The sequence below is a fragment of the Microbacterium sp. MPR-TSA4 genome, assembly GCF_058792815.1.
In genome coordinates this window covers 1-56,645 of the sequence record NZ_JBXAFF010000020.1, presented here as the reverse complement: position 1 = coordinate 56,645, position 56,645 = coordinate 1, and the positions used below count along the sequence as shown (strand labels likewise).

The 56,645-nt window shown below is 71.6% G+C and carries 49 protein-coding genes and 1 tRNA gene (1 of these 50 running past the window's edge); 31 read left to right on the top strand and 19 right to left on the bottom strand.

Features of this window, described 5'->3' with window-relative positions; translation table 11 throughout:
- Positions 1–582, top strand: partial view of a chloride channel protein gene (locus AC1Q49_RS10000; RefSeq protein ID WP_101305735.1) — the 3' end only. Its footprint begins 723 nt before the window's first position; only the last 582 of its 1,305 coding nucleotides appear in the window; its start codon lies off the left edge, out of view; the stop codon is at positions 580–582.
- A 21-nt stretch (positions 583–603) separates the two neighbouring features.
- Here AC1Q49_RS10000 and AC1Q49_RS09995 read toward each other — a convergent pair whose 3' ends face one another.
- From AC1Q49_RS09995 to AC1Q49_RS09985, 3 genes are read right to left on the bottom strand one after another with little or no spacing between them, the layout of a single operon-like run.
- The gene (locus AC1Q49_RS09995) at positions 604–1,182 is read right to left on the bottom strand and encodes a TetR/AcrR family transcriptional regulator (protein WP_101305736.1); all 579 of its coding nucleotides are present in this window, start codon (positions 1,180–1,182) and stop codon (positions 604–606) included.
- The gene (locus AC1Q49_RS09990; protein ID WP_492491937.1) at positions 1,175–2,023 is read right to left on the bottom strand and encodes an alpha/beta fold hydrolase; all 849 of its coding nucleotides are present in this window, start codon (positions 2,021–2,023) and stop codon (positions 1,175–1,177) included. Before AC1Q49_RS09990 ends, AC1Q49_RS09995 begins: the two co-directional genes overlap by 8 nt.
- A 53-nt stretch (positions 2,024–2,076) precedes the next feature.
- Positions 2,077–3,813, bottom strand: coding sequence for an alkaline phosphatase family protein (locus tag AC1Q49_RS09985; protein ID WP_492491935.1), 1,737 nt, complete (start codon positions 3,811–3,813; stop codon positions 2,077–2,079).
- A gap of 38 nt (positions 3,814–3,851) precedes the next feature.
- Between AC1Q49_RS09985 and AC1Q49_RS09980 the strand changes: the two genes are divergently transcribed.
- The gene (locus AC1Q49_RS09980) at positions 3,852–4,505 is read left to right on the top strand and encodes a hypothetical protein (protein ID WP_492491933.1); all 654 of its coding nucleotides are present in this window, start codon (positions 3,852–3,854) and stop codon (positions 4,503–4,505) included.
- Here AC1Q49_RS09980 and aceB read toward each other — a convergent pair.
- Both aceB and aceA read right to left on the bottom strand, forming a co-directional pair.
- Positions 4,484–6,133, bottom strand: coding sequence for a malate synthase A (gene aceB / locus AC1Q49_RS09975; RefSeq protein ID WP_492491931.1), 1,650 nt, complete (start codon positions 6,131–6,133; stop codon positions 4,484–4,486). The genes AC1Q49_RS09980 and aceB overlap by 22 nt on opposite strands.
- 36 nt (positions 6,134–6,169) lie before the next feature.
- Positions 6,170–7,486 (bottom strand): isocitrate lyase, encoded by a 1,317-nt coding sequence (gene aceA, locus AC1Q49_RS09970; protein ID WP_060960402.1) that lies wholly within the window; start codon positions 7,484–7,486, stop codon positions 6,170–6,172.
- Positions 7,487–7,624: 138 nt separating this feature from the next.
- Here aceA and AC1Q49_RS09965 point away from each other — a divergent pair, with 138 nt between their 5' ends.
- The 9 genes from AC1Q49_RS09965 to AC1Q49_RS09925 all read left to right on the top strand — a co-directional run bounded on the left by AC1Q49_RS09965 (position 7,625) and on the right by AC1Q49_RS09925 (position 18,332).
- Complete coding sequence (locus tag AC1Q49_RS09965; protein ID WP_101305740.1) at positions 7,625–9,106, top strand: helix-turn-helix transcriptional regulator; 1,482 nt, start codon at positions 7,625–7,627, stop codon at positions 9,104–9,106.
- A 170-nt stretch (positions 9,107–9,276) separates the two neighbouring features.
- A complete protein-coding gene (locus AC1Q49_RS09960) occupies positions 9,277–10,539 on the top strand; it encodes an extracellular solute-binding protein (protein WP_191007986.1) in 1,263 nt (420 codons plus the stop codon).
- A gap of 5 nt (positions 10,540–10,544) precedes the next feature.
- Positions 10,545–11,498 carry a carbohydrate ABC transporter permease gene (locus AC1Q49_RS09955; RefSeq protein ID WP_101305741.1) on the top strand — a complete coding sequence of 318 codons (954 nt, stop codon included), beginning with the start codon at positions 10,545–10,547 and terminating at the stop codon, positions 11,496–11,498.
- A 12-nt stretch (positions 11,499–11,510) separates the two neighbouring features.
- On the top strand, positions 11,511–12,371 hold the full coding sequence (locus AC1Q49_RS09950) for a carbohydrate ABC transporter permease (protein WP_060960395.1): 861 nt from the start codon (positions 11,511–11,513) through the stop codon (positions 12,369–12,371).
- Positions 12,372–12,403: 32 nt separating this feature from the next.
- On the top strand, positions 12,404–14,284 hold the full coding sequence (locus tag AC1Q49_RS09945) for a glycoside hydrolase family 3 protein (RefSeq protein WP_492491927.1): 1,881 nt from the start codon (positions 12,404–12,406) through the stop codon (positions 14,282–14,284).
- 30 nt (positions 14,285–14,314) lie between these two features.
- Positions 14,315–15,448 carry a LacI family DNA-binding transcriptional regulator gene (locus AC1Q49_RS09940; RefSeq protein ID WP_061782315.1) on the top strand — a complete coding sequence of 378 codons (1,134 nt, stop codon included), beginning with the start codon at positions 14,315–14,317 and terminating at the stop codon, positions 15,446–15,448.
- Positions 15,449–15,541: 93 nt separating this feature from the next.
- A complete protein-coding gene (locus tag AC1Q49_RS09935; protein WP_492491924.1) occupies positions 15,542–16,966 on the top strand; it encodes a ferredoxin reductase family protein in 1,425 nt (474 codons plus the stop codon).
- Between the two features lie 20 nt (positions 16,967–16,986).
- Complete coding sequence (locus AC1Q49_RS09930; RefSeq protein WP_492491922.1) at positions 16,987–17,508, top strand: FMN-binding protein; 522 nt, start codon at positions 16,987–16,989, stop codon at positions 17,506–17,508.
- Positions 17,505–18,332, top strand: coding sequence for an FAD:protein FMN transferase (locus tag AC1Q49_RS09925; RefSeq protein ID WP_492491920.1), 828 nt, complete (start codon positions 17,505–17,507; stop codon positions 18,330–18,332). The genes AC1Q49_RS09930 and AC1Q49_RS09925 overlap by 4 nt, the downstream gene beginning before the upstream one ends.
- A 40-nt stretch (positions 18,333–18,372) precedes the next feature.
- On the opposite strand, the gene AC1Q49_RS09920 is transcribed toward AC1Q49_RS09925, so the two are convergent.
- The 3 genes from AC1Q49_RS09920 to AC1Q49_RS09910 form a co-directional block, all read right to left on the bottom strand.
- Positions 18,373–19,347 (bottom strand): sensor histidine kinase, encoded by a 975-nt coding sequence (locus tag AC1Q49_RS09920; protein WP_191007994.1) that lies wholly within the window; start codon positions 19,345–19,347, stop codon positions 18,373–18,375.
- Positions 19,344–20,018 (bottom strand): response regulator transcription factor, encoded by a 675-nt coding sequence (locus AC1Q49_RS09915; RefSeq protein ID WP_061782320.1) that lies wholly within the window; start codon positions 20,016–20,018, stop codon positions 19,344–19,346. Before AC1Q49_RS09915 ends, AC1Q49_RS09920 begins: the two co-directional genes overlap by 4 nt.
- Positions 20,019–20,091: 73 nt before the next feature.
- A complete protein-coding gene (locus AC1Q49_RS09910; RefSeq protein ID WP_191007995.1) occupies positions 20,092–21,627 on the bottom strand; it encodes a helix-turn-helix domain-containing protein in 1,536 nt (511 codons plus the stop codon).
- A 153-nt stretch (positions 21,628–21,780) separates the two neighbouring features.
- Between AC1Q49_RS09910 and gabT the strand changes: the two genes are divergently transcribed.
- From gabT to AC1Q49_RS09880, 6 genes are all read left to right on the top strand, one after another.
- Positions 21,781–23,148, top strand: coding sequence for a 4-aminobutyrate--2-oxoglutarate transaminase (gabT, locus tag AC1Q49_RS09905; protein ID WP_492491916.1), 1,368 nt, complete (start codon positions 21,781–21,783; stop codon positions 23,146–23,148).
- 152 nt (positions 23,149–23,300) lie between these two features.
- Positions 23,301–24,662 carry a flavin monoamine oxidase family protein gene (locus AC1Q49_RS09900; protein WP_492491914.1) on the top strand — a complete coding sequence of 454 codons (1,362 nt, stop codon included), beginning with the start codon at positions 23,301–23,303 and terminating at the stop codon, positions 24,660–24,662.
- Positions 24,659–25,549 carry a universal stress protein gene (locus AC1Q49_RS09895; RefSeq protein ID WP_060959221.1) on the top strand — a complete coding sequence of 297 codons (891 nt, stop codon included), beginning with the start codon at positions 24,659–24,661 and terminating at the stop codon, positions 25,547–25,549. The genes AC1Q49_RS09900 and AC1Q49_RS09895 overlap by 4 nt, the downstream gene beginning before the upstream one ends.
- A complete protein-coding gene (locus AC1Q49_RS09890) occupies positions 25,546–27,108 on the top strand; it encodes an APC family permease (protein ID WP_060959220.1) in 1,563 nt (520 codons plus the stop codon). The genes AC1Q49_RS09895 and AC1Q49_RS09890 overlap by 4 nt, the downstream gene beginning before the upstream one ends.
- Positions 27,105–28,562, top strand: coding sequence for an NAD-dependent succinate-semialdehyde dehydrogenase (locus AC1Q49_RS09885; RefSeq protein ID WP_191007997.1), 1,458 nt, complete (start codon positions 27,105–27,107; stop codon positions 28,560–28,562). The genes AC1Q49_RS09890 and AC1Q49_RS09885 overlap by 4 nt, the downstream gene beginning before the upstream one ends.
- A 45-nt stretch (positions 28,563–28,607) precedes the next feature.
- Positions 28,608–29,972, top strand: coding sequence for an NAD-dependent succinate-semialdehyde dehydrogenase (locus AC1Q49_RS09880; RefSeq protein WP_061782323.1), 1,365 nt, complete (start codon positions 28,608–28,610; stop codon positions 29,970–29,972).
- Positions 29,973–29,978: 6 nt separating this feature from the next.
- Here AC1Q49_RS09880 and AC1Q49_RS09875 read toward each other — a convergent pair whose 3' ends face one another.
- Together AC1Q49_RS09875 and AC1Q49_RS09870 are read right to left on the bottom strand one after the other, a co-directional pair.
- A complete protein-coding gene (locus tag AC1Q49_RS09875; RefSeq protein WP_492491910.1) occupies positions 29,979–32,774 on the bottom strand; it encodes a hypothetical protein in 2,796 nt (931 codons plus the stop codon).
- Positions 32,771–34,603, bottom strand: coding sequence for an HSP90 family protein (locus AC1Q49_RS09870; RefSeq protein ID WP_101305750.1), 1,833 nt, complete (start codon positions 34,601–34,603; stop codon positions 32,771–32,773). The genes AC1Q49_RS09875 and AC1Q49_RS09870 overlap by 4 nt, the downstream gene beginning before the upstream one ends.
- A gap of 98 nt (positions 34,604–34,701) precedes the next feature.
- Between AC1Q49_RS09870 and AC1Q49_RS09865 the strand changes: the two genes are divergently transcribed.
- The 6 genes from AC1Q49_RS09865 (at position 34,702) to rplA (ending at position 38,120) form a co-directional block, all read left to right on the top strand.
- The gene (locus tag AC1Q49_RS09865; protein WP_060959214.1) at positions 34,702–35,136 is read left to right on the top strand and encodes a pyridoxamine 5'-phosphate oxidase family protein; all 435 of its coding nucleotides are present in this window, start codon (positions 34,702–34,704) and stop codon (positions 35,134–35,136) included.
- A 136-nt stretch (positions 35,137–35,272) separates the two neighbouring features.
- Positions 35,273–35,345 (top strand) — tRNA-Trp (locus AC1Q49_RS09860).
- Between the two features lie 94 nt (positions 35,346–35,439).
- Positions 35,440–35,703, top strand: a complete 264-nt coding sequence (secE, locus tag AC1Q49_RS09855) for a preprotein translocase subunit SecE (protein WP_167626531.1) — start codon at positions 35,440–35,442, stop codon at positions 35,701–35,703.
- A gap of 53 nt (positions 35,704–35,756) precedes the next feature.
- Complete coding sequence (nusG, locus tag AC1Q49_RS09850) at positions 35,757–36,842, top strand: transcription termination/antitermination protein NusG (protein WP_191008000.1); 1,086 nt, start codon at positions 35,757–35,759, stop codon at positions 36,840–36,842.
- Between the two features lie 143 nt (positions 36,843–36,985).
- Entirely contained in the window at positions 36,986–37,417 is a 432-nt protein-coding gene (gene rplK / locus AC1Q49_RS09845; RefSeq protein ID WP_005050009.1) for a 50S ribosomal protein L11, read from the top strand.
- Between the two features lie 13 nt (positions 37,418–37,430).
- Positions 37,431–38,120 (top strand): 50S ribosomal protein L1, encoded by a 690-nt coding sequence (gene rplA / locus AC1Q49_RS09840; RefSeq protein ID WP_005050012.1) that lies wholly within the window; start codon positions 37,431–37,433, stop codon positions 38,118–38,120.
- Positions 38,121–38,176: 56 nt separating this feature from the next.
- On the opposite strand, the gene AC1Q49_RS09835 is transcribed toward rplA, so the two are convergent.
- Positions 38,177–38,452: an acylphosphatase gene (locus tag AC1Q49_RS09835; RefSeq protein ID WP_060959211.1), complete on the bottom strand. Its 276-nt coding sequence runs from the start codon at positions 38,450–38,452 to the stop codon at positions 38,177–38,179.
- 23 nt (positions 38,453–38,475) lie between these two features.
- A complete protein-coding gene (locus AC1Q49_RS09830) occupies positions 38,476–39,102 on the bottom strand; it encodes a LysE/ArgO family amino acid transporter (RefSeq protein WP_492491906.1) in 627 nt (208 codons plus the stop codon).
- A 69-nt stretch (positions 39,103–39,171) separates the two neighbouring features.
- Here AC1Q49_RS09830 and AC1Q49_RS09825 point away from each other — a divergent pair, with 69 nt between their 5' ends.
- Entirely contained in the window at positions 39,172–40,062 is an 891-nt protein-coding gene (locus AC1Q49_RS09825; protein WP_191008001.1) for a LysR family transcriptional regulator ArgP, read from the top strand.
- A 1-nt stretch (position 40,063) separates the two neighbouring features.
- Here AC1Q49_RS09825 and AC1Q49_RS09820 read toward each other — a convergent pair whose 3' ends face one another.
- The 4 genes from AC1Q49_RS09820 to AC1Q49_RS09805 form a co-directional block, all read right to left on the bottom strand.
- Positions 40,064–41,116, bottom strand: coding sequence for an NADP-dependent oxidoreductase (locus tag AC1Q49_RS09820; protein WP_060959209.1), 1,053 nt, complete (start codon positions 41,114–41,116; stop codon positions 40,064–40,066).
- Between the two features lie 135 nt (positions 41,117–41,251).
- Positions 41,252–41,716, bottom strand: coding sequence for a MarR family winged helix-turn-helix transcriptional regulator (locus AC1Q49_RS09815; protein WP_492491903.1), 465 nt, complete (start codon positions 41,714–41,716; stop codon positions 41,252–41,254).
- Positions 41,709–43,412, bottom strand: a complete 1,704-nt coding sequence (locus AC1Q49_RS09810) for an MDR family MFS transporter (RefSeq protein WP_492491901.1) — start codon at positions 43,410–43,412, stop codon at positions 41,709–41,711. The genes AC1Q49_RS09815 and AC1Q49_RS09810 overlap by 8 nt, the downstream gene beginning before the upstream one ends.
- 168 nt (positions 43,413–43,580) lie before the next feature.
- Positions 43,581–44,270 (bottom strand): YqaJ viral recombinase family protein, encoded by a 690-nt coding sequence (locus tag AC1Q49_RS09805; RefSeq protein ID WP_198553677.1) that lies wholly within the window; start codon positions 44,268–44,270, stop codon positions 43,581–43,583.
- A gap of 321 nt (positions 44,271–44,591) precedes the next feature.
- Here AC1Q49_RS09805 and rplJ point away from each other — a divergent pair, with 321 nt between their 5' ends.
- A complete protein-coding gene (gene rplJ, locus AC1Q49_RS09800) occupies positions 44,592–45,080 on the top strand; it encodes a 50S ribosomal protein L10 (RefSeq protein WP_060959206.1) in 489 nt (162 codons plus the stop codon).
- 50 nt (positions 45,081–45,130) lie between these two features.
- Positions 45,131–45,514: a 50S ribosomal protein L7/L12 gene (gene rplL / locus AC1Q49_RS09795; protein WP_060959205.1), complete on the top strand. Its 384-nt coding sequence runs from the start codon at positions 45,131–45,133 to the stop codon at positions 45,512–45,514.
- A 74-nt stretch (positions 45,515–45,588) separates the two neighbouring features.
- Here rplL and AC1Q49_RS09790 read toward each other — a convergent pair whose 3' ends face one another.
- Entirely contained in the window at positions 45,589–46,608 is a 1,020-nt protein-coding gene (locus AC1Q49_RS09790) for a LacI family DNA-binding transcriptional regulator (RefSeq protein WP_101305757.1), read from the bottom strand.
- Positions 46,609–46,833: 225 nt separating this feature from the next.
- Here AC1Q49_RS09790 and AC1Q49_RS09785 point away from each other — a divergent pair, with 225 nt between their 5' ends.
- The 5 genes from AC1Q49_RS09785 (at position 46,834) to AC1Q49_RS09765 (ending at position 55,246) form a co-directional block, all read left to right on the top strand.
- Entirely contained in the window at positions 46,834–48,168 is a 1,335-nt protein-coding gene (locus AC1Q49_RS09785; protein WP_101305758.1) for an ABC transporter substrate-binding protein, read from the top strand.
- Positions 48,169–48,296: 128 nt separating this feature from the next.
- Positions 48,297–49,643, top strand: coding sequence for a carbohydrate ABC transporter permease (locus AC1Q49_RS09780; protein WP_101305759.1), 1,347 nt, complete (start codon positions 48,297–48,299; stop codon positions 49,641–49,643).
- Positions 49,640–50,617: a carbohydrate ABC transporter permease gene (locus AC1Q49_RS09775; RefSeq protein ID WP_060959201.1), complete on the top strand. Its 978-nt coding sequence runs from the start codon at positions 49,640–49,642 to the stop codon at positions 50,615–50,617. Before AC1Q49_RS09780 ends, AC1Q49_RS09775 begins: the two co-directional genes overlap by 4 nt.
- 78 nt (positions 50,618–50,695) lie before the next feature.
- Positions 50,696–53,563: an HAD-IC family P-type ATPase gene (locus AC1Q49_RS09770; protein ID WP_492491896.1), complete on the top strand. Its 2,868-nt coding sequence runs from the start codon at positions 50,696–50,698 to the stop codon at positions 53,561–53,563.
- A 12-nt stretch (positions 53,564–53,575) separates the two neighbouring features.
- Positions 53,576–55,246, top strand: a complete 1,671-nt coding sequence (locus tag AC1Q49_RS09765) for an amidohydrolase (protein WP_492491894.1) — start codon at positions 53,576–53,578, stop codon at positions 55,244–55,246.
- A gap of 4 nt (positions 55,247–55,250) precedes the next feature.
- On the opposite strand, the gene AC1Q49_RS09760 is transcribed toward AC1Q49_RS09765, so the two are convergent.
- Both AC1Q49_RS09760 and AC1Q49_RS09755 read right to left on the bottom strand, forming a co-directional pair.
- A complete protein-coding gene (locus tag AC1Q49_RS09760; RefSeq protein WP_492491941.1) occupies positions 55,251–55,922 on the bottom strand; it encodes a DUF305 domain-containing protein in 672 nt (223 codons plus the stop codon).
- Positions 55,922–56,638 (bottom strand): thioredoxin-like domain-containing protein, encoded by a 717-nt coding sequence (locus tag AC1Q49_RS09755; protein ID WP_060959198.1) that lies wholly within the window; start codon positions 56,636–56,638, stop codon positions 55,922–55,924. Before AC1Q49_RS09755 ends, AC1Q49_RS09760 begins: the two co-directional genes overlap by 1 nt.
- Between the last annotated feature and the right edge of the window lie 7 nt (positions 56,639–56,645).

Genomic DNA, 56,645 nt, shown 5'->3' with positions numbered 1-56,645 from the left:
CTCATCGGCCCCCTCATGGGCTGGGGGGCGACGAGCTTCTCCGCGGTCACCGCACGACTGTCGCGCCGGCGACCCACCGGGTGGCGGCTGCTGCTCGTCCTCCCGCTGACGTTCGCGGCGGTGGGCGTCGTGGGCTCGTTCTTCCCCCTGCTGCTCGGCAACGGCCGGGCGCTGGCGACGGCCGGGTTCGATCTCACGCAGCCGGCGCTCCTGCTGCTCGCTCTGGCGGTCCTGAAGTACGTGGTCACGGCGATCTCGTTGGGCTCGGGTGCGATCGGCGGCACCCTGCAGCCGTCCGTCGCGATCGGTGCGTCGCTCGGCGCCGCGGCCGCGGCGGGGTGGGCGTTCATCTGGCCGGGCGCCGACGCGACCGCCCTGGCGATCGTGGCGGCGGGAGCCTTCCTCGCCGCCAACATGAGGGCGCCCTTCACGGCCATCGCGCTGATCATCGAGTTCACGGGCACCGGTTTCACCCTGCTCCTGCCCATCTTCCTGGCCGTCGCGGGCGCGCTCGCCGCGTCGCGACTCGTCGGCGGAGGCGGTCTGGGCCGCTTCGCGCCGATCGATCCGGGACGGGAGTGACTCCGCCCCCGGCGAGAGCTCTCAGCTCGACCAGGTCGACAGCATCCGATCGAGCCCGGCGATCAGCCGCGCGAAGCTCTGCTCCACGCTGACCGGCATCGCGAACCCGCCGCCGTTCTCCAGCGCGCAGAACCCGTGGAGCGCGGCGCGGAGCGCGCGGGTGGCGTCGACGAGCTGATCGTCGTCGGCGATGTCGTAGCCGCGCAACGTCGCCGAGACGACCTCCTGCACCTCGGCGGCGGCGCGCGCGTGCGCGTCGTCGCGGCTCTCGCCGGGCAGCGGCGCCCGCTGGGTCGCCGCGTAGCGCCCCGGATGCCGCAGCGCATACGACCGGTAGGTGCGGCAGAGCCGGTCGAGCGCCTCCGCCCGGGAGACGCCGACGGCCGACATCCGCAGTTCGTGTGCGAGCTCGCGGGTCGCCGCCGTCGCGACGGCGGTGCGCAGGACCTCGAGCGAGGCGACGTGCTTGTACAGGCTCGGGACCTTGACACCCGCCCTCGCGGCGACCTCCGCGAGCGTGAGAGCCTCGCTGCCGACGTCGTCGATCGCCTCGAGCGCGACGGCGACCACGGCGTCGGGGGTGAGCCCGGCCCTAGGCACCCGTCACCTCGCGGCAGAAAGCGACGAGCGCCGGGGTGACCCTCTCGGGATCCTCGGCCTGCGGGTAGTGCCCGGCCCCGTCGATCAGCTCCACGCGGGCGTTCAGGCGCTCGGCGACCCACGCTGCCTCCGCCGCAGGGTCGCGGAAGTCGGGATCGGCGGTTCCCATCACGACCAGCGTGGGGGCCGTGACCCGGGGCAGGCGTTCCTCCGCCGGGGTGTGGTCGGTCCGCGTGGTGCGCACGAAGGCCGCAGTCGCCCCCGGTCGCGTCATCGCCGCGCGGATGGCGTCGCGGTGCGCGGCGAAGTCGGCGGGGAGGCGGCCCGGGTAGAGCTGGGGGAGATAGGCCAGCCAGGCGCCGCGCGCCCACGGGCGCTGCATGAGCAGGCGGAAGAGTGCGGCGGCGACCGGGTTCGTCGGGGCGTTGCGGACGAACGGGCCGATCAGCGCGAGGGCGCGGACGGCCTCGGGCGACTCGGCCGCCGCCCACACCGCGGCGCCCGCCGCCATCGAGGTGCCGACGACGACCGCCGGGGCCCCCAGGTGCGCGATGAGCGCGAGCACGTCGCTTCCGGCGGCCGCATCGTCGTAGGCGGAGAACGTGGCGTCGGAGTCTCCGTGGCCGCGCAGGTCCATGACCGCCACGCGGAAGCCGGCGGCGCGGAGCGCGGGCACGGTGTAGCGGTACGCGGCGGCGATCTCGCCCATCCCGGGGACGCAGACGACCAGCGGTCCTTCTCCGGTGAGGCGGTAGGCGACGCGTCCCTCGGGGCGGCGCAGGTGATGGATGCCGAGTCGCGCGAACGCGGCGGCGGCGGTGTCGTTCGGGCTTGTTTCCATAGCCCTAAAGCTAATGACATTAGCCATACCTGTCAACCCTGCTCCGTCGACGGTCAGCGCACCTCCGCGTCGGTCGTGCCGAACAGTCCGTCGCCGTGCTCCACCAGCGCGTCGAACGCCTCGCCGTAGGTGGTGGGGATGACGGCGTCGCGGTTGAAGCGCGACATCAGCAGCCCCACCAGTCCGCGCGCGGGCGACGTGAGCGGCCGCCGTTTGTGCGTCGCGGTGGTCTGCTCGGCGACCGCCTCGGGGTTGGGCGGTCGCCACAGCGACGACGGCTGCGGCCACGTGTAGGGCTGGCGCGGCACCGTGAGATTGATCGCGTTGAAGACGGGGTTGGCCCCGGCATCCCTCGCGGTCAGCGGCCGGAGACCGTGGAGGCGGCAGAGCGTGTTGATCACCGAGCCGTGGTGCATCTCGTCGTGGATGACCGTTCCCGCGGCGGTGTAGGCGCTGACGACGATCGCCGGCACCCTCAGACCGAGTCGGTCGAAGCGGAAGCCCATCTCGCCGGGCTCGCCCGATCCGGGCGGAGCTGCGGCGGGCGGCGCCACATGGTCGAAGGTCCCTCCGTGCTCGTCGAAGGTGATGACCAGGGCCGTGTTCATCGCGTTCGAGCCGCCGCGGGTGCGGCTCGTGCGGATCGCGTCGTAGACGTCCTGGATGAGCTTGTCGCCCGCGCGCACATCCGACACGGCGCTGTTGTCGATCTCGAGCGTCGACCCGTCGTCGAGGGTCAGGGTGCCGTCGCGCAGCTCGCCCCAGGGCGGATGCATGTCGTTGTGGTTGAAGATCATGCGGGGCTCGATGAACGAGTACGCGGGCAGCGTGCCCTGCGCGGCGTCGGCGTAGAACTGGCGCATGTCCCGGAAGTGCGTCTTCCAGTACTGCTCCAGCACGGGCGCGTGCAGCATCCCGGTCAGCGACACGAGCTGCGTCGGGTCGTAGTACACCCGCCACGGGATGCCGGCCGCCTCCAGTCGGTTGAAGATCGTCGGTGTCGCCGGCGCCTCGATCCACTTCTCGTAGTCGTCGCCGTCGTGGTTCGTGACGAACCCGTGGGACGTCGACGCGTGGAAGAACGACCGGTTGCAGAAGGTCTGCGACGGCACGGCCGCGAACCACCGGTCGTACACCGCGAACTCGCGGGCGAGGGTCGAGAGCACCGGCAGCATCTCGGGGGCGAAGCCGCCCATCGCGACCGCCACCTCCTCGGCCGTGGGCTCCCGTCGCATGCTCAGCCGGAAGTTCACGATGTAGTCCGTGACGAACCCGCTGTTGGTCGGCTGCATGCCAGCCGGCGGCGCGTTGAACGGATCGGACAGCGGGTGCGTCCGCAGGTCCGCGTTGGACGGCGGGTCGATGACGTCGAACAGCTGCGTGTTCACGTGGGGGTAGGTCTCGCCCGGGTCGGGCTGCGGCTGCTGCATGATCGCGTCGGTGGAGCCGGCGTAGATGTGCGCCGGAACCGGCACGCCGTCGGGTCCCGCGTTGGCGTACGCGCCCTGCGCGATCCCGTCGAACTCGCCCGCCGACTTCTCCTGCGCGCTGTAGAGGTGTCCGAGCACGTTGTCGAAGCTGCGGTTCTCGAACATCACGACCACGACGTGATCGAAGCCCGGCGCGTGGCGCGGGGCGAGCGGCGTGAACTCGGGCGGGTGCACCGTGGCGGCCGTCGTGACCGCCGCCGCCGCGGAGCCGCCGATCGCCAGCCCCGCCACGCCGATCCCCGTGCGGCGCAGGAACTCGCGCCGGCTCGTCCCGGCATCCGGGCCCCGTCCGCCTTCCATCCCCCGATTGTAGGGAGGATGTCGGCTACTCTCTGCCCATGGCTCCGACTCTCCGCTTCGACGGCGCCGCCCGCTACGGGGCGGCCATCGTGCTGATGATGTTCGGGGTCTACCTCGGGGTCGCGACCGACTTCTCCGCGATCGTGCAGTCGGAGAGCTTCGCGGGGACGATCGCCACCGACATCCCCTTCCTGAACGCCGCGCAGTTCCTCCTCGTGCTCGGTGCGATCCTCACCGCGATCGTCCTGCTGCCCACGTCGGGGTGGCGGCGCCTCGGGGCCTTCACGCTGGCCGCCGTCGTGCTGCTGCTGTGGGCCACCTTCGGGCTCCAGCGCGCCGGCGGGAACCTCGTCGAGCCGGCCGACGTCTGGCGCTTCGTCCTCAACCAGGCGATGGTGATGCTGATCGCCGGTGTCGGAGGCTGGCTGATCGCCCGGGGACGCCACCCCCTGTCGTGGATCGTGCTGGTCCTCGCGATCATCCCCGCGCTGGTGACGCCGGTCATGACCCAGCACAGCTTCCCGAGCGGAGCGATCGCCCTGATCACGCAGGCGATGACCGCCGTGATCGGGTTCGGCGCGGTCTGGCTCGCGGCGGTGATCGACCGTGCCCAGGGCGGACGCACGCAGACGGGGGCGGATGCCGCGGCATCCGCCCCCGCCTCCGACGCTCAGTCCTCGTCGGTCAGGTAGTCGGCGTAGGCCCCGAGCGTCAGGAACGTCGGGAAGTCCTCGCCCAGCGCGACATCGCGGAAGATGGCCGCCGCGTCGTCGAACCGGTCGCCACGGTCCTCGGCGGAGACGGGGCGCCGTTCCACCTCGCCGAGCACCCGCTCGATGAGGCCCTCCACGTACTCGCGCGTGATGCGGGTGCCGTCGTCGGTGGTGCGGTCCTGGTGGATCCACTGCCACACCTGGCTACGGCTGATCTCGGCGGTCGCGGCATCCTCCATGAGGTTGTCGATCGCGACGGCGCCGAGGCCCCGCAGCCACGCCTCGATGTAGCGGATCGCCACCGACACGTTGCCGTACACGCCCGCCGCCGTGACCGGCAGACCGATGTGCACGTCGATCAGCTGCGATGCCCGGACGTTCACCTCGGGCCGCTGGCGGTCGATCTGGTTCGGGCGCGCGCCGAGCACCGCATCGAACTCCGCCTGCGCCACCGGGATCAGGTCGGGGTGGGCCACCCACGTGCCGTCGAAGCCGTCGCCGGCCTCGCGCTTCTTGTCCGCGGCGACCTTCTCGAACGCCTGGGCGGTCACCTCGGGGTCGCGCCGGTTGGGGATGAACGCGCTCATGCCGCCGATCGCGAAGGCCCCGCGCTTGTGGCACGTCTTCACGAGCAGTTCCGTGTAGGCCCGCATGAACGGCACCGTCATCGTCACTTGGCTGCGGTCGGGCAGCACGAAGCGCGCACCGCGGCCGCGGTAGTTCTTGATCATCGAGAAGATGTAGTCCCAGCGCCCGGCGTTCAGGCCCGCGACGTGCTCGCGCAGCTCGAACAGGATCTCCTCCATCTCGAACGCGGCCGGCAGCGTCTCGATCAGCACCGTCGCGCGGATCGTGCCGTGCGGGATGCCGATGTACTCCTCGCTGAAGGTGAACACGTCGTCCCACAGCTTCGCCTCTTCGGCCGACTCGATCTTCGGCAGGTAGAAGTAGGGGCCCACGCCGTTGTCGATGAGGCGCTGCGCGTTGTGGAAGAAGTACAGGCCGTAGTCGACCAGCGAACCGGATGCCGCGAGGTCGCGGCCGGCGCGGTCGGTGTAGCGGATGTGCTTCTCCACCAGGTGCCAGCCGCGCGGGCGCATCACGATCGTGGGCGTGCGCTCGGCGGTGACGCGGTACTCCTTGCCCTCGGGGCTCGTGTACGACAGCTGCCCGCGGATCGCGTCGAACAGGGAGAGCTGACCCTCGATGACGTTGCGCCAGGTGGGGCTCGTGGCGTCCTCCTGGTCGGCCAGCCACACCTTCGCCCCCGAGTTGAGCGCGTTGATCGTCATCTTCGGGTCGGTCGGGCCGGTGATCTCGACACGGCGGTCCTCCAGGCCCGGGCCGGCGCCGGCGACCGTCCAGTCGGCGTCCTCGCGGATGTGGGCCGTGTCGGAGCGGAACTGCGGGTCGTGCCCGTTGCCGATCTCGAAGCGGCGCCGCATCCGGTCGGCGAGCCGGTCGTGGCGGCGGCCGGCGAAGCGGACGTGCAGCTCTGCGAGGAACGCGATCGCCGCGGGCGTGAGGATCTCGTCGTAGCGGTCGCGGATCGGTCCCGTGATGGTGATGGTCGATGCGGGCGCGGTGCCCGTGGCGGTGGGAGTCATGGCCCTGCTCTTTCTGTGTCGTGTGGGGTTGGGTGCTCAGTGGAACTGTTCGGCCTCAGTGGATCCCACCAGAGCCAGGGTCGCGCTGTCGGGGTTGAGCGCCGTGGAAACGACGTCGAAGTAGCCGGTGCCCGCCTCGCGCTGGTGCTTGGTGGCGGTGTAGCCGCGGGCCTCCGCGGCGAACTCGGCTTCCTGCAGCTCGACGTACGCGCTCATGGCGCGCTCGGCGTAGCCGGAGGCGAGATCGAACATCGAGTAGTTGAGGGCGTGGAAGCCCGCGAGGGTGATGAACTGGAACTTGTAGCCCAGGTCGGCCAGCTCCTGCTGGAAGGTCGCGATCTGCTCGTCGCTGAGGTGGCGCTTCCAGTTGAAGCTCGGCGAGCAGTTGTAGGCGAGCATCTTGCCGGGGAACCGCTCGTGGATCGCGCTCGCGAACGCGCGGGCCAGCTCGATGTCGGGCTCGCCCGTCTCCACCCACAGCAGGTCGGCGTAGGGGGCGAAGGCCAGGCCGCGGCTGATGACCGCCTCCAGGCCCGGACGCACCCGGTAGAAACCCTCGCTCGTGCGCTCGCCGGTCGTGAACTCCTGGTCCCGGGGGTCGACGTCGCTCGTGAGCAGGTCGGCCGCCAGCGCGTCGGTGCGGGCGATGATGACGGTCGGCACGCCGGCGACGTCGGCGGCGAGCCGAGCCGCGTTCAGGGTGCGGATGTGCTGCTGCGTGGGCACCAGCACCTTGCCGCCGAGGTGGCCGCACTTCTTCTCGCTGGCGAGCTGGTCCTCCCAGTGGATGCCGGCGGCACCCGACTGGATGAGCGACTGGGCGAGCTCGTACGCGTTGAGCGGGCCGCCGAAGCCGGCCTCGGCATCCGCGACGATGGGCGCCAGCCAGTCCTGCGTGAGGGTGCCCTCGGTGTGCTCGATCTGGTCCTGGCGGATCAGCGCGTTGTTGATGCGGCGGACGACGGCGGGCACGGAGTTGGCCGGGTAGAGGCTCTGGTCGGGGTAGGTCTGCCCGGCGAGGTTGCCGTCGGCGGCGACCTGCCAGCCGGAGAGGTAGATGGCCTTCAGGCCCGCGCGCACCTGCTGCACCGCCTGACCGCCGGTGTACGCGCCGAGCGCCCGGATGTAGTCCTCGGTGTGCAGGAGGTTCCAGAGGTTCTCCGCGCCGCGGCGGGCGAGGGTGTTCTCCTCGCGGACGCTGCCGCGCAGGCGGACGACGTCCTCCGCGGTGTAGGTGCGCTCGACGCCGTCCCAGCGCGGGTCGGTGTCCCAGATCTCCTGCAGCTCGGCGGCGGTCTGCGTCTGGTCGCCCGCGCGGAGGGGCGGCTGACCGGGGGTGGCCTGGATCGTCATGGTGCTCTCCTTCATCGGATGCCGGGGCGGGGCCGGCGGTGGCTCGTGTCTCCACTGTGGGTGAAGTTTGAGGCCAGGAGTAACCAAATCGAATGTGAAGATTGATCGAAGTTCACGTTCTGTGACACAATCCCGGACATGACGAACGTCGATGTTCCCTTCGCCGACCTCTCGGGCGCCGCCGACGACGAGGCCGACGCCCTCACGATCGGCCGGCGCATCCGGCAGCTGCGCACCGCCCGCGGCATGACCCTCGACGAGCTCGCGGCGGCCGTCGAGCGCGCGCCGAGCCAGCTGTCGATGATCGAGACGGGCAAGCGCGAGCCCAAGCTCACCCTCCTGCGCACCATCGCGAAGGCCCTCGGGGCGACGGTCGACCAGCTCCTCGAGGCGGAGCCGCTGGACGAGCGCGCCACCCTCGAGATCGCCCTCGAGCGCGCCATGAAGGGCCAGACGTTCCGGGCGCTCGGCATCGAGCCGTTCCGCATCGGCAAGTCGGTCCCCGACGACGCCCTGCGGGCGCTGCTCGCGCTGCAGGGGGAGATCGAGCGGCTCGGCGACGAGCGTTCCGCCACCCCGGAGGAGGCGCGGCGGGCGAACGTGGAGCTGCGCCACCTCATGCGACGGCAGGACAACTACTTCGCCGAGCTGGAGGAGCACGCCCGCGGCATCCTGCGCGCCGTCGACCACCCCGGAGGTCCGCTCACGCAGCGCACCGCGTCGGACATCGCCGCCCATCTGGGCTTCTCCCTGCACTACGTCGCCGACCTGCCGGCGTCGACGCGGTCGGTCGCCGACATCAAGCACGGGCGGCTGTACCTCTCGAGCACGGTGCCCGCGAAGGGCGACTCGCGCACGGCCGTGCTGCAGGCGCTCGCGAGTCGCATCCTCGGCCACGCCGAGCCGCGCTCGTACGCCGAGTTCCTGCGCCAGCGCGTGGAGACGAACTACCTCACGGGGGCGCTGCTGATCCCCGAGGATCACGCGGTCCCGGTGCTCCACGACGCGAAGTCGCGCCGCGCGCTGTCGATCGAGGACCTCCGCGATGCGTACTCGGTGTCGTACGAGACCGCGGCGCACCGCTTCACCAACCTGGCCACGCGTCACCTCGGCATCCCGGTGCACTTCCTGAAGGTGCACGAGTCGGGGACCATCACGAAGGCGTACGAGAACGACGACGTGAACTTCCCCTCCGACCGCCTGGGGGCCATCGAGGGGCAGATGTGCTGTCGCCGCTGGACGAGCCGGGTCGTCTTCGACATCCCCGACAAGTTCAACCCGTACTACCAGTACACCGACACCGGCAACGGCACGTTCTGGTGCACCGCGCGCGTGGAGGCCTCGAGCGAGGGCGCGCACTCGGTGTCGGTGGGGGTGCGCTTCGACGACACCAAGTGGTTCGTCGGGCGCGAGACCACCAACCGCGGCGTCTCGCGCCATGCCGTCGAGGTGTGCTGCCGCCGTGCTCCCGCCGAGCTCGAGTCGCAGTGGCGCGACCAGGCCTGGCCCAACGTCCGCACGCCCCGGACGCTGCTGGCGACCCTGCCGACCGGCTCGTTCCCGGGCGTCGACACGACCGACCTCTACGAGTTCCTCGAGGCGCACGCCCCGCGCGACTGAGCGGCTCGCCGCTCTGTCGGCGAGAAACCGTTCTCGCACCGAGAAACGCCGCGCGCCGTGGTGTCTCGGTGCGTCGATGGTGTTTCGCGGGACACTGTCTTGACGAAGGTTATGCGCATAAGTAAAGTGGCCAGCGACACCGCAGCGGGTGTCCCGTTCGAGGAGGAACCATGAAACATGTCCGGCTGGGAGCCGTCGCTCTCGTCGCCATCGGCGCGCTCGCGCTCGCGGGATGCGGTCGCGCAGACGACGCCGCGAGCGCACCCGACAGCGCCACGACCATCGGAAGCGAGCCGGCCACCGGCACGATCACGATGTGGGCGATGGGTGCGGAGGGTGAGGCGCTGCCCGACTTCGTGAAGACGTTCGAAGAGGCCAACCCCGGCGTCACCGTCGAGGTCACGGCGATCCCGTGGGATGCCGCGTACAGCAAGATCCAGACCGCCATCGCCGGCGGCACGACGCCCGACATCGCCATGATGGGCTCGACCTGGATGGCCGACTTCGCCGACGCGTTCCAGACCGTGCCGACCGACCTCGACACCTCCGGGACCTTCCCCGGCGCCGTCGCGTCGACCCAGGTGGGCGACCGCATGACCGGGGCGCCCTGGTACGTCGACACCCGCGTGCTCTACTACCGCACCGACCTCGCCGAGAAGGCGGGCTGGACCACGGCCCCCACCACGTGGGACGAGCTGAGCCAGATGGCCGCCGACATGCAGTCCAAGGCCGGTGCCGAGTACGGCATCCGTCTGCCGGGCGGCAACGACTCGTTCCAGGGCACGCTGTGGATGCCGTGGTCCAACGGCGCTTCGCTCGTCGACGGCGATAAGTGGACCGTCGACACGCCGCAGATGGTGGAGGCGTACGAGTACTACCAGAGCTTCTTCCAGAAGGGCATCGCCAACCCGGCGGCCGACCGCTCGTCGGGCGCGCAGGAGGCGGACTTCGTCGCCGGCACGACCCCGATGCTCATCGACGGGCCGTTCATGATCGGCTCGCTCGAGAAGGTCGGCGGGGAGGGCTTCTCCAGCAAGTTCACCACCGCCGTGCTGCCCACGAAGGAGTCGTCCACCTCGTTCAGCGGCGGCGCGAACCTCACGGTCTTCAAGAACTCGAAGAACGCGCACTCCGCCTGGAAGCTCGCGCAGTGGCTGACCGACCCGACGACGCAGGCGCAGTGGTACGAGAAGACCGGTGACCTGCCCGCCGTCCAGGCCGCGTGGAAGGAGCAGGCCCTCGCCTCGCAGCCGACGCTCGCCGCGTTCGGCACGCAGCTCGAGACCGCGAAGTCGGTGCCGGCGACCACGACGTGGGTGCAGGTCGCCGCCGCGGGCGACGCCGTGCTCGAGAAGGTGCGCCTGGGCACCCAGAGCCCTGCAGACGCCATGAAGGAGCTGCAGAGCAAGGCCGACGCCCTCGGAATGGGCTGATCGAGATGACGCAGGCATCACTGGCCGCGACCGGAGCGGCCGCCGCCGTCTCCGGCCGCGGCCGTGGTCGCCGACCCGGGTCGTCCCGGCGTCGGCGTCAGGGATGGATCGCGTGGGGGTTCGCGCTCCCGTTCGTGATCGTGTTCGCGGTCTTCATGATCGTGCCGATCGTCGGCTCGTTCGCGATGTCGTTCACCGACTTCCGCGCGCAGGACATCCGCTCCCCGTTCGCGGTCGACTTCGTGGGCCTCGATCAGTACGTCAAGGTGCTGACCGACCCCACGTTCCTGAAGTCGATGGGCGTGACGGCGACGTTCGTCGTCGTCGGCATCCCCGTGACGATGGCCGTCGCCCTCGCACTGGCGCTCGCCCTGAACTCCGGCGGCGGGCGCATCGTCTCGTTCCTGCGCGTCGGCTTCTACGCACCGGTCGTGACGAGCATCGTCGCCGTCGCGGTGGTGTGGCGCTACATCCTGCAGCCGGACGGGCTGCTCAACAGCGCCCTCGCCGTCGTCGGCATCCAGGGGCCGGACTGGCTGAACGACACCACCTGGGCGCTGCCGTCGCTCATCGCGATGGCGGTGTGGCGCAACGTGGGCACGCTGATGGTGATCTTCCTGGCGGGCCTGCAGGCCATCCCGACCGACGTCAAGGAGGCCGCCATGATGGACGGCGCCTCGGCGTGGCGGCGCCTCACCGCGGTCACGCTGCCGATGCTGCGCCCGACGCTGCTGCTGGGCGCCGTGCTCATCTCGGTCGGCTTCCTGCAGTTCTTCGAGGAGGCCTTCGTGATGACCCAGGGCGGCCCGCTCGATTCGACCCTGTCGGTCGCCTATTACACGTTCAAGCAGTTCGGCTTCGGGCAGTACGGCGTCGCCTCGGCGGCCAGCTACATCCTGTTCCTCGCGATCGCGCTGCTGAGCCTGCTGCAGTTCCGGCTGCTGCGGACGAAGGACTGAGAGGACCCCGCCATGACCGCTCCTGTCACCGCCCGCCCGACGCGGCGCGCGCGCCGCGCCGTCACCGGCCGGGCCGTCACCTACACCGTGCTCGTCGTCGGCCTCATCGTGTGGATGCTGCCGTTCGCCTGGATGCTGCTGGGCTCCGTCAAGACCCAGGCCGAGATCCTGCAGCGCCCGCCCACGTGGTGGCCGCGCGAGTTCACGTGGGACAACTTCGCCCAGTGGTTCGGTCCGCTCGACATCGGCCGCTTCTTCACCAACAGCATCGTCGTGGCACTGCTGACCGTGCTCGGCAACCTCGTGTTCTGCTCGATGGTCGGCTACGCGCTGGCGAAGATGGACTTCCCCGGCAAGAAGATCCTGTTCGCCGTGGTGCTCGTGACGCTCATGGTGCCGGGCGTCGTCACCTTCGTGCCGCTGTTCGTGATGGTCTCCTCGCTCGGGCTGACCAGCAGCTACGCGGCGCTGATCCTGCCGTTCATCACGACGCCGCTCGGCGTGTTCCTCATGCGCCAGTTCATGCTCGGCATCCCCGACGAGCTCATCGAGGCGGCGCGCATCGACGGGGCGGGGGAGCTGCGCATCTTCGCCCGTGTCGTCATGCCGCTGTGCGGGCCGCCGCTGGCGACCCTCGGCATCCTCACCTTCCTCGCGTCGTGGAACAACTTCCTGTGGCCGCTCGTCGCGGCCCAGACCGAGAACATGTACACCCTCCCGGTGGCGCTCTCGCTGTACTCGACCGGACAGAACGCGACCGACTACGGCCTGCTGCTGGCGGGGTCCGTGCTCGTGATCGCGCCGATCCTGCTGCTGTTCGTCTTCCTGCAGCGCTACTTCATCCAGGGCGTCGCCACGACCGGGCTCAAGTGAGCCCCCCGCGACCCGCCTCGAGAAAGAGAATCATGACCCCCACGTATCTCACCGCGCCCGACGGCACCCGCTTCCGCGACCTCAACGGCAACGGGGTGATGGATCCGTACGAGGATCCGCGCCGCAGCGCCGACGAGCGCGCCGCCGACCTCGTGGCCCGGATGAGCCTGGAGGAGAAGTGCGGGCTGATGTTCCAGACCGTCATCGAGGTGGGGGAGGAGGGCGAGCTGCTGGAGGCGCCCGGGCGCATCTCGAAGTCGCCGACGACCACGGTCGTCCGGGGCAAGCACATGTCGCACTTCAACGTGCACGCCATCCGCTCCGCCCGGCAGGCCGCCGTCTGGAACAACAACCTGCAGGCCCTGGCCGCGCAGACTCCGCACGGGGTGCCCGTCACCGTCAGCACCGATCCGCGGCACGCGTTCGTCGAGAACACCGGCGTGGGCTTCGCCGCCGGGCCGTTCTCGCAGTGGCCGGAGGGTCTCGGACTGGCGGCGATCGACGACGTCGAGACGGTGCGCCGGTTCGCGGACGTCGCGCGCCAGGAGTACCGCGCCGTCGGCATCCGCGCCGCCCTGCACCCCCAGATCGACCTCGCGACCGAGCCCCGCTGGGGGCGGCAGGCCCAGACCCTCGGGCAGGATGCCGCGCGGGTCGCCGAGTTCACCGCCGCCTATCTGCAGGGCTTCCAGGGTGACGCGCTCGGACCCGACAGTGTCGCGTGCACGACAAAGCACTTCCCGGGCGGCGGTCCGCAGAAGGACGGCGAGGACGCGCACTTCCCGTACGGGCGCGAGCAGGTCTACCCGGGCGGCATGTTCGAGTACCACCTGGAGCCGTTCCGCGAGGCGATCCGCCGCGGCACCGCCGCGATGATGCCGTACTACGGCATGCCCATCGGGCTGGAGCGCAACGGGGTGCCCATCGAAGAGGTCGGCTTCGGCTACAACCGGCAGATCGTCACGGACCTCCTCCGCGGCGAGCTCGGCTTCGACGGGGTCGTCGTCACCGACTGGGAGCTGGTCAACGACAACCACGTCGGCGACCAGGTGCTGCCGGCGCGCGCCTGGGGCGTCGAGGAGCTGTCGCCGAGCGAACGCATGCTCAAGATCCTGGATGCCGGGGCCGACCAGTTCGGCGGCGAGGAGTGCGTCGACCTTCTCATCGAGCTCGTGCGCGCGGGGCGCGTCGACGAGGCCCGCATCGACGTGTCCGCGCTTCGCCTCCTGCGCGTGAAGTTCCAGCTGGGCCTGTTCGACGACCCGTTCGTCGACCCCGACGAGGCGGAGCGCATCGTCGGGAACGCGCAGTTCCGGGCGGAGGGGGAGCGCGCGCAGGCGCGTTCGCTGACGGTGGTGCAGAACCGTCCGACGCCGGGCGCGGATCACCCGGTGCTGCCGCTGAGCGGAGCCGGACGCCGGGTGTACGTCGAGGGGTTCCGCCCCGAGGACGTCGCCGAGCTGGGCGAGATCGTCGCCGACCCCGCCGACGCGGATCTCGCGCTCGTGCGCCTCGGTGCGCCGTTCGAGCCGCGCGACGACCTCTTCCTCGAGGCGTGGTTCCACCAGGGTTCGCTCGAGTTCCCGCCCGGCCGCGTCTACCGGATGCGGAGCATCGCCGCGCACTGCCCGCTCGTGCTCGTGGTCAATCTCGACCGTCCCGGCATCCTGACCCCGTTCGCGGCGTTCGCGTCGGCGATCGTCGTCGACTTCGGCAGCTCGTCGCGCGCGGTCGTCGACGTGCTCACGGGCCGCATCGCCCCCGAGGGGCGCCTGCCGATCGAGCTGCCGCGCTCGATGGATGCCGTGCGCGCCTCCCGCGAAGATGTACCGTCGGATACGGGCGACCCCCTCTTCCCGGTCCACTTCGGCCTGGAGCTGCCGATGCGGGTCGGAGGCCGCGCCGACGCGTGAGGCGGCCGTGGACACGAGGAGGGGCTGCGCATGAGTGACGCCGGCTCGCGTCGCCCGACGGTCTACGACGTCGCGCAGGAGGCGGGCGTATCGATCGCGTCGGTGTCGTTCGCCTTCCGCCGGCCCGAGCGCATCAGCGAGGCGACGCGCGAGCGCGTGCTGGCCGCGGCGCGCCGCCTCGGCTACGCCCCGAGCGCCGCCGCCCGTGGGCTCGCGAACGGTCGCACCGGCATCCTGGGCCTGCACGCGTTCGACCTCATGCTCGAGCGGGCCGACCCGAGCGACATCGCGCCGCCGCGGCCCGACACGCGCCGTCCGCCGCTGGATGCCGGGGCCATCATCCCGTGGTCGCAGACAGACGACGAGACGCTGTCCGATCCCCGCGCGTTCCCGCTGTACGTCGACGAGGTCCAGCGCGGCTTCGCGCTGGAGTGCTGGATGCTGGGGCGGCCCGTGGTGCTCTCCAGCGGCTCCGACAGCGACGTCTCGGTGGCCGACACGGCGGGCCGGGTCGACGGTCTGGCGATCTTCCCGTCGCCCGTGCTGCCGACGGCGCTGCTGCGGATGCCCGCGACCATCCCCACGGTGCTGTTCAGCGTCGCCCCGGGCGATGACCCGCACCATCGCGTGCGCGTGGACAATGCGGGCGGCATGAGCGCGCTCGTGGATCATCTCGTGCGCGATCACGGCTACGACGACGTCGCGTTCGTCGGCCGGCAGGAGGGCTTCGACAACGCCGAGCGGTTCGCCGCCTACCGTGCGTCGCTGACCCGCTGGGGTCTGCGCCCGCGCGACGAGCCGATCGACGGGACGGTGCGCGGTCCGCACCGCATGGTCGAGCAGCTGAGCGCGCTGCACGCGAGCGGTGCCCTGCCGCGCGTGCTCGTCTGCGCCACCGATCAGCACGCCCTGATGGCGCTGGACGCCCTCGCCGCGCTCGGCGTGCGGGTGCCCGACGAGGTCGCGGTCACCGGGTTCGACGGCATCCTGGCCGGTCGTCTCAGCACGCCGACGCTCACGTCGGTGCGTCAGCCGATGGAGGCGATGGGCCGCGCCGCCGCGCGCATCCTGGCGGGCACCGCCGGCCCGCTGCCGGAGGGGCAGACGCGCTTCGATGCGGTGTTCGCCCCGCGCGTGGTGATCCGCCACAGCTGCGGCTGCTGAGCTCCGGCCCGCCCTCCTGTCAGGTTCCTATGGATGCCGCCGGGGCGGCGGATTCTTGGCCTTGTCTCAGAGCCGCTCGGCGACGCTCGACGCATGACCACCCAGGCCGCCACCCGAGCCACCCGAGCCACCTTCGTCGCCGCCGCACCCGCCGTGCGCGCCCGGTCGTGGCGACCGGTGCGGCGCCTCGTCGCGATCGCCGTCATCTGGGCGACCAGCCTGTTCGTCGTGGCGCTGTGGGTCGCCGGCGGCGCCGTGCAGGATCTGCTCGCGTGGGATGCCGACACCCTCAACACGCTGGGCCGCATCACGGGCCTGGTGTCGGCGAACCTGCTGCTGTACCAGGTGCTGTTGATGGCGCGCGTGCCGCTGTTCGAGCGGGCGTTCGGCCGCGACGCGATCACGCGGATGCACCGCTGGGTCGGCTTCTGGTCGTTCTGGCTGCTGCTGGCCCACATCGCCCTGCTGGTCGTCGGCTACGCGGCGCAGGCGGACGTGAACGTGTTCGTGCAGCTGTGGGACTTCGTCTGGAACTATCCCGGGATGCTGCTCGCCACCGCCGGGACGGGCCTGCTGGTGCTGGTCGTGGTGACGAGCATCCGCCGTGCGCGCCGCGCGATGCGCTACGAGTCGTGGCACCTGCTGCACCTGTACGGCTACCTCGGCGTGGGCCTCGCGATCCCGCACATGCTGTGGACCGGCGCGGACTTCGCGGCGCATCCGCTCGCCGAGGTCTACTGGTGGGGGCTGTGGGCCGTCACGGCGGCGGCGGTGCTGGTGTACCGGGTCGGCCTTCCGCTGTGGCGATCGGCACGCCACGGCATCCGCGTCACGGCCGTGGAGGCCGACGGCCCGGTCGGCGTCGTGGTGCGCATGCGCGGCCGCAGGCTCGGGCGGCTCGGCGCCCGCGCGGGGCAGTTCTTCGTGTGGCGCTTCCTGGACGGCCCCGGCTGGACGAGGGGGCACCCGCTGTCGCTCGCCGCCGACCCGCGCCGCGGGGAGCTGGTCGTCGCGGCCCGCATGGTCGGAGACGGCACCCGGCGCCTGGCGACGCTGCGCCCCGGGACGCGCGTGCTCATCGAGGGGCCGTACGGAGAGTTCACGGGGGAGGCCCGCACCCGGCGGGGCCTGCTCCTGCTCGGCGCGGGCGCGGGCGTCGCACCCCTCGTGGCGTTGCTCGAGGCCGAGCCGTACGCCCCCGGGGAGGCGACGCTCGTGACGCGCGACCACGCGCCGGCCGAGGCGATGCGGACGGCGGCCATCGACCGCCTCGTGCGCGACCGCGGCGTCCGCCACGTCGCGCTCCACGGCCCACGGCGGGTCGAGGGCTCCACGTGGATGCCGGCGCACTTCGCCGACGGACGGGGTGCCGAGCTGCTGCGGCGGCTGGTGCCGGCCCTCGACGAGCACGACGTGTTCCTCTGCGGACCCGAGCCCTGGATGGCCGCCGTCCGGCGCGACCTGCGCGCCGCGGGCGTGAGCGCCGACCGGATCCACAGCGAAGCCTTCGGCGTCTGACGCCGGGAGAGGAGACGACGATGAAGAAGATCGTCTACGCGATACTCGCGACCCTGAGCGGGCTCGTCCTGCTCTTCAGCTACCGCACGTCGTTGCCCGAGGATCAGGCGTCCGCGTCCGCGTCCGCGGCGACGGACACGGCCACCGCCGCCGCCCGCACCGCGACGGCGCCGACCGCGACGACGCCGACGACGACGCCGCGCGCCACCGCGACGGCCGCCGCGCCCACACCGTCCGCGACGGCCTCGTCGGGCACCGGCCTCGCCGACGGCACCTACACGGGCGCCGCCGCCGACACCCGCTACGGCGCCGTGCAGGTGCAGATCACGGTGGCGGGCGGTGTCATCACGGACGTGCAGACCCCCCAGTACCCGAGCAGCAACGGCCGCGACCGGCAGATCAACCAGAACGCGCTGCCCCGCCTGATCTCGGAGACGATGGCCGCCCAGAGCGCCGCCATCGACATGGTCTCGGGGGCGACCTACACCAGCGACGGCTACATCGCGTCGCTGCAGTCGGCGATCGATCAGGCGGCGGCGTGAACGCGCCGCGGCGGCAGGCCTGGACGGCCGCGGTCATGGGCACCACCGTCAGCATCCACGTGATCGCCGCGGGCGCCGTGCCGCCGCGTGCCGCGGACGCCGCGGCATCCACGATCGCGGCGCTGCGCGAGCTCGACGCCCTCTTCTCGCCGTTCCGATCCGCCTCGCAGGTCTCACGGCTGCGTCGCGGGGAGCTGGCGCTCGCCGACGCCGATCCGCGGCTGCGGGAGGTGGTGCAGGCCTGCGCCACGCTCGAGACCGCCACCGGCGGCCGCTTCAGCGCCTCCTGGCGCGGAGGATTCGATCCCACCGGCTACGTGAAGGGCTGGGCGGCCGACCGCTCCGCCGACGCGCACCTGGTCCCCCTCCTCGAGGGCGGCGACGTCGTGGCCGTCGGGATCAACGTCGGCGGCGATCTGCGGGTGTGGACGGCCGCCGACGCGGACTGGTCGTGGCGCGTCGGCATCGCCGACCCGCGTCTCCCGGGCGCGCTGCTGGCGACCGTCGAGCTGCGGGCCGGCGCCGTGGCGACATCCGGGACGGCGGAGCGGGGAGCGCACCTGCGCGACCCGCGGTCGGGCAAACCGGTGCCCGGTCTCGTCAGCGCCACCGTCGTCGCCGACGACCTCACCACCGCCGACGCGTGGGCGACGGCCGTCGCCGTCTCGGCAGACGACGACCTCGGGTGGCTGTGGGGTGCGCCGCTGCGCTCCGGACTGGTCGCCGCCGCGACGGACGGCCCCGGCGGCGAGCCCGCGTCGCTCCGCGTGCGCCGGTGGCTCGACGGCGTGGGCGTGGAGACGGTCGTCCACGCGGCGGCCTGAGCGCGCCGCGGCAGGCGGCCGGGCGCGGGCCGAGCCGTCGTCAGGCGGCGGGCAGCCGCAGCAGCATCGTCGTCCCGCGCGAGGAGGTCGACTCGATGCCCACCGTGCCGCCCACCGTCGTGGCCGCCTCGCGCACCAGTGCGAGCCCCAGACCGAAGCCCCGCCGCCTCCCCGACTCCGGACCGCGGGCGAACCGCTCGAAGATCCGGTCGCGATCGGCGTCGGAGATGCCGGCGCCGGCATCGTGCACCCGCACCTCGACGGTGTCGCCCGACGTCGCCGCGGAGATCTCGACGGTCGCCCCCGTCGGCGAATGCTGCACGGCGTTGTCCAGCAGCGCCACGCACAGCCGGGTGAGGGTGACGCGCGGCATCCGGACCAGAGCGGCGCTCGCGCCGGTGACGACGACCGCGACCCCGGCCTCCTCGGCGAGCGGCGCGATGGTCGCCGTGGCGGCGGCGATCGCGTCCGCCACCGGCGTGGGGGTGCGCTCCGAGGCGCTGCCCTCCGCGGTCAGCAGCATGTCGGTGAGCACCTCATCCATCACGGCCGCGTCGGAGCGCAGCGCGGCGAGGGTGGCCGTCAGGTCCTCGCCCCGGCGGTGGCGCCGTTCGAGGATCTGCACCCGGCTCGTGAGGGCCGTCAGCGGCGTGCGCATCTCGTGGCTCGCGTCGGCCACGAACCCCCGTTGGAGGCGCAGCGCCGTGGCGAGAGGAGTGACCGCCCGCCGCGCGGCGAACCAGGCGACGAGGGCGAGCAGCACCACGCCCGCCACCCCGAGCGCGATCACCCAGGGCAGCACGTGGTCGACGTCGACCACGATCCGGTCGCCGTCCGGGCCGGGGCGGCCCGCGTCCCCGCCGCCCCGGTGCGCCTCGGGGCGCGCCGACAGCAGCAGGATCGAGACGAGCACGGCGACACCGGCGGTCACCACGACGGCGGAGGCGACGCCCACCAGGACGCCCACGTTCAGCGCCGCGCGGTGCAGGCGGCGGCGGTCGGCGTCGTCGCTCATGCGCTGCTCCCGGCGCGGTAGCCGCGGCCCCGCACGGTCTCGATGATCTCGGGCGACGCCTTCCGGCGGATGTAGTGGACGTAGGTGTCGACCGAGCTGAGCGCATCGTCCGAGGAGAAGACGGCACCGAGGATCTCGTCGCGCGAGAACACGTGCTCGGGGCTCTCCGCGAGCAGAGCGAGCAGCCGCGCCTCCGTCGCCGTCAGGGCGATGCGCTCCCCGCCCGCACCGTACAAGGCTGCCGACTCGGCGATGAAGGTCCAGTCGCCGAGGTGGCGCCGCCGCCCCTCCGCCCGGTGGCCGCGCACCAGGGCGCGCAGCCGCGCGAGCAGCTCGTCGAAGTCGAAGGGCTTCACGAGGTAGTCGTTGGCCCCGGCATCCAGGCCGTCGACCCGATCCGACACGGCGCCCAGCGCGGTCAGCAGCAGGACCGGTGTCGTCAGGCGGGCGGTGCGCACGGCCTGCACCAGCTCGACGCCGTCGAGCCCGGGCAGGCGGCGGTCGACCACGAGCACGTCGAAGCGTTCGGCCAGCGCGCGGTCGCGGGCCGCGCGGCCGTCCGTGAGGTGCGTGACCTCATAGACCTCCGAGAGCACCTCGACGGTCATCCCGGCGATCGTCGGGTCGTCCTCGACGTAGAGCAGCCGTGGTCGGGCACCGTCGCGCGACATGCGTCCTCCGTTCCTGTCCGCCATCATCCACCCACACGCACGCCAAGAGTCCGCCAAGAATCCCGCGCGCGTCTCAGTCCGACGCGACCAGCGCGGCCCACAGCTCCGCCCGTGCCGGGAACCGGGACAGGTCCACGCCGAGCAGCTGCTGCGCGTGCGCGACGCGGGCGCGCACGGTGTGCCGATGGATGCCGAGGCTGCGCGCCGCCTCGTCGATGCGGGCATCGTGCGCCAGCCACGTGCGCACCGTCTCGATCAGCGCCGTCCCGTGGGCCGCGTCGTGCGCGCGCAGGGGACGCAGGCGCGCGTCGGCCAGGGCCCGCGCGGCGGGGGAGTCGAGGCTCGACAGCACGCCGGCGGCATCCGCGAAGCGTCCCACCCGCCCGGGCGCGGCGGTGCGCAGGGCGGTGAGGGCTTGCGCGTGCGCCCGCGCGAACGCCGCGTACTCGGCGGGCTCCGAGACCCCCACGGCGGCGTCGAGCAGCCCCGAGAGCGCCTCGGCGGCCCGCTCGTCGCCGGCGGGTTCGACGAGGACGATGCCGTCGGAGCTGCGGGCGTAGAAGAGGCCACCGCGCTCGGCCGCGCGCAGCTCGAGCCAGTCGACGGCGGCGTCCGCACGCCCGGGGGAGACGTTGGCCACCGCGACCACGACGGGCGCCGCCGGCAGCGGGCCCCACAGCTCCCGCGACACCCGTCGGGCCAGCTGGGGGTCGTCGGACAGCAGGGTCTGCAGCAGGCCCGTGCGCAGGGCCGAGCGGGCCCGGCCGAGGCCGACGTTCTGTTCGAGGGCGAGCCCGGCCATCGCGATCACCGAGGTCACGACGCTGCGCCCCTCCAGATCGAGGTCGGCGCCCACGATCGCGATGAGGCCGCGCAGGTGGCCGCCGCGGCCGAGCGTCTGCATCGTGACGTGGCGGTCGCCGATGTCGAGGGTCGAGGCGGCGCGCGCGCCGCGGCGGAGGACGGCCCCGGCCTCGGTCGCGAGCGCCGCGAGCGCGGCCTCGTCGAGGGCGTCGGAGGGGGCGCTCTGGGTGAGCGTGCCCGCCGCATCGAACAGCCCGACCCACGCGCCGAGCTGCGCCGCGAGCTCCGCCACCGTCGCGGCGAGCCCGTCGGGGCGCAGGGCGGCGAGCGAGATGGCGCGCTGCGCCGAGAGCGCCCACGTGCGCCGGGCGTACGCCTGGGCGGCGATCGCCTCCGCGTTCGCGCGGGCGAGGGCGATGAACGGGGTGCGGTAGGGCACCTCGAACAGCGGCATCCGCTCGGCGCGGCACGCCTCGACGAGGGCGGGCGGGATGCCGTCGCGGACGACCTCGGTGCCGAACCCGAGGCCGCGCACGCCGCGGGTGCGCAGCCGTGCGACGTAGGCCGTGTACCCGTCGAGGTCGCCGTCGGGCGCGGGACCGGCCCCCACGAACTGGGTGCCGGTGGTCAGCAGCAGGAGGTCGTCGGCCAGGAAGGGCGTCGGATCGGCGAGGTCCGAGCTGTGCACCCACCGCAGCGGGGCCTCCAGCGCTCCCGCGTCGAGGTCGTCCGGATCCGACGCGAGGCGCAGATCGAGGTCGCGGCGCGCGAGGAGCGCGCGCAGGGTGGGCTGCGGATCGGTCACGGCGGGGCCTCCTCGGCGCGCTGCGGGGCCGCGCGCGGCGGTGCGGTCTGCGGGTCGACGGGCGCACCCCGCTGTACGCGACGTATGCCCTTCGACTCAGAATGTACACGGCGGAAGGTGTGACGCGGGGCTCGCGGCTCATACGCTCCCGGCATGAGCATCATCGACAGCGCCGTCGTCGGCGGACCGACCCTGGCGCAGGAGCGCCGCCTCGTCACCAGCATCCCCGGCCCCCGCTCGCAGGAGCTGCTGGCCCGCAAGAGCGCCGCCGTCGCCGCGGGTGTCGCGCACACGGTGCCGATCGAGGCCGTCGCCGCGGGCGGCGGGGTCGTCGTGGATGCCGACGGGAACTCGCTCATCGATCTCGGCAGCGGCATCGCGGTGACCAGCGTCGGAAACGCGAACCCGCGCGTCGTGGCGGCCGTGCAGGCCGCGGTCGCCCAGATGACCCACACGTGCTTCATGATCTCGCCCTACGAGTCCTACGTCGCCGTCGCCGAGCGGCTGAACCGGCTGACCCCGGGCGATCACGAGAAGAAGTCCGCGCTGTTCAACTCGGGCGCCGAGGCCGTCGAGAACGCGATCAAGATCGCCCGGAAGGCGACCGGACGTCAGGCCGTCGTCGCCTTCGACCACGCCTACCACGGCCGCACGAACCTGACGATGGCCCTCACCGCCAAGTCGATGCCGTACAAGAGCGGCTTCGGGCCGTTCGCCTCCGAGGTCTATCGGGTGCCCGCGTCCTACCCGTTCCGCGACGGCCTGAGCGGTGCGGACGCCGCGGCCAGGGCCATCTCGCTGATCGAGAAGCAGATCGGCGCCGACAACCTCGCCGCCGTCATCATCGAGCCCATCCAGGGCGAGGGCGGCTTCATCGTCCCCGCCGAGGGGTTCCTTCCGGCGGTCGTGGACTGGTGCCGCGCGAACGGCGTCGTCTTCATCGCCGACGAGGTCCAGACGGGCTTCGCCCGCACCGGCGAGATGTTCGCGAGCGACCTGTTCGGCATCGTCCCCGACCTCATCACGACCGCGAAGGGCATCGCCGGGGGCATGCCGCTGGCGGCGGTCACCGGTCGCGCCGAGATCATGGACGCGACCCACGGCGGCGGTCTGGGCGGCACGTACGGCGGCAACCCCGTGGCCTGTGCCGCCGCGCTCGCCGCGATGGACGCGTTCGAGAACGACGGGCTGCTCGAGCGGGCACGAGAGATCGGGGGGATCCTCCGTGCCCGCTTCGAGTCGCTGCAGGGCTCCGACGCCCGCATCGGCGACGTCCGCGGCGCCGGCGCCATGATCGCCGTCGAGTTCGTCGACCCCGCCACGAAGGCACCGGATGCCGCGCTGACCGCGGCGGTCGCCAAGGCGGCGATCGCGCAGGGCGTCATCGTCCTCACGTGCGGCACCTACGGCAACGTCATCCGCTTCCTGCCGCCGCTGACGATCTCGGACGACCTCCTCGCCGAGGGCGTCGACGTGGTCGCCGCCGCCGTCGCCGCCCACGCCGCCGTCGCCGCCCCCTGAGCCCGCCCCGGCACCACGCCCTCACCCCACCCCATGTCCCACTTGCGCCCGGCGATGTCCCACTTTCGGTCTTCCAGAGGCCACTGTGACAGCGCTTATCGGGACATCGTGCGGGAGCACCACGCAACCGGACCCACGACAGAGGAGATACCATGACCGAGATCACACGTGACGTCGTCGTCATCGGAGCGGGCGCGGCGGGCCTGACGGCCGCGAACCAGCTCAAGAAGGCCGGTCTGTCGGTGGCCGTGCTCGAGGCGCGCGATCGCGTCGGCGGCCGGCTGTGGACCGACACGATCGAGGGCGCGATGCTCGAGATCGGCGGCCAGTGGGTCTCGCCCGATCAGGACGCGCTGAAGGAGACCATCGCGGAGCTGGGCCTGGAGACCTTCGACCGCTACCGCGAGGGCGACAGCGTCTACATCGGACCCGACGGGGTGGCCCACCGCTACACCGGCGACATGTTCCCCGTGCGCGCCGAGACCGAGCGGATCATCGCCGAGGTGACCGCGCGCCTGGACGCGATGGTCGCCGAGATCGACCCCGACCGCCCGTGGGCCCACCCGAAGGCCGCCGAGTGGGACACCGTCTCCTGGGATGCCTGGCTGCGCGAGCAGACCGACGACGACGAGGCCATCCGCAACCTCGCCTTCCCGACGGGCTCGGCGATGCTCACCAAGCCGACGCACTCGTTCTCGCTGCTGCAGTCGCTGCTGATGGCGGCATCCGCCGGCAGCTACACCCACCTCGTCGACGCCGACTTCATCCTCGACAAGCGCGTCGTCGGCGGTCTGCAGCAGGTGCCGCTGCTGCTCGCCGAGCGCCTGGGCGACGACGTCTTCCTGGGCCAGCCGGTGCGCACCCTCGAGTACACCGAGGGCGAAGGCGTCGTCGCCGTCGCCGAGGGGGTGACGGTGCGTGCCCGTCACGCGATCCTCGCGCTGGCCCCCGTGCTCTACAACCGCATCTCGTTCGTCCCGCCGCTGCCGCGTCTGCAGCACCAGATGCACCAGCACATCTCGATGGGCTTCGTCATCAAGGTGCACGCCGTGTACGAGACGCCCTTCTGGCGCGAGAAGGGCCTGTCCGGCACCGCGTTCAGCCCCTACGAGCTCTCGCACGAGGCCTACGACAACACGAACCACGGCGACGAGCGCGGCACCCTGGTCGGCTTCGTGTCCGACCGCACCGCGGACGACCTGTTCCGCCTCAGCGCCGCGGAGCGCAAGGAGCGCATCCTCGAGTCGCTGAGCCACTACTACGGCCCCGAGGCGAAGGACCCCGTCGTCTACTACGAGAGCGACTGGGGCAGCGAGGAGTGGACGCGCGGCGCGTACGCGGCATCCTTCGACCTCGGCGGGCTCCACCGCTACGGCGCCGACCTGCGCACGCCCGTCGGGCCGATCCACTTCGCCTGCAGCGACATGGCCGGCGCGGGCTACCAGCACGTCGACGGCGCCATCCGGATGGGACGCGTCGCGGCGCAACAGATCCTCGACGAGATCCGCGCATGAGCGGTCACCTCGTCGTCGGCTACACCGCGACCAAGCCCGGTCGCGACGCCGTCGCGTTCGCCGCGCGGCTCGCGGCGGCCCTCGACGCCGTGCTCGACGTCGCGATCATCCTGCCCAGCGCGGACCGCAGCGTCATCACCCCGCCGGATGCCGGCTACGACCGTCACCTGCACGCGCAGGCCCAGACGTGGATCGCGCAGGCGATCGACCGCATCCCCGCGAACGTCGTGGCGCACGCCCACGTCCGGCCGGCGGAGTCGTTCGCCGAGGGCCTGGTGACCCTCGCCGACGAGCTGAGGGCCTCGTACATCGTGGTCGGCGCCGCCGACGGCGGCTCGCGCGGCCGCCACCGTCTGGGCTCGACGACGACCGAGCTGCTGCACTCCTCCGACGTGCCGGTCGTGCTCGTGCCGCGCGGTGCGCGCAAGATCGCGCCGGAGACCGGCATCGCACGTCTCACGGTGGCGATCGGCACCCGACCCGGCGCCGACGCGCTGATCACCGAGACGGCCGAGCTCGCCGGCGCCATCGGCGCGCCGGTCCGGCTGCTCTCGCTGCTGCCGGTCGACCTGCCGCCGTCGGCCGACACCGCGGCGATCCGCATCGCCGGCACGACCGAAGCCGACGAGGTGCTCGCCGCGGCGCGCGCCGAGCTTCCCGCGGGCCTGCGCACCGACGTGGCGGTCGCCGCGGGCGACAGCATCGAGGAGGCGGTGTCGTACCTCGACTGGCTTCCCGGCGAGGTCGTGCTGGTCGGCTCGAGCCGACTCGCCCAGCCGCGACGGCTGTTCCTCGGCTCCACCGCGGCCAAGATGCTCCACGAGATCACCGTCCCGGTGATCGTCGTCCCCCGCACCCGTTCCCACTCCGAGGAGGCTCGACGATGAGCGCACCCTCCGCATCCGACGCGCCGGCCGTGCCCGCCGAGACCGGCGGCCTGTCCAGCAAAGGGCTGAGCGCCGGCACGATCGGTCTCATCGGCGCCGTCGTCATCGGCATCTCGTGCATCGCCCCGGCCTACACCTTCACGGCGGCCGTGGGGCCCACGGCATCCGCCGTCGGCGCACAGATCCCGGCGATCATCCTCGTCGGCTTCATCCCCATGCTGCTGGTGGCCTTCGGCTACCGCGAGCTGAACAACCGCATGCCGGATGCCGGTACCAGCTTCACCTGGGCGGCGCGCGCGTTCGGCCCGTGGGTCGGGTGGATGGCCGGGTGGGGCCTGGTGGTGGCGACCATCCTCGTGCTGTCGAACCTCGCCGGCGTCGCGGTCGACTTCCTGTTCCTGCTGCTGTCGCAGGTCACGGGCAACGCGGAGATCGCCGACCTGGCCGCGAACACCTGGATCAACGTCGGCGTGTGCCTGCTGTTCATGCTGGCGGCGACCTTCATCTCCTACCGCGACATGCAGACCACCCAGAAGCTGCAGTACGTGCTGGTCACCTTCCAGGTGGCCGTGCTGCTGTTCTTCGCGATCGCGGCGATCGTGGAGGCCGTGGGCGGCAAGGGCTTCGACTTCCAGCCGTTCGACATCGGCTGGTTCAACCCGTTCGCCGTCGGCTCGTTCAGCGCGTTCGCGGCGGGCCTGTCGCTGTCGATCTTCATCTTCTGGGGGTGGGACGTCACCCTCACCATGAACGAGGAGACGAAGGATCCCGAGAAGACCCCGGGCCGCGCCGCGACGATCACGGTGCTCACGATCGTCTCGATCTACCTGCTGCTCGCGGTCGCCATGATCATGTACGCCGGTGTCGGCACGGGCGAGCTCGGGCTCGGCAACGAGGGCATCCAGGAGAACGTGTTCTTCCACCTGTCCGGGCCGATCCTCGGTCCCCTGGCGTTCCTGGTGTCGCTGGCCGTGCTCACCTCCTCGGCGTCGTCGTTGCAGTCGACGTTCGTGGGACCCGCGCGCACGCTCCTGTCTATGGGGCACTACGGCGCGCTTCCGCCCGCGTTCGCCCGGGTGAGCCCGCGGTTCTTCACGCCGGGCTTCGCCACGATCGTCTCGGCGATCGTCGCCTCGGCGTTCTACGCCGTCATGCGCGTCGTGAGCGAGAACACGCTGTGGGACACGATCCTGACCCTCGGCATGATGATCTGCTTCTACTACGGCATCACGGCGTTCGCCTGCGTCTGGTACTTCCGCAAGCAGTGGTTCGACTCGGTGCGCAACGTCTTCTTCACCTTCCTGTTCCCGCTCGTCGGCGGGGCCATCCTCGCCGTCCTGTTCTTCACGACGCTGTTCGACTCGATGGACCCGGCCTACGGGTCGGGGGCCAACGTCGGCGGCGTCGGGATCGTCTTCATCCTCGGCATGCTCATCATCGTGGTGGGCATCGTCCTCATGATCTGGCAGTTCGTGAAGCGCCCCGCCTTCTTCCGGGGCGAGACGCTGTCCACGGACGCCCCCGCCAGCACCCGTCGCCTGAAGGAGGCCGCACGTTGATCAGCGAAAGCGCACTGCTCGAGAAGGTTCCCCGCGGACTGTTCATCGCCGGGGAGTGGGTGGACGGCTCCGCCGGCACCTTCCCGGTGGTCGATCCGGCGACCGGCGACACCCTCGTCGAGATCGCGGACGCGTCGCCCGAGGACGGCATCCGTGCCCTCGACGCCGCGGTCGCGGCGCAGGAGGAGTGGGCGGCCACCGCTCCGCGCGTGCGCAGCGACATCCTGCGCCGGGCGTTCGACCTGCTCACCGCCCGCGCCGACGAGTTCGCCCTGCTGATGACCCTGGAGATGGGAAAGCCCCTCGCCGAAGCGCGCGGGGAGGTCACCTACGGCGGCGAGTTCCTGCGCTGGTTCAGCGAGGAGGCGGTGCGCATCGCCGGCCGCTACGGCTCCAACCCGGAGGGCACCGGGCGGATGATCGTCAGCCAGCGCCCGGTGGGACCGTGCTTCTTCATCACGCCGTGGAACTTCCCGCTGGCGATGGCGACCCGCAAGATCGCTCCCGCGCTCGCCGCGGGGTGCACCGTGGTGGTCAAGCCCGCCGAGCTCACCCCGCTGACGACGCTCGCCTTCGTCGACCTGCTCGTCGAGGCGGGTCTGCCCGCGGGTGTCGTCAACGTGGTCACCACGACGCGCTCGGGTGCACTCTCGGCACCGATCATCGCCGACCCCCGCCTGCGCAAGCTGTCGTTCACGGGATCGACGCCGGTGGGCAAGAAGCTCATCGCGCAGGCGGCCGAGGGCGTGCTCCGGGTGTCGATGGAGCTCGGCGGCAATGCGCCGTTCGTGGTCTTCGACGACGCCGACCTCGACAAGGCGGTCGACGGGGCGATGCTCGCGAAGTTCCGCAACATCGGGCAGGCCTGCACCGCCGCGAACCGCTTCATCGTGCACGAGTCCGTCGCGGCGGAGTTCGCCCGACGCGTCACCGCGCGCGTGGACGCCATGCGCGTCGGACGCGGCACGGAGGACGGGGTGCAGATCGGCCCGCTCATCGACCGCAAGGCGGTCGACGGCACCGAGGCGCTGGTGTCGGATGCCGTCTCCCGCGGAGCCCGGCTGCTCACCGGTGGCGAGGCCATCGACGGACCCGGGACCTTCTTCGCCCCCACGGTGCTCACCGACGTCGCCGCCGGCAGCGACATCCTGCGCGAGGAGATCTTCGGCCCGGTGCTGGCGATCGCGACGTTCGGGAGCGAGGACGAGGCGGTGCGCCTGGCCAACGACACGGAGTACGGCCTCGTCTCCTACGTCTTCACCGAGGACCTCGCCCGGGGCCTGCGGATGATCGACCGCCTCGAAACCGGCATGATGGGGCTGAACGCGGGCGTCGTGTCCAACGCGGCGGCACCGTTCGGCGGCGTCAAGCAGTCGGGCATGGGGCGCGAGGGAGGCCTGGAGGGCATCCACGAGTACCTGTCGACGAAGTACACGCTGATCCCCGCCACCTGATCCGAACGCGAACCGAGCACGATCCGACACGAACGGAGAACGACGATGACGTATGCGGTTGTGAACCCCGCCACCGGCGAGACCCTCGCCACCTACCCGGACGCCACCTCGTCGGAGGTCGAGGCCGCCGTCGCGGCCGCCCACGAGGCGGCCCAGACGTGGGGGCGCACCTCGACGCCCGCCGAACGCGCGGCGCTGCTGCGCCGCGTCGCCGAGCTGCACCGCGAGCGCCGCGACGAGCTCGCCGCGATCATCGTGCGCGAGATGGGCAAGCCGCTCGCCGCGGCCGAGGGCGAGGTCGACTTCGCCGCCGACATCACCGAGTTCTACGCCGATCACATCGACGAGATCACCGGCGACCGGCCCCTCGACATCCTGGGGGAGGGCACCGCCGTCATCCGCCGCTCGCCCCTGGGCGTGCTGCTGGGCATCATGCCGTGGAACTTCCCCTACTACCAGGTCGCCCGCTTCGCCGCGCCCAACCTGGCGATCGGCAACACGATCCTGCTCAAGCACGCGCCGCAGTGCCCCGAGTCGGCGGCGGCCATCGCGGCCATGTACGCCGACGCGGGATTCCCCGCCGGCGCCTACGTCGACGTCCGCCTCACGAACGAGCAGGCCGCCGACGTGATCGCCGACCGTCGCGTACACGGCGTCTCCGTCACCGGCAGCGAGCGCGCCGGCGCGGCGGTCGCCGAGATCGCGGGCCGCAACCTCAAGAAGGTCGTGCTGGAGCTCGGCGGCTCGGACCCCTTCATCCTGCTGTCCACCGACGACCTGGATGCCGCGGTGCAGGCGGCCGTCGATGCGCGCCTGGACAACAACGGTCAGTCCTGCAACGGCGCCAAGCGCTTCCTCGTCGCCGACGAGCTGTACGACGGGTTCGTCGAGCGCTTCGCCGCGGCCCTGCAGGCGGCGAAGGTCGGCGATCCGTTCGCCGAGGACACCGTGCTCGGACCGCTGTCGTCCCTGGCGGCCGCGGAGCGGCTGCAGGAGCAGGTCGACCGTGCCGTCGCGCAGGGCGCGACGGTCGTGACCGGCGGCACGCGCGACGGCGCCTTCTTCCCCGGCACCGTCCTCACCGGTGTCACCGCCGACATGGACGCCTACCGCGAGGAGTTCTTCGGTCCCGTCGGCGTCGTCTACCGCGTCAGCGGCGAGGACGAGGCCGTCGAGATCGCGAACGGCACCGAGTTCGGCCTCGGCTCGTACGTCTTCACGACCGACCCCGCGCAGGCCGCCCGCATCGCCGACCGCATCGACGCCGGCATGGTCTACGTCAACATCGTCCTCGCCGACTCGCCCGAGCTGCCGTTCGGCGGCGTGAAGCGCAGCGGCACGGGACGTGAGATGGGCCTGCTCGCCGCCGAGGAGTTCGTCAACAAGAAGCTCATCCGCATCGCGGGCTGAGCCCGGTCAGGCCGGCAGCACCGCCCGGACCTCGGCCGCCTCGGCGTGACGGCCGAGGCCCTCCAGGACGTCGCCCAGCTCGAGGGCGACGGCCTGTCGGAGGGCCTCGGCGTCGTCGGCGTGGTCGAAGGCGGCGCGGTAGACCGCCACGGCGTCGCCGGGCCGGCCGGCCTCGCGCAGCACGCGCGCCGCCAGCAGCTCCGACCCGCCGGCGCCGGCTGGGTCGCCCGCCGCCGCGAACGCGTCCGCGGCCTGCAGGGCGGTCGCGACGGCGTCGTCGACGTCTCCGCGGCCGATCAGCAGACGGGCGCGGGTGTCGAGCACGTCCGCGACGAACCAGGCCGCCTCGTGGCGTCGGCCGAGCTCCAGAGCCTCGTCGACCAGGGCGAACGCCTCGTCGTCGCCGCGCTGCTGATGCGCCTGGGCCAGGGTGTGCAGGGCGTCGGCCAGCAGGCCCACCTCGTCGTCGTCGCCGCGGACGATGCCGACGGCCTCGGCGAGCACCTCGATCGCATCGTCCAGGGCTCCGAAGCGTCCGAGCAGGCGGCCCTGCTGCACGAGCGCGTACGCCCGGCCCGCGGCATCCTCGGCCTCCTCGCGGAGATCGGCCGTGTACGCCCACGCTCCCACGGCGTTGCCGTACTCCTCGGCCGCCTGCAGCGCCTGCGCCAGCAGCGCGGCGGTGAGGGCGCGCGAGGCCGGCTCGACGCCGCTCTCGCTCTCCTCGCGGAGCACCTCGTTCAGCGTGTCCACCGCCTCCGCGGCGAACCCGGCGGCGAGCATCGCGCGGCCCTGGCGGAAACGGACGTCCACGCTCGACAGGTCGGCGCCGTCGCGGCGCTCCGCGGCGACCCGGTAGCGGCTGACCGCCGCCGCGGGCGCACCGGCATCCTCATGCAGCATCGCCGCGAGCAGGAAGGACTCCGAGACGATCACGTCGTCCACGCCGATCGAGACCGCGATCCGCGCCGCCTCGTCGGCGGCGGCGGCGCCCGCGGCGAACTCCTCGACGACACCGTGCAGCCGGGCACGGGTCACCAGGGCGCGCACGCGTCGGCCGTCGTCGACCGCGGGATCGGCCAGCAGCGCGTCGATGACCCGGATGGCGCCGGCGGCGTCGTCGGCGGCCGAGAGCGCGTCCGCCTCGAGCAGCCGCATGCCGTGGGCGCGGCCCACGTCGCCGGCCTCGGCGAACAGGGCCGCGGCATCGCGGGCCGGCGCCAGCGCGGCGTCGTGATCGCCCGCCCAGAGTCGGCCGATCGCGACCGTCGACAGCAGATCCGCCCGCTCGGCGATCCGATCCGCCGCCAGGGCGTCGAGCTCGTCCTGCACGCGCGGGAGCGACTCGACCAGGTCGACGCCGAACAGCACGAGTCCGAGCCGCTCCTCCAGTGCCTCCTGCACGTCCAGGCCCGCCTCCCGCAGGATGGCGCGCCGGTCCGCGAGCGCGGCGGACGCCTCGTCGGTGCGGCCGTACGAGGTGAGGGCGGAGACGAGGTGCGAGCTCAGAGCGACCCGTTCCTCCCCGACGGCGTCCGGGAGGGCGGCACGGATGGCGTCGATCGCGGTGCTCGATCCCGCGCTGGCGAGCACGAGCGCGCGCTCCACCCGCTGCTGCGGGGTCTGCGGCTCCTCCGCCGCGACCAGGGTCGAGAACTCGTGGGAGCGGATCGGCACGTCGTAGCGCTCGGCCCCGCTCTCGCGCAGTCGCGCGAGAGCACGGGCATGCGCGTCGGTGCCGTTGCGCGCGTCGAACGCGGCGGCGATGCGGTCGGCTTCGGCCCACGCCCGCGCCGCCAGCTCGGCAGCCGACCACGGGCCGTCGTGCGGGCCGAGCACGGCCACCAGCTCGGCCGCCTCCGAGCCGCGCACGGGCGTGTCGGGGTGCCCGCCCGCGGCGACCGCGTCGAGGCCGACGGCGAACGCGGCCAGGGCGGTCTCGTGCGCCGCGGCATCCAGCCCGTCGTGCACCAGCCAGGGGAGGTGCTTCTCGACGAGGGCCAGGGTGCGGGCGTCGTTGCCGGTGACGGCGCAGAAGACCACGTTGTCCGCGATGATCGCGAGGTTCGCGGGGTTGTCCTTGGCCAGCCGATAGCTGCGCAGGTGCGCGGCGCGCGCCTCGTCCAGCATCCCGGCGCGCAGGTACGGCAGCAGGATGCGGGCGAGCGCGTGCTCCGGCTCCTCGCCGCACGAGAAGCCGCCCTCGATCATCTCCTGCACGAGGCGGATCGCGTCGTCCTCTCGTCCCGTCTCGGCGAAGAATCCGGCGAACTGACTGCGCACGCACGCGTCGCAGTGGCTGTAGTCGTCTCGCGGGGTCGCCTCCAGTCGCTGCTGCAGGGCAGCCGCCTCCTCGACGCGGCCCGCCGACCAGGCGTCCTCGAAGCGCGCCATGAGCACGCCCGACTCGCCGACGCCGGCGCGGCGGTAGTGCTCCGCCATGTCGTCGAGCACCGCCGCGATCTGCGCGGGGGCGAACTCGGGCGAGTTGGAGAGCGCGCCGGCCATCCACTTGTAGTGCCAGAGAAGGTCGCCGGCGGGTTCGAGCACGGCCGGGAAGCGCTCCGGGTCGGCGTCGTGATGGGCCAGGCACCACGCGAACGAGGTGAGCATCAGGTCGGTGTCGCCGGCCATGTTGGCGCTCGATGTCTGCCGCAGCCGGGCCTCGTACTCGAGCCGCTCGTCACCGCTCTCCCGCGCCAGCGACACGGCGTCCGCGACGAGCGCACGTTCGGCGGGACCCCACGGCGTGCGGTCGATCTCGTCGAAGAGCGTGCGGACGCGGGAGGCGAAGCTGGTCATGATTCTCCTTCGGGGGATGCGGATGCCGCCGGGTCGTCGGCGTGCAACGCACGGCCGAGCAGCTCCGAGAGCGAGGTCGTCATCAGTGCGCGGTCGGCCGCGCCGAGCGGGTGGTGGCCGGCCAGCAGCGACTGGACGTACAGCAGGTGGATGCCGAGGTCGAACACCCGGCCGTCCGGGGCCGATCCGAGTCGGCGCACGAGCGCGTTGGTCCAGTTCAGACACAGCCGCGCGGCGGGGGCGCCGTCGGCGGGCGCGCCGCCGACGACCGCGGCGGCGCGATCGAGCACGCCGCCCCACAGCGCACCGCCGGCGCTGCGGGCACGGCCGCGATCGAGCGCGCGCAGCACGGCGGGGTCGGAGACGAACAGGCCGGGCAGCTCGCCGCGCGCGAAGGAGCGGACCATCACGTCGACGTCGGGCAGCGCCGCCGCCGCGCGGCGTTCCAGCTCCAACGCGGCGGCGCGGTCGTCCAGAGGCGGCAGATCGAGCCGGTCGATCTCGTCCAGCACCTCGATGCGCTCGACGGTGACGTGGGGGAAGACGTCGGGGAGGCGTCGGATCAGATCGGCGTCGTAGACGTAGCCGCCGTCGACCAGCACCCCGCCGTCGTCGATGACGCTCGCCACCTGGCGGAACTCGTCGACGGTCTCGGCGTAGCGCACGTGCGGGAAGCGGCGCACGAGCTCCTCGATCCGCAGCCGGCCCTGCGTGGTCTCCACCGACAGCCAGCGGACGATGAAGCGGGCGAGCTCGTCGTCGTGGCGCACGAGCGCCTTGAGGGCGACCTCGTGGATCGCGACGAACTGGGCGAGACGGGCGGGATCGCTCAGCGCGAGGTCGAGGATCCACCGGCGGATGCCGTCGCCCAGCTCCCGACGGGTCTGCTCCAGCGCGTCGTCGTCGACCAGCGCCTCCCGGCTCGCGGTCGGGTGCAGTCCCTCCGAGTCGATGACGGCGCGCGCGAAGAACGCCCAGTCGGGGAGGATGTCATCGGCGCGCTCGGTCAGCAGCATCCGGCGCAGGTACACGCGGGTGCTCTGCCGCGCCGACGGCGGCGGCGCGAACGGCAGCACGTAGGCGACACCGCGGGTCTGCGTCGCCGGCACCGTCAGCGCGATGACGTCCAGCGGTTCCGCACCGAGGAGGTCGCGGCCGTAGGCCAGCCGCGTCTCGCGGTCGGCGGACAGGAACGGCGGCGCGGTGGTGATCGTCGTCTCGCCGCCGGCGGGCAGGTCGACTGCGATCGTCACGGGCAGGTAGGCGGCGAAGGTCTCGGCGAGCTCGAGCACCGTCGCGGTCTCCACGAGGGCGCGCGTCTCGGCGCGGGGGGAGAGGTGCACGCTGGTGCCGACGGGGGTCTCCGGCGCGCCGGGGCCGACGGTGAAGGTGCCGTCGGAGCGGCCCACCCACTCGACGGCCTCGCCGGCGGCGGCGCTGCGCGAGCGGATGACGATGGTGTCGCAGACCATGAAGCACGACAGCATCCCGATGCCGAACTGGCCCAGGTAGTCGCCGCGCGGCAGGTCGAAGATGTCGCGCTTGGAGCTGCGCCCCACGGTCGCCAGCAGATCGGCGACCTCGGCGGCGGTGAGACCGACGCCGTCGTCGCGGAGGACGAACTCGTCGGATGCCGCACTCACCGGCGTGATCCGCACGCGCCCGCCCCCGCCGTCGACGCCGCGGCGCGCGGCGATCGCGTCGACCGCGTTCTGCAGGAGCTCGCGCAGATACACGCGGGGACCGGAGTAGATGTGCCGGCTGAGCAGATCGATGACTCCGCGCAGGTCGACCTGGAACTGATGGGCGGCGTTCTCGTTCAGCGTCATACCTCGGGGTGGAGCGTCGGGGATACCTCCAGGCTATTCGAGAATTTGCCCGGCGCGCGGGGGTGGCGCCGCGCGCGCCGGCGGAGCAGGATGAGGCCATGGACACCTCGGATGCGGTCAGCTTCCTCGATGACCGGCAGTGCTGGCAGCGACTCGCCGAGCAGGAGCTCGGCCGCCTGGTCACCCACGTCGGCGACGTCCTGGACATCTTCCCGGTGAACTACATCCTCGACGGGGAGAGCATCGTCTTCCGCACCGCCGAGGGCAGCAAGCTGACCGAGCTCACGATCAACGACGGCGTGCTCTTCGAGGTCGACGAGTACAGCGACACCGACGCCTGGAGCGTGGTGGTGCGCGGCCACGCCCACCGCCTGACGACGGCCGACGACGTGCGCGCCGCGGACGAGCTCGGGCTGCGCCCGTGGATCCCGACGGTGAAGTACAACTACGTCCGCGTCGTTCCGGCATCCCTGTCCGGACGCGACTTCCGCCGGGGGCCGGAACCCGATCGGTACGGTGTGCAGGAGTACTGACGGTTCGCGCGTCCAGATGGCATGACGTACACTGGACAGTGCACTTGAAGTCTGCATTCTTTTGCCGTGCCCGCGTGGTTCCCGCGTGGTCCTCGAGCACGGGAGGCGGATTTCACCCTGGGATCCCCGGATCTCTAGGGCGGTAGCTCAATTGGCAGAGCAGCGGTCTCCAAAACCGCAGGTTGCAGGTTCGATTCCTGTCCGCCCTGCGCGTCAGCGATCAGTTGACACAGCAGGCGCGCCGGTCCACGCCGGCGCGGAAGCAAGTCCGAGAACGTCCGAGCACGTCACATGGGTGGGTAAATGGTCCAGGAAGAGGCGCACGGCGAGGTCGTCGCAGCAGGCGGCACGCCCCGCGAGAAGAAGCTGAACTTCTTCCAGCGGATCGCGCTCTTCATCCGCCAGGTCTTCGGCGAACTCCGCAAGGTGGTCACGCCGACCCGCCAGGAGCTCCTGAAGTTCACCGGTGTCGTCCTCGGCTTCGTCGTCGTGATGATGGCCGTCGTGTACAGCCTCGACTTGCTCTTCACCTGGGTGGTGCAGGTCGTCTTCGGCGTGCCGAGCTGATCCAGCCGACGCCCGAGCTGTCACCGCACGACCCCCGAGGGAAGAGGACATACGTGTCTGAGAAGTACACCGACGACGTCGACTGGGCCACCGCCGCCGAGCAGTCCAGTGAAGACGACGAGGCGCAGGAGGGCAACGTCCTCGCCGCCGAGGAGCGCGCCTCCGCGCCCGCGGAGCACCTCGCCGTCCACGTGGTCGACGACGAGGACGCGGCCGTCGACGACGACGAGTACGACGACATCGACATCGAAGACCCGGAGGCAGACGCCATCGTGAACGACGCACTGGAGATCGACGAGGCCGCCGAGGCCGAAGCCGCCGCCGAGGTGCTCACCGACGCCCTCGCCGAGGAGGAGGCCGACGCGGCCGCTCACGCCGCCGAGGAGATCGCGCCCTACGACGGTCCCGACGTCAACGGCGAGCCCGACGCCCCCGTGCTGGACGAGGAGTTCGTCGCCGAGGTCGAGACCGCCGGCGAGGTGGTCGAGGCCGCCGAGGACGACGCCGACGCCGCACCCGAAGACCCCTACGAGGCGTTCCGCACCGAGCTGCGGTCGCTTCCCGGCAAGTGGTACGTCATCCACTCGTACGCGGGCTTCGAGCGCAAGGTGAAGGCCAACATCGAGCAGCGCAAGAACTCGCTCGAGGTCGAAGAGGACATCTACCAGGTCGAGGTCCCCATGGAGGACGTCGTCGAGATCAAGAACGGTCAGCGCAAGATGGTCACGCGCGTCCGGATCCCCGGCTACGTGCTCGTGCGCATGGAGCTCAACGAGGACACGTGGTCGGTCGTGCGTCACACGCCCGGCGTCACGGGCTTCGTGGGCAACGCCCACAACCCGACGCCGCTGCGTTTCGAGGAGGCCTTCAACATGCTGAAGTCCCTCGTGCAGATCACCGAGACGGCGCCCGTCAAGGGCGGCGGGGCCAAGGGCTCCGCGACCCAGGCGCGCAGCGTCATCACCGAGGTCGACTTCGAGATCGGCGAGACGATCACGATCAAGGAGGGCTCGTTCGCGGGTCTTCCCGGCTCGATCAGCGAGATCAAGCCGGAGAGCGGCAAGCTCACGGTGCTCGTCTCCCTCTTCGAGCGCGAGACGCCGGTCGAGCTGTCGTTCGACCAGGTCACCAAGCAGTGATCGCCACCGGATGCCGCGGCATCCGGTAGAATCATCAGGTTGCGCGCTCGTCGCGCGACCTCCCCACCACCTTTCGGGTCCGCCGATCGCGTGGAAGCGCGCCCCGATGCTTCGGCCACGGGCGCTCGACAGAAGGAAAGAGAATGGCACCGAAGAAGAAGGTGACCGGCCTGATCAAGCTTCAGATCAACGCCGGTGCCGCCAACCCGGCGCCGCCGATCGGCCCCGCGCTCGGTCAGCATGGCGTCAACATCATGGAGTTCTGCAAGGCGTACAACGCCGCGACCGAGTCGCAGCGCGGCAACGTCATCCCCGTGGAGATCACCGTCTACGAGGACCGCAGCTTCACGTTCATCCTGAAGACCCCGCCCGCCGCGGAGCTCATCAAGAAGGCCGCCGGCGTGCAGAAGGGCTCCAAGACCCCGCACACCGTCAAGGTCGCGAAGCTCACCAAGGACCAGGTCCGTCAGATCGCCGAGACGAAGATGCCCGACCTGAACGCGAACGACATCGAGGCCGCCTCGCTGATCATCGCCGGCACCGCCCGCTCCATGGGCATCACGGTCGAGGACTGAGGGGGAACGCACAATGGCTAAGTCCAAGGTTTACGAAGCAGCCGCGGCGAAGATCGACCGCGACAAGTTCTACACGTCCACCGAGGCCGTGAAGCTCGCGAAGGAGACGGGGTCGAAGAAGTTCGACTCGACCGTCGAGGTCGCCCTCAAGCTCGCGGTCGACCCGCGCAAGGCGGACCAGATGGTCCGCGGCACGGTCATCCTCCCGCACGGCACGGGCAAGACCGCCCGCGTCATCGTGTTCGCGACGGGCCCGGCCGCCGAGGCCGCCATCGCCGCGGGCGCGGACGAGGTCGGCGGCGCCGAGCTCATCGAGAAGGTCGCCGGTGGCTGGACCGCGTTCGACGCGGCCGTCTCCACGCCCGAGCTCATGGGCCAGGTCGGACGCCTCGGCAAGGTCCTCGGTCCCCGTGGCCTCATGCCGAACCCCAAGACCGGCACCGTGACCCCCAACCCGGCCAAGGCCGTCGAGGAGATCAAGGGCGGCAAGATCGAGTTCCGCGTCGACAAGCACGCCAACGTGCACTTCGTCGTCGGCAAGGCCTCCTTCACGGCCGAGCAGCTGGAGGAGAACTTCACCGCCGCGGTCGAGGAGATCGTGCGCCTGAAGCCCTCGAGTTCGAAGGGCCGCTACATCCAGAAGGGCGCCGTGTCGACCACGTTCGGCCCCGGCATCCCGCTGGACGTCAACTCCCTGGTCTGATCCTCGGATCGACCGCACGACGGGGCTCCACCTTCGGGTGGGGCCCCGTCGTCGTCTCAGCCGTCCCGGCGGATCTCGAAGACGCCGGAGCCCTCGGGCGCGATCTGCTCGACCTGCACGTCGTCGACCCAGCCGCCGCGCGGGCCGCGGCGGGCCCAGTCCACGACGTCGGCCACGGCCGCATCGCTGCCCTCCACCTCGGCCTCGACGCTGCCGTCGGGGCGATTGCGCACCCATCCGGTGGCCCCGGCGCGCGCGGCGACGGCTTCCATCGTGAATCGGTACCCGACGCCCTGCACGCCGCCGCGGGCGACGAGGTGGACACGCATCATCCCCCCATCCTGCCCGCACCGCGTCAGCGGGGCCAGACGAGGCTCACCGCGAGGGCGATCATCACGACCGCGATCACGCCGTCGACGATGCGCCAGGAGCGCGGCGTGGCCAGCCGGCGCCCCAGATGACGGGCGCCGAGGGCGAGCGAGAAGAACCAGAGGACGGATGCCGCGGCGGCCCCCGCGGCGAACCACCAACGGTCCGCGCCGTGCGTGTTCGCGACGGAGCCGAGGAGGAACACGGTGTCGAGGTAGACGTGCGGGTTGAGCCAGGTGAGCGCGAGGCACGTCAGGACGATCGGTGCGAGCCGCGGCGCGCGGTCAGCGTCGCGCGGCCTCTCGTCGGACACCTGCAGCGCCGCGTCCGCCGGACGCAGCGCCCGGCGCGCCGCGAGCAGCCCGTAGCCGCCGAGGAAGAGGGCGCCCGCCCACCGCACGGCGTCGATGAGCCAGGGGACGGCGTGCAGGATCGCGCCGATGCCGGAGACGCCGACCGCGATGAGCACGGCATCCGACAGTGCGCACACGAGGGCGACGGCCACCACCCGCTCGCGGCGGATGCCCTGGCGCAGCACGAAGAGGTTCTGCGCGCCGATCGCGACGATGAGCGACAGGCCGAGGCCGAAGCCGGCGAGGACGGTGGGGAGCACGGCTTCGACGCTAGGAGGATCGTCGTGATCAGTCCAGGTGACGATTCTCACGCCTCGTAAGCTGAGCTTATGTCCCGTATCTCGCCCGAGCTGGCGCTCACCCTCGCGACGGCCGTCGAGGAGGGGACGCTGGAAGCCGCCGCGCGTCGACTGCACCTCACCCCCTCCGCCGTCAGCCAACGCATCCGGGCGCTCGAGGACGCGCTCGGACAGGTGCTCCTCGTGCGGACGAAGCCGGTGCGCGCCACTCCGGCGGCGCACGGTGTCGTCCGCTACGCCCGCCAGCTCGCGCTCCTCGAGGCCGACGCGATCGCGGAACTGGGCGCGGACGCCGCCACGACGCGCGTGCCCCTCGCCGTGAACGCGGACTCCCTGGCGACCTGGTTCCTCGCCCCGCTGGCACGGTTGAGCGCGCGCCACCCGGTGGTCTTCGACCTGCACCGCGACGATCAGGACTTCACGGCGGGCCTGCTCGAGTCGGGCACGGTGATGGGGGCGGTCACCTCGCGTGAGCAGCCCGTCGGCGGATGCCGGGTCAGCCCGCTCGGGGAACTCGTCTACGAGGCGGTCGCGACCCCGGCCTTCCGCGATCGGTGGCTGACCGGCGACGCCGACGGCGACCGCGACGGGCTGCGGCGGGCGCCGGTGATCGACTTCGACCGCCGCGACGACCTGCAGACGCGCTGGTTGACGGCCCGGGGCGTGGACCCCACCGCCCCGCCGCGCCACCGCGTGCCCGCGTCGCACGACTTCGCGACGGCCGTCCAACTCGGGTTGGGATGGGCTCTGCTGCCGCGCCTGCAGTCGCGCGAGGCCCTCGCCTCCGGCGCCCTCGTGCCGCTGGGCGGACCAGAGGTGGCGGTGGCGCTGTTCTGGCAGCAGTGGAACCTGCGCTCGCCCCTGCTCGACGCGGTGGCGGGGGAGATCGTCGCGGAGGGACGCCGCGTGCTGTCGCGGTGAGTCAGCAGTCGCCGACCGCGAGGACGATCTTCCCGCGGGTGTGACCCCGCTCCACCTCGCGGTGCGCCGTCGCGGCCTCGCCCAGGTCGTAGACGTGGTCGACGAACACGCGGATCGCGCCCGAGTCGAGTAGACGCGCCAGCGTCGCCAGGACGGTGCCGTCGGGGACCACCTTGTACGAGGTGGTCCGCACGCCCGCGGCCGCGGCGGCATCCGCGTACTGCGGCCAGCCCCCGGTGGGCACGAGGACGTACAGGCCGCCCGGGCGCAGCACGCCCAGCGACCGGGTGCCCGTGTCGTCGTGCACGTTGCCGACGAGGTCGATGACGACGTCGACGGTGCCGACGACGTCCTCGAAGCGCGTGGTCGCGTAGTCGATGGCGACGGATGCCCCCAGCTCGCGCAGCCACGCGAGGTTGCCGGCCGATCCGGTGGCGATCACCTGTGCGCCGAAGTAGGCGGCCAGCTGCACCGCGAAGTGGCCCACACCGCCCGCGCCGGCGTGGATGAGCACCCGCTGGCCCTCGTGGGCGTGCGCGGTCTCGACGACGAGCCCCCACGCGGTGAGCGCCGCCAGCGGCACCGCCGCGGCCTCGGCGTGCGAGAGCGACGCGGGCTTGCGCGCGACGGAGAGGGTGGGCACCACGACGTAGTCCGCGTAGGATCCGCCGGAGCGGGGGAAGGGGGTCATCCCGAACACCTCGGTGCCGGGAGGGAACGGGTGCGACTCGTAGGGCGCCGAGACGACGACGCCGCTGAAGTCGAAGCCGAGCGTGCTCGGGAACGCGTCGATGGCCCCCGACACCCCCGCGCCGGAGCGGGTCTTGGCGTCGATGGGATTGACCCCGGCGGCGACCACGCGCACGAGGAGCTCGCTCAGCACGGGAGCCGGCACGGGGATCGTGGCCTCGTGCAGCACCTCCGCGCCGCCGACCTCGTCGAAGACCATCGCGCGCATGTCCCGGGGGATCTCGGGGACGGGGGCGGTGTGGGCGGCATCCGCTGCCGCGGCGCCCCGCAGAGGCCGGAATCGGGTGAGACGGTGAGAGACCATCGGGTCGCTCCTTCCCGTGCGTGTCGGCGTTGGCTGCACGTGCGGCCGGGGAGGCGTGGTGCCCCCGTGCCGACCAGTCAACCCCGGGGATGTCTCCGCCGTGTTACGCGAGTGCTACCGGGCCGCTAAGCGTCGTCAGCGGCGCGTGACGCTCTCGCCGAGCGCATGCAGCAGGCGGGTCAGCGCGTGGATGTCGTCGAGGGGCCAGTCCACGATCGCATCCAGCAGCAGGCCCTGCTGCGGGGCCCGCGCGGCCTCGAGGCGCCCCCGGCCCTCGGCCGTGGCGGACAGCAGGCTCGAGCGGCCGTCGGCGGGGTCGGGGGCGCGCGAGATGAGGCCGAGGCTCTCCAGCTCGCGGATCGTCCGGCTCAGCTGGCCCTTGTCCATCATGAGGTGATCGGCGAGCGCGGACAGGGTCACGCCGTCGCGGCGGGCGATGGTCGTGAACACCTTGTACGCGCCCGGCAGCAGGCCCGGGCTCACCCGGTTCGCGATCTCGCTGATCACCCGTTGGAAGCGGGTGATCAGCTCCCCGAACTCGGCCTCCAGCTCCCGCACCGCGTCGGTACGGGAGCTGGAGGCTGCGGAGGTCTCAGCCATCGTCGCGGGTTCCCGTGCGCACGGTGCGCACCGATCCGGTCGCGGTCAGCGTCTCCATGGCCTCCGGGACGGAGACGGTCGCGAGGTCGGCCTCGCTCGCCTGCAGGCGCTCGACGGTGGTCATCGTCGTGAGCGGCTTGTTGGGGAGGAAGACGATCGCGATCAGCGAGATCACGGCGAAGGGGACGGCGATCAGGAAGGAATGGGAGATGCCGTTGGCGTAGATGTCCTCGAACACGACACGAAGCGTATCGGGCATCGCCGAGACCTTGGGCAGCGATCCGGACTGCAGCTGCTGCCCCCAGTACTGGGCCTGGTCGCCGAGCCCCATCACGGCGGCGGTGATCTCCTCCTTGCGCTCGGCGACGAGGTCGACCACGCGCGCGGCGAGGGCGGCGCCCATGACCGAGACGCCGATGGTCCCGCCGAGGCTCCGGAAGAACGTCACACCGGAGCTCGCGACACCGATCTCCTCCGGACGGGTCGTGTTCTGCACGACCAGCACGAGGTTCTGCATCGTCATGCCCACGCCCGCACCGAGCAGGAACATGTACACCGAGACGAGGAAGAAGTCCGTGTCGTAGTGGATCGTCGACAGCAGCGACGAGCCGGCGATCAGCAGCACGGCGCCGACGATGAGGTACGGCTTCCACGTGCCGTAGCGGGTCACCAGCGTGCCGACGCCGACCGAGGCGACCAGGAGGCCGCCGATCATCGGGATCGTCATGAGCCCGGCCTCGGTCGGGGTCGCCCCGCGCGCCAGCTGCATGTACTGGCTGAGGAACACCGAGGCGCCGAACATGGCGATGCCGGTGGCGATGGAGGCGATGACCGACAGCGTGAACGTGCGGTTGCGGAACAGCGTCAGCGGCACGAGCGGCTCGCGCGAGCGCAGCTCGACGATGACGAACAGGATCGCGGCGAGGACCGCGCCGCCGACCATCAGCACCGTCGTGAGGCTCCACCAGTCGTTGTTGCCGAGATCCCACCAGTCGCCGGTCTTGGTCGTGCCGGCGTTGGTGACCCAGACCAGCAGCAGCGAGACGGCGGCCGACAGCAGCACGATGCCGAGGTAGTCGATCGTCGTCTTCTTCTTCGGGCGGGCCGGCACGTGCAGGGTCGCCTGGACGAGCACGAGGGCGACGACGGCGACCGGAAGCGAGACGAAGAAGTTCCAGCGCCAGCCCCAGGCATCCGTGATCACACCGCCCAGCAGCGGCCCGCCGATCGTGGCGAGCGCCATCACCGCGCCGAACAGGCCCATGTAGCGGCCGCGCTCGCGCGGGCTGATGATGTCGGCCATGAGCACCTGGCTGAGCGCGGCGAGGCCGCCGGCGCCGATGCCCTGCACGGCGCGGAACGCGATGAGCATCTCGGGGCTCTGCGAGAATCCCGCGGCGGCGGTCGCGAGCACGAAGATCACGATCGCGAGCTGGTAGAGCACCTTGCGGTTGGTGAGGTCGGCGAGCTTGCCCCAGATGGGGGTCGAGATCGCCGTCGTGAGCAGGGTCGCCGTGACGACCCACGTGAAGGCGGCCTGGTTGCCGTCGAGGTCGTGGATGATCACGGGCAGCGAGCTGGAGACGACGGTCGAGGCCAGCATGGACACGAACATGCCCAGCAGCAGACCGGACAGGGCTTCGAGCACCTGCCGATGGTTCATGCGCGGTGCGCCGTCGGTGAGGGTTTCTGACATAGGGGTGCTTCCTGGAGGTGCGGCGATGCGGAGGAGTCGCCGGGGGCGACGGGATGGTTGATCTCAGTCAACGTTTGAGCTGGGTCAACTATATGAGCAACGTTGACCTGCGTCAACTATTCCCGACCCGGCTCTGCCCGTGCCGAGGCCCCGGCATCCGGCGGGCGGTCAGTCGGCGAGGGCGAGGGCGCGGAACGGCTCGCGGGCGCGCGGTGCGGCGGCATCGGCCGGCGCCGCTCCGGCCCGGCGCGCGGTGGTGCGGCGGTAGAGCTCGTCGATCAGCTCGGTCGCGAGGCGCACGAGGTTGCCGATCTCCCGCTCGTCGCGGTCGACCCAGGCGCACCGGGGCTCGTCGCCGACGGGCACGAACCCGTCGTGCTCCTCCCACACGACCAGGGTGCGCTCGGCACCCAGCACGTGCTGCTGCCACCACACCTGACGCAGGTAGGTGCGGGGGATCGAGCGCCACGTCTTGTTCGTGGTCTTGATCTCCGCGAGCACGACACGACCGTCCTGATCGACCGTGATGCCGTCGGGGGTCGCGAGGTGGCGCTTCTCGACGACGGCGTGGAAGAGGGCCGACGAGGGGTGGATGCCGTGCGTCGCCGCGACCCAGGCGGCGATCTCCGGCTCGCGGCGACGTCCGTGGTCGGTGTACGCGTTGCCCGAGAAGCCGCGCCCGGCGCCGAGCTTGGCGTCGGCCGCGCGCGCGATGGCGGCGGGACTCGTCAGCTGAGCGACATCTGTCGCGGTGATGCCGCGCGAGCGGGCGCGCATCCAGCCCACGCGGTCGCGCGAGTCGGCGACGATGCGGGAGGCCAGCTCCGGGGCGATGCGTGCGAAGGCCTCCGGAGTCATGACATCGAGGCTAACCCGCGCCGTCGACAGCCGGGCCCCGCGACACCCGCGCCGCCCGGATTTGGCGACGGTGCCGGCGTCGCCTATGCTGGGGGAAGCCAAAGACCGCTGGTCTCGGCGTGCGCGCAAGCGGATGCCGACGAAGCTCTGCATCGCAGGGGCCCGCGCAGGTGTCACAGACAGTACCGGGAAACCGGACACGAAGCTCCGTGCGCTTGCGCCGGAGCTTTTTCTCGTTGTGTGGGGTCCGTATCGCAGGACAGCCGGTCGAGGCCGACGCTCCGCCACCGCGGGGTGTCACGTTCACATCAAGGAGTGACCATGGCGCAGAAGGATGCATCGGTCGCCGAGCTCACGAAGAACTTCGAGAACTCGACTGCCGTTCTGCTGACCGAGTACCGCGGTCTGACGGTCGCCCAGCTCAAGCAGCTGCGCAACAGCATCCGTCAGGACGCGAGCTACGCCGTGGTGAAGAACACGCTGACCAAGATCGCCGCGAACAACGCGGGGATCACGGCGCTGGACGAGGACCTCAAGGGTCCCTCGGCCGTCGCGTTCGTGCACGGCGACTTCGTCGCCACCGCGAAGGCTCTGCGTGACTTCGCCAAGGCCAACCCGCTTCTCGTGATCAAGGGCGGCGTCTTCGAGGGCAACGCCCTGAGCGCCGACGAGGTCAACAAGTACGCCTCCCTGGAGAGCCGTGAGGTTCTGCTGGCGAAGGCGGCGGGCATGATGAAGGCGACGATGGGCAAGGCTGCGGCCACCATCGACGCGCTTCGCGAAAAGCTGGAGACCGCCGAGGCCGCGTAAGCGACCGGCGAGCTCTTTCCCATACACCCCACCCATCTAGGAGATACATCATGGCGAAGCTCACCACTGAGGAGCTGCTCGAGCAGTTTGCCGGCCTGACCCTCGTCGAGCTCAGCGAGTTCGTGAAGGCGTTCGAGGAGAAGTTCGACGTCACCGCTGCCGCCCCCGTCGCCGTTGCCGGCGCCGCGGGTGCCGCGGGTGGCGCCGAAGAGGTCGAGGAGAAGGACTCCTTCGACGTCATCCTCGAGGCCGCCGGCGACAAGAAGATCCAGGTCATCAAGACGGTCCGCGAGCTCACCTCGCTCGGCCTCGGCGAGGCCAAGGCCGTCGTCGACGGTGCCCCCAAGGCCGTGCTCGAGGGCGCGAACAAGGAGACCGCCGAGAAGGCGAAGGCTGCCCTCGAGGAGGCCGGCGCTTCGGTGACCATCAAGTAATCAGCTCTTCTCGAAGAACTGCAGCGAAGACCCCCCGGCTCGGCCCGGGGGTCTTCCGCGTCCGCGCGGCGCGCTCAGACCCGCTCGACGCCGTCGCTGATCGGGGCCGTGGAGCTGCGCACGACGAGCCGGGCGGGAAGACGCAGCTCGGTGCGCGCGCGGCCCGGCTCGGCGATCTCGGACAGCAGCACGCCCACGGCGGCCCGGCCCTGTTCCCGCGGCACCTGCTGGAGCGTGGTGAGGGCGAACATGTCGGCGAACTCGTGGTCGTCGATCCCCACGACGCTCAGCGCCGACGGCACCTGGATGCCGAGGCGACGGGCCGCGATGATCGCGCCGATCGCCACCTCGTCGCAGACGCCCACGATGGCGGTCGGGCGGCGGCGCGTGTCGCTGAGCAGATCGGCGGAGGCGGCGTAGCCGTCGGGCAGCGTCACCTCGGAGTGCGCGTGCCGGGCGAACTGCGACAGGCCCGCCTCGCGCATCGCGTGGCGGTAGCCGGCGAGCCGCTCCTGGTCGACGTGTGCCCAGTGGCTCTCGGGAGCGCCGCCCACGAACGCGATGTCGCGATGGCCGAGGGCGATGAGGTGCTCGGTGGCCCGCCGCGCCGCATCCGCGTCGTCCACCGCGACGACGCTGGTCAGCTCGCTCGAGCCGACGACGCTGACGATCGGGCGGTCGATGCGCGTCAGACGCTCGAGCTCGTGGTCCACCGGTTCCAGGCCCACCGCGATCAGGCCGTCGAACCTCTTGCGCGCCAGGAAGTCGTCGAAGATCCGGGCGCGCCCGTCGGTGCCGGGCTTCGCGTCGTACAGGGTGAGGTCGAGGCCGCGTTCCAGCAGCGCCTGCTGGATGCCCTCGAGCACCTCGGCGAAGAACCAGCGGTTGACGTAGGGCATGACGACGCCGACGTTCTGCGTGCGGCCCGTCGCGAGTCCGACGGCCCCGGCGGACGGGACGTAGCCCAGCTCGGCGGCCGCCGCGCGCACCCGCGACTTCGTGCTCTCGGATACGTAGCCGGCGCCGCTCAGGGCACGACTGGCGGTGGCCTTCGAAACGCCCGCGTGGGCGGCGACCTCCGCTATGCCCGCCATCGGCGCTCCTCCTCGAGCTGATCGATCGTCTTTCTCACGGTTCAGTATGGAACCGGTTGCTCTCATCTTCGTTGCGGCGCGTTCCGCGCGATAGTTGTCGTTATCGGGTTGTGACAATCGCTGCCTTGTGTCGTGGGAGCGTGTCCAATAGCTTTGCCTGGAATCGGTTCCGGGAAGGAACCGTGTGCACAGGAATCATCCGAGCACTCAATGAGGAGGAATCACATGGGGATGTCACGGCGGCGCTGGATTGCGCCTCTTGCCGTCATGGGCGTGGCGGCATTCGCTCTCGCCGGCTGCGCCGAAGGCGGCAGCAGCGGCGGCAGCACAGGGGGATCGGCAGCGGCCGGGGGCACCGTGCGGATCGCGGGCGGTATCACCGGTTCTGAGGCCGACGCCCTGCAGAAGGTCTTCGATGACTGGAGCAAGACCAGCGGGGTCACCGTGGAGTACACGGGCGACAAGAGCTTCGAGGCCAACATCGTCACGAAGGTGACCGGTGGCGATGCTCCCGACATCGCGATCGTGCCGCAGCCGGGTCTGCTGAAGACCCTCGTCGGCACGGGCGACGTGAAGGCGGCACCGAAGGCCGTCGAGGACAACGTCGACGCCAACTGGTCGCCCGACTGGAAGAAGTACGGCACGATCGACGGCACGTTCTACTCGGCGCCGATGCTCGCCAACATCAAGGGCTACGTCTGGTACTCGCCGGCGAAGTTCAAGGAGTGGGGCGTCGAGATCCCGAAGACGTGGGACGAGCTGCTCACGCTGACCAAGACGATCCAGGAGAAGACCGGGGCGGCGCCCTGGTGCGCCGGCTTCGAGTCCGGCGGCGCGTCGGGCTGGCCCGGCACCGACTGGGTCGAGGACCTCGTGCTGCGCCAGTCGGGTCCCGAGGTGTACGACCAGTGGGTCGACGGCACCGTGAAGTTCACGGACAAGCCGATCTCCGACGCGTTCACCGCGGTCGGCGACATCCTGCTGAACCCGTCGTACGTCAACGCCGGCTACGGCGACGTCAAGAGCATCAACAGCACCGCGTTCGGTGACGTCGCGGCGAAGGTGGCGGACGGCTCCTGCCCGATGACCCACCAGGCGTCGTTCCTCACGGCCAACTTCCTGACCGTGAAGACGGCATCGGGTGAGACCCCGAAGGTCGCGCCCGACGGTGACGTCTACGCCTTCGTGCTCCCCGGCTACAAGGAGGGCTCGGCCACGATCGAGGTCGGTGGCGAGTTCGTCGCCGGCTTCTCCGACAGCGAGGCCACGCAGAAGGTGCTCGAGTTCATGTCCAGCCCCGAGTTCGCCGACGCCCGCGTCAGCGAGGGCGGCGCCATCTCGGCCAACCTCAAGGCGGACCCGAGCAAGGCTTCGAGCGAGTTCCTCACCGAGGCGATGAAGCTGCTGCAGGACCCGAACACCACGGTCCGCTTCGACGCGTCGGACCTCATGCCCGCCACGGTCGGCTCCGGCTCGTTCTGGAAGGGCATGGTCGACTGGATCGACGGCAAGGACCAGGCCACGGTCCTCAGCGACATCCAGGCCGGCTACAACAACTAGTCACACCCACCGCGTGACACCGCGGGCGGGATGCCGAGGCCTCGGCATCCCCCCCCCCCCCCCCCCGGGGTGCCCGCCCTCGTCGTCACCCACGTCCCGCGTCCGCCGAAGCACACGGAGGCTCATCGATGTCCGCAACCACCACCGCGCCCGCGCGATCCCAGACGGATGCCCCGAAGCCTCCGCCGGGCCGGCGCCGCGCCTTCTCTCCCCGCGTCACCGCGGGTATCGCGACCGGCGCGCTCGTCGTCGTCCTCGCGCTCGTCGTCCTGCTGCTGCTGAGCGCACCCGTCGAGGATCCCGCCAAGATCGTCATCCCGGGCGTCTCGCTCACCGCGTTCTTCCAGTGGCTCGGCGTCATGGGGCCGATCGTCCAGATCCCGATCATCCTGATCGTCTTCGGTGCGGTCGTCGGCGTGCTCCTGCTGCTGATCGAGTACGCGCCGCGCCCCGGTCGCCTCTACTTCTGGATCCGCCTCGTCGCGTGCTTCGCCATCCCGGTGATCGCGCTGATGCTGCTGCGGCCCTACGCGAACGCGTTCATCTACGTGCTCGGCATCGCCCTGGTCTCCGGCGGCGCGCTGTTCCTGCTGGACTACCGTGCGCGCAAGGGCGCCGGCTACCTCTTCCAGCTCGTGCTGTTCGCCGCTCCCGCGGCGGTGCTGCTGCTGATCGGCCTGATCTACCCGTTCATCGCCACGTTCGTGCAGTCGTTCTACGACAAGACGGGCGCCGAGTTCGTGGGCTTCGAGAACTACGTGTGGGTGTTCACGCAGCCGGAAGGCACGTGGTCGGTGATCAACACCGTCATCTGGGTGCTGATCTGCCCCACCATCGCCACGATCGTCGGGCTCGCCTACGCGGTGTTCATCGACCGCGCCGCGGGGGAGCGGTTCCTGAAGGTGCTGATCTTCATGCCGTTCGCCATCTCGTTCGTGGGCGCCGGCATCATCTGGAAGTTCATGTACGACTACCGGCAGGGCGATCAGCTGGGTCTGCTCAACGCGATCATCACGGCTTTCGGCGGCGACCCCGTCGCCTGGCTGAGCGTGACGCCCCTGATCAACAGCCTGCTGCTGATGGTGGTGTTCATCTGGAGTCAGACGGGCCTCGCCATGGTCATCCTCTCGGCGGCCATCAAGGCGGTCCCGCCGGAGCAGATGGAGGCCGCCGAGCTCGACGGCGCGAACGCCTGGGACAGGTTCCGCAACGTCACAGTGCCCGGCATCCGCTCGTCGATCGTCGTCGTGGTGACCACCGTGGCCATCGCGGCGCTGAAGATCTACGACATCGTCGCGGTCATGACCGGCGGTCGCGCCAACACCTCGGTGCTCGCCTTCGAGATGGTCAACCAGCAGCAGCGCTTCCAGAGCTACGGCCACGCGGCGGCGCTGGCAGTCGTGCTGTTCATCTTCGTCACGCCGCTGATCGTCTTCAACATCATCCAGATCCGCAAGCAGAGGGAGATCCGATGAGCACCGGCGTCGACGTCATCGAGCCCGTCACCGACACCCGTTCGGCACGGCAGGTCTCCCGCGACACACGCAAGCACGAGGCGATGGCGCGCAAGCGCCTGTCGTCGAAGGGCGCGACGATCGCGGCACTCATCATCGCGATCTTCTGGACCATTCCCACGTTCGGCCTGTTCGTCACGTCGTTCCGCCCCGGATCGGACGTGCAGAGCACCGGCTGGTGGACGGTGTTCACCGACCCGTCGTTCACGCTGGAGAACTACCAGAAGGCGCTGACCTCCGGCGGCACCGCGCTGACGCTGGGGGAGTCGTTCCTCAACTCGCTGGCGATCACGATCCCGGTCGTCTTCTTCGCCCTCGCGGTCGCCTCGCTGTTGGCCTACGCGTTCGCGTGGATCGACTTCAAGGGTCGCAACCTCGCCTTCATCGCGGTGTTCGCGTTGCAGATCGTGCCGCTGCAGATGGCTCTCGTGCCGCTGCTGAGCCTGTTCTCCCGCGGCATGACGATCGGCGACGTGACCGTCTTCCCGGCCCTCGACCTCCGCGGGCTCGAGCACAGCTTCGCGACGGTCTGGATCGCGCACACGATCTTCGCCCTGCCGCTGGCGGTGTTCCTGCTGCACAACTTCATCGCGGAGATCCCCAGCGAGGTCATCGAGGCGGCGCGGGTGGACGGCGCCGGACACGGGCAGATCTTCTTCCGGATGATCCTGCCGCTGGCCGCGCCCGCGCTGGCGTCCTTCGCGGTCCTCGAGTTCATCTGGGTGTGGAACGACCTGCTCGTCGCGACGATCTTCGCGCCGTCGTCGTCGCTGCCGATCACCCAGTCGTTGAACTCGCTGTCGGGCACGTGGGGCGACCAGTGGTTCCTGCAGGCCGCCGGAACGTTCATCTCGATCATCGTGCCGCTGGTCGTGTTCTTCGCCCTGCAGCGCTTCTTCGTGCGGGGGCTCCTCGCGGGGGCGACGAAGGGCTGATCGTTCGGCACCGTCCTTCGGGGGAGCGGCGCGGAACTCGTGGGGACACGAGCCGCGCCGCTCCTTTAGTGTGAAGCCATGACCAGCCCCGCGCAGGACGTCGGCGTCGAGCTCGAAGAGGTGGACCCGGCCGTCGGCCTCCGCGCCGACGAGGTCGCCGCGCGCATCGCGGACGGGCGCTCCAACGCCTATCGGGCCGAGACGAGCCGCAGCGCCGCCAGCATCGTGCGCGCGAACGTGTTCACCCTCTTCAACGGCATCGTCTTCGCGTGCTTCGGCATCCTGTTCGCCCTCGGCCGCTGGCAGGACGCCCTCTTCGGCTTCGCGGCGGTGGCCAACGCCGTCATCGGCTCGGTGCAGGAGTTCCGCGCGAAGGCCGCGCTCGACAAGCTCGCGCTGCTCAACGCCGCCGCCGCGCGCGTGCGCCGCGACGGGACCGAGCAGGAGGTGGCGCAGACGGAGGTGGTGCTGGGCGACATCCTGGTGCTGCGCGCCGGTGACCAGGTGCCGGCCGATGCCCGGATCGTGGGCTCGCGCGGCCTGCAGATCGACGAGTCGATGCTGACCGGCGAGTCGGATGCCGTGGACAAGCGCCCCGGCGACGAAGCGCTGTCCGGGTCGATCGTCGTCGGCGGCGACGGCGACGCGCAGGTCATCCGCGTCGGGGCCGACGCCTACGCGAACGCGTTCGCCGACGAGGCCAAGCGGTTCTCGCTGGTGGGCTCCGAACTGCGCGACTCGATCAACCGCGTGCTGACCTGGGTCGGGTGGGGGATCGGTCCGATCGGACTGCTCGTGCTGAACGCCCAGATGCAGGTCGCGGGCGGCTGGCGCGCCGCGTGGGAGACCGGCTCGTGGGTGCAGGCGGTGGTGAACACGATCGCCTCGCTCACCGCGATGATCCCGCTCGGGCTCGTGCTGATGACGTCGATCACCTTCGCGGTGAGCGCCGCACGCCTGGCCGCCCGGCAGGTGCTCGTCAACGAGCTGCCCGCCGTGGAGGGCCTCGCCCGGGTCGACGTCATCTGCCTGGACAAGACGGGCACGCTCACCGAGGGCGAGATCGTCTACGACGACGTGTTCCTGCTCGACGAGGTCGACGGCTGGCGCCGCACGCTGGGCTGGTACGGCGCCGCGCCCGACGCCAACGCGACCGCACGCACCCTGCGCGAGCCGTTCGCCGCCGAAGCCGCCGCGCGCCCCCGCGTGGCGGCGGAGACCATCGCCTTCTCGTCGGCCCGCAAATGGAGCGCCGTCTCGTTCGACGCCGACGGCGACGCCGCCGGCACGTGGGTGCTCGGTGCGCCGGAGATGGTGTTCGGCGCGGCCGCGAGCGACGTCGCCGACCCGCTCGGCTCCGCGGTCGTCGCGCGCGCCTCCACCGGCCGCCGCACCCTCGTGCTCGCGTATGCGGCGAGCGTGCTCAGCGCCGACGACGCCGAGCACGAGCGACTGCCCGAGGGGCTCGGGCCCGTGGCGGTGCTGACTTTCCGCGAAAAGGTGCGCGCCGACGCCGCCCAGACGCTCGAGTACTTCCGCGCCCAGGGGGTCGGCATCCGCATCATCTCCGGCGACAACCCGCGCACGGTCGCGGCGATCGCGCGCGAGGTCGGCGTGGATGCCGCGGAGGGCTACGACGCCCGCGAGATCCCCGACGACGACGCCGCGCTCGCCGAGGTGCTGGAGCAGCACACCGTCTTCGGTCGGGTGAGCCCCGATCAGAAGAAGCGGATGGTCGTCGCGCTGCAGTCGAACGGGCACACCGTCGCCATGACCGGCGACGGGGTCAACGACGCGCTCGCGATCAAGACGGCCGACATCGGCATCGCGATGAACTCGGGCGCCGCGGCCACGAAGGCCGTCGCCCGCCTCGTGCTGCTCGACGGGCGCTTCTCGCACCTTCCCGACGTCGTCGCCGAGGGGCGGCAGGTGATCGCGAACATCGAGCGCGTCTCGATGCTGTTCCTCACCAAGACCACGTACGCGACCCTGCTGGCGCTGCTCTTCGGGCTCCTGCTGCTCGAGTTCCCCTTCCTGCCGCGGCAGTTGTCCATCACCGACGGGCTGACGATCGGCATCCCCGCCTTCTTCCTCGCCCTGATGCCGAACGCGCAGCGCTACATCCCCGGGTTCCTGCGTCGCTCGCTGAGCTTCGCGATCCCGACCGGGGTCATCGTGGCGCTGACCCTCACCGCGTACACGCTCGTCGTCCGCGGCGCGGGCATCGAGGTCGACGAGCTGCGCACGGGCGCCACCATCATCCTCGCCGTCGTCGGCATCTGGATCCTCGCCGTGCTCAGCCGCCCGCTCAACCGCTACAAGGGCGCCGTCGTCGGGGGGATGTTCGTCGCCCTCGTCGTCATCTTCTCCGTCGCGCTGTCGCGGTCGTTCTTCCTGCTGGTCGATCCCGGCCAGGTCACCGCGGTCGTGGTGACCGGCGCGTGCGTGGCCGCGATCGTGCTGATCGAGGTCGTGCGCGCGATCCAGCGCCGCTACGTCGCGCGCGCCCTCGCCGATGCGGCTCCGGCGCATGCCGTCTCGCACACGCGGGAGGTCTCGCGTCCGGTGCCGGTCACGATCGCCGTCGCGCTGGTCTACCTCGGCGGTCTGGCCAGCGCCATGTTCGGCATCCTGTTCCTGCTCAGCCGCTACGACGTGCCGGGGTCGATGGTGATGAGCGTGTCGCTGATCGGCGTCGGGATCGTGCTGTTCGGCCTGCTGTCCGTGGCCGCCGCGTCGGGACTGGCCCGGGGCAGCGGGCTGTCGCGGCTGTTCGTGAGCGTGCTCGCCCTGGCGCTGATCGCGCTGCAGGCGTGGAGCCTCGCGGTCGACCACGACTGGGACGGGTGGTCGCTCGCCCAGATCGCCGTCCACGCGCTCGTGCTCGCCGCGCTGTGGGCGCCTCCCGCGCACCGCTTCTTCCGGCCCGTGCGCCACGCGAGCTGAGAGAGGATCGACATGAGCGAGCTCATCGTGACCGGCGGAGCGGTGTTCGACGGCGTGCAGCGCATCGACGCAGAGGCCGTGGGCGTGCGCGACGGCCTCATCGTCGCCGTCGGCGCGCGCGACGAGGTGCGCCGCGGGCTGCCGCACGCCGACGAGCTGGATGCCGCGGGCGGTCTCATCGCGCCCTCCTTCGCCGATGCGCACGTGCACCTCGGCCTCGTCGCCCTGGAGGGCCTCGACTGCACCCTCGACGACACCGGCTCGGAGCGGGGATGCCTCGAGCGCATCCGCGCGCACGCCGAGGCGCTCGCCGACCCGCAGGCATGGGTGCGCGGAGGCGGCTGGCGCGCCGAGTGGTTCGCCCGCGGCACGCCCTCGCGCGCGGCGCTGGACGCCGTCGTGCCCGACCGTCCGGTGCTGCTGCTCGACAGCGACCGGCACGGCGCGTGGGCCAACTCGCGCGCCCTCGCCCTCGCCGGGATCGACCGGACCACGCCCGACCCGCCCGACGGGCGCATCGTGCGGGATGCCGACGGCGAGCCGCAGGGCACCCTGAGAGAGGGCGCCGTCGACCTGGTGGGCCGCATCGCCCCGCAGCCGGGCCCCGACGCGCTCGCCCCCGGCATCCGGACGGCCGCCGACCATCTGCTCTCCCTCGGCGTCACGGGCTGGCAGGAGGCGGCGCTCGCCTCGTTCGGCAGCATCCCGGACTTCACCGACGCGTACCTCCTCGCGCTCGCCGCGGGCATGCGCGGGCGCCCCACCGGTGCGGTCTGGGTGCCGCGGGACCTGACGGTCGACGCCGTCGCGGAATTCGTCGCCGGCCTGCGGGAGCGCGCCGATCGAGCGGATGCCACGGGTTTCCCCACCCGCACGGCCAAGCTCATGCTCGACGGCATCGTCGAGTCGAAGACGGCCGCACTTCGCGGGGGCTACCCGGACGGATCGCGCGGGCTCAGCTACTTCCCCGACGAGGTCGTCCACGCCGTCGTCGCGCAGGTGAACGCGGCCGGCATCCCGGTGCACGTGCACGCCATCGGCGACGCCGCGGTCGCCCAGGCGCTGGACGCCTTCGCCGCGGCGGGGCCCGCACCCCACGGCGTGCGCAACCACATCGCGCACGTGCAGGTCGTCGATCCCGCCGACGTCCCGCGGTTCGCCGCGACCGGTACGACCGTCAACGCGCAGGCGCTCTGGGCGTGCCGCAGCGAGGTGATGCGCACCGTCACCGCTCCGCTGCTCGGTCCGCAGCGCAGCGCGTGGCAGTTCCCGTTCGGGTCGCTGTGGCGCTCGGGCGCGGCGCTGGCGATGGGATCGGACTGGCCCGTGTCGGCGCCCGATCCGTGGGCCGCGATCGGCGTCGCCGTCACGCGGAGGGAGGCGGACCATCCCGACGTCGACCCGCTGGGCGCCGACGAGTCCCTGCCGCTGGCGGTGGCCCTCGCGGCGTACACGAGCGGCTCGCACGCGCTCATCGGCGACGGGGCGGCGGGCCGGATCCGCGTCGGCGCCGCCGCCGATCTGGCGATCGCCGACCGTGACCCGTTCGCCGGCGGCGACGACGACATCGCCCGTACCCGCAACGCTTGGACGATCGCGGCCGGGCACGTCATCGACGCGCGGCGGCACTCCGGCGCCGCCTCCGCCGATGTCTCGGCGCAGGCCTGTCCCGCCTGCGCCTGAGGTCTCAGCCGGTGCAGCCCAGGCCGGCGCGCAGCGAGGTCATCAGGTCGATCTCGGCGGACTGGGTGTCGATGACGCCCTGGGCCACCGTGAGCGCACGCGGCTCGTGTCCGAGCTGCAGCAGCGCCTGAGCCATGGGCAGCGCCCCCTGGTGGTGCCGGATCATCAGCCCCAGGAACGTGCAGTCCGCCGTCGTGCCCGTCTGCGCGCGCAGCGCGGCGAGCTCGTCCGCACTGGCCATTCCCATCTGCGTCATCAGCTCGGCCTCGGACGGGCGGGCCGCACCCGTGCCGGCGTGCTGGTGCGAGGTGTCCGCGGCATCCATCCAGCCCATCAGCGGGCCGCCCGCCTGCGGCAGCCCCCACTTCACGAGCCAGTCGTAGAACTCGCCCTTCTGCGCCGACTGTGTCGTGGCGATGTCGTAGGCGAGCACGCGCACGTCGTCGTTGCGGGTCGTGCGGTAGATGTCCATCGCCATCTCGACGGCCTGACCGTGGTGCACCTGCATGTCGCGGGCGAACCCCGCCTCGGGCGAGTCGGATGCGGGGGCCGCCGCGGCCGCCGAGGCGCCGAACGTGGAGAATCGTCCGATCGCGAAGGCGAGGCCCGCGATCGCGAGGGCGACGATGAGCACCGCCCACCAGGGCGGCAGGGCGCGCGTCGAGGCGGGGGCGATCACGACCGCTTGCCGGGACCGTCGATCGCGCCGGTGCACGCGGCGCCCGGCTCGGGCACGTTCTGGTTGCGCCAGTACTCCTCGAAGAAGGTCGGGATGCGGCTGTCGGTCGCGCTGTCGAGCTTCAGCTGCGCGTTCCAGGCGCTGAGCACGATGGGGGTCGGCAGCCCCTCGTACGGCGAGAGGATGACGTACGTCGACGGCAGCTGGGCCTTGAGCGCGTCGAGGTCGGCGCCGCTGACCTGGGTGGCGTCGTAGGTGACCCAGACCGCGCCGTGCTCGAGCGAGTGCACCGCGTTCTCGTTGGTCTGCGGCTGGTCGTAGATGCCGCAGTTGAGCCAGTACTGGTTGTGGGGGCCGCCGGCGGGCGGGTTCTGGGGGTAGTCGACGGTGCCCGCGACGTGCTGCGTCTCGTTGGTGAAGGTCTCGACGCCCTCGATCGTCGCGCCCGTCCCACCGGCCTGGTAGGTCGCGGCGCGCGGGGCGAAGACGATCGAGGCCGCGATCACCGCGACGACCGCGACGGCGGCGACGCTGCCGACGACCCACCAGGTGAGGCGGCTGCGCCGGCGTCGCGCGAGCTGTCGCTGATACTCGGCCAGCTTCTCCTGCTTCTGCTGCTCACGCTGCTGCTTGACGGTGAGCTCGATCTTGGCCTGCGTCGCGGGGTTGCCGCTGGCGCGCTTGCCGCGGGGGGTGGAGGGCGTCGGGGTCATGGAGAGG

Excerpts from the sequence above, each read along its gene's own strand:
- AC1Q49_RS09900 (WP_492491914.1), top strand. The coding sequence starts at position 23,301 with ATGACCGAGATCACACGTGACGTCGTCGTCATCGGAGCGGGCGCGGCG.
- AC1Q49_RS09875 (WP_492491910.1), bottom strand. The coding sequence starts at position 32,774 with ATGACCAGCTTCGCCTCCCGCGTCCGCACGCTCTTCGACGAGATCGAC.
- AC1Q49_RS09965 (WP_101305740.1), top strand. The coding sequence starts at position 7,625 with ATGACGAACGTCGATGTTCCCTTCGCCGACCTCTCGGGCGCCGCCGAC.
- AC1Q49_RS09785 (WP_101305758.1), top strand. The coding sequence starts at position 46,834 with ATGGGGATGTCACGGCGGCGCTGGATTGCGCCTCTTGCCGTCATGGGC.
- AC1Q49_RS09775 (WP_060959201.1), top strand. The coding sequence starts at position 49,640 with ATGAGCACCGGCGTCGACGTCATCGAGCCCGTCACCGACACCCGTTCG.
- AC1Q49_RS09980 (WP_492491933.1), top strand. The coding sequence starts at position 3,852 with ATGGCTCCGACTCTCCGCTTCGACGGCGCCGCCCGCTACGGGGCGGCC.
- AC1Q49_RS09820 (WP_060959209.1), bottom strand. The coding sequence starts at position 41,116 with ATGGTCTCTCACCGTCTCACCCGATTCCGGCCTCTGCGGGGCGCCGCG.
- rplL (WP_060959205.1), top strand. The coding sequence starts at position 45,131 with ATGGCGAAGCTCACCACTGAGGAGCTGCTCGAGCAGTTTGCCGGCCTG.
- AC1Q49_RS09810 (WP_492491901.1), bottom strand. The coding sequence starts at position 43,412 with ATGTCAGAAACCCTCACCGACGGCGCACCGCGCATGAACCATCGGCAG.
- aceA (WP_060960402.1), bottom strand. The coding sequence starts at position 7,486 with ATGACGATCCAGGCCACCCCCGGTCAGCCGCCCCTCCGCGCGGGCGAC.
- AC1Q49_RS09890 (WP_060959220.1), top strand. The coding sequence starts at position 25,546 with ATGAGCGCACCCTCCGCATCCGACGCGCCGGCCGTGCCCGCCGAGACC.
- rplJ (WP_060959206.1), top strand. The coding sequence starts at position 44,592 with ATGGCGCAGAAGGATGCATCGGTCGCCGAGCTCACGAAGAACTTCGAG.
- AC1Q49_RS09915 (WP_061782320.1), bottom strand. The coding sequence starts at position 20,018 with ATGTCGCGCGACGGTGCCCGACCACGGCTGCTCTACGTCGAGGACGAC.
- aceB (WP_492491931.1), bottom strand. The coding sequence starts at position 6,133 with ATGACTCCCACCGCCACGGGCACCGCGCCCGCATCGACCATCACCATC.
- AC1Q49_RS09895 (WP_060959221.1), top strand. The coding sequence starts at position 24,659 with ATGAGCGGTCACCTCGTCGTCGGCTACACCGCGACCAAGCCCGGTCGC.
- AC1Q49_RS09945 (WP_492491927.1), top strand. The coding sequence starts at position 12,404 with ATGACCCCCACGTATCTCACCGCGCCCGACGGCACCCGCTTCCGCGAC.
- AC1Q49_RS09935 (WP_492491924.1), top strand. The coding sequence starts at position 15,542 with ATGACCACCCAGGCCGCCACCCGAGCCACCCGAGCCACCTTCGTCGCC.
- AC1Q49_RS09825 (WP_191008001.1), top strand. The coding sequence starts at position 39,172 with ATGTCCCGTATCTCGCCCGAGCTGGCGCTCACCCTCGCGACGGCCGTC.
- secE (WP_167626531.1), top strand. The coding sequence starts at position 35,440 with ATGGTCCAGGAAGAGGCGCACGGCGAGGTCGTCGCAGCAGGCGGCACG.
- AC1Q49_RS09930 (WP_492491922.1), top strand. The coding sequence starts at position 16,987 with ATGAAGAAGATCGTCTACGCGATACTCGCGACCCTGAGCGGGCTCGTC.
- gabT (WP_492491916.1), top strand. The coding sequence starts at position 21,781 with ATGAGCATCATCGACAGCGCCGTCGTCGGCGGACCGACCCTGGCGCAG.
- rplK (WP_005050009.1), top strand. The coding sequence starts at position 36,986 with ATGGCACCGAAGAAGAAGGTGACCGGCCTGATCAAGCTTCAGATCAAC.
- AC1Q49_RS09805 (WP_198553677.1), bottom strand. The coding sequence starts at position 44,270 with ATGACTCCGGAGGCCTTCGCACGCATCGCCCCGGAGCTGGCCTCCCGC.
- AC1Q49_RS09865 (WP_060959214.1), top strand. The coding sequence starts at position 34,702 with ATGGACACCTCGGATGCGGTCAGCTTCCTCGATGACCGGCAGTGCTGG.
- AC1Q49_RS09765 (WP_492491894.1), top strand. The coding sequence starts at position 53,576 with ATGAGCGAGCTCATCGTGACCGGCGGAGCGGTGTTCGACGGCGTGCAG.
- AC1Q49_RS09790 (WP_101305757.1), bottom strand. The coding sequence starts at position 46,608 with ATGGCGGGCATAGCGGAGGTCGCCGCCCACGCGGGCGTTTCGAAGGCC.
- AC1Q49_RS09780 (WP_101305759.1), top strand. The coding sequence starts at position 48,297 with ATGTCCGCAACCACCACCGCGCCCGCGCGATCCCAGACGGATGCCCCG.
- AC1Q49_RS09960 (WP_191007986.1), top strand. The coding sequence starts at position 9,277 with ATGAAACATGTCCGGCTGGGAGCCGTCGCTCTCGTCGCCATCGGCGCG.
- AC1Q49_RS09870 (WP_101305750.1), bottom strand. The coding sequence starts at position 34,603 with ATGACGCTGAACGAGAACGCCGCCCATCAGTTCCAGGTCGACCTGCGC.
- AC1Q49_RS09990 (WP_492491937.1), bottom strand. The coding sequence starts at position 2,023 with ATGGAAACAAGCCCGAACGACACCGCCGCCGCCGCGTTCGCGCGACTC.
- AC1Q49_RS09770 (WP_492491896.1), top strand. The coding sequence starts at position 50,696 with ATGACCAGCCCCGCGCAGGACGTCGGCGTCGAGCTCGAAGAGGTGGAC.
- AC1Q49_RS09940 (WP_061782315.1), top strand. The coding sequence starts at position 14,315 with ATGAGTGACGCCGGCTCGCGTCGCCCGACGGTCTACGACGTCGCGCAG.
- AC1Q49_RS09920 (WP_191007994.1), bottom strand. The coding sequence starts at position 19,347 with ATGAGCGACGACGCCGACCGCCGCCGCCTGCACCGCGCGGCGCTGAAC.
- AC1Q49_RS09755 (WP_060959198.1), bottom strand. The coding sequence starts at position 56,638 with ATGACCCCGACGCCCTCCACCCCCCGCGGCAAGCGCGCCAGCGGCAAC.
- AC1Q49_RS09880 (WP_061782323.1), top strand. The coding sequence starts at position 28,608 with ATGACGTATGCGGTTGTGAACCCCGCCACCGGCGAGACCCTCGCCACC.
- AC1Q49_RS09955 (WP_101305741.1), top strand. The coding sequence starts at position 10,545 with ATGACGCAGGCATCACTGGCCGCGACCGGAGCGGCCGCCGCCGTCTCC.
- AC1Q49_RS09815 (WP_492491903.1), bottom strand. The coding sequence starts at position 41,716 with ATGGCTGAGACCTCCGCAGCCTCCAGCTCCCGTACCGACGCGGTGCGG.
- rplA (WP_005050012.1), top strand. The coding sequence starts at position 37,431 with ATGGCTAAGTCCAAGGTTTACGAAGCAGCCGCGGCGAAGATCGACCGC.
- AC1Q49_RS09985 (WP_492491935.1), bottom strand. The coding sequence starts at position 3,813 with ATGGAAGGCGGACGGGGCCCGGATGCCGGGACGAGCCGGCGCGAGTTC.
- AC1Q49_RS09835 (WP_060959211.1), bottom strand. The coding sequence starts at position 38,452 with ATGATGCGTGTCCACCTCGTCGCCCGCGGCGGCGTGCAGGGCGTCGGG.
- AC1Q49_RS09950 (WP_060960395.1), top strand. The coding sequence starts at position 11,511 with ATGACCGCTCCTGTCACCGCCCGCCCGACGCGGCGCGCGCGCCGCGCC.